The sequence below is a fragment of the Aquabacterium sp. genome (genome assembly GCF_041915145.1).
Taxonomy (GTDB): domain Bacteria; phylum Pseudomonadota; class Gammaproteobacteria; order Burkholderiales; family Burkholderiaceae_C; genus Aquabacterium.
Map to the genome: position 1 here is coordinate 1 of NZ_JAYSBZ010000008.1, position 57671 is coordinate 57671.

Consider the following 57671-nt stretch of genomic DNA (forward strand, 5'->3'; position numbering starts at 1 on the left):
GTCGGCGCCCTTACTCCTGCAGATAGCTGCGAATCGCCCTCGCTGCACCTGCTGGGTCTTCTTGCATGAAGCAATGCCCGCCTTCGATCGCCTGTGACGCGACCAAGCTGTTGAGCGAGTGCCAGCGCGATACCGAAGGTGCGATGAATGGGAAGGTGGCCCGGCCGTGCAGCACCAGGATCGGGTCGCGCACGTGGCGTAGCGACTTCCATAGATCCGCCGGGGCCGAATTGAAAATGGCCGCTTCGGTGGTGGGTGTGCATTTGAGTGCGACACCATCCGGTGCGTCGCTCAGGGCGTGGTCGACGAAGGCTTGCATCGCTGCGCGGCTCCAGCCCTTATAGGTGCCTCGTCCGGTCAAGCTGTTGAGCGCATCGTCGCGACTTGGCCAATGTGTGCGGCGTTTGAGGCTCGCCTGGGCTAGCGGATTGAAGCGCGCCAACCCCAGTGCGTGAGAAAGCTTCAATTGCCGAACCATGGTCGGATTGAAGAGCACCGGGTCGAGCGCCACAGCCTTGGCAAATCGGTGTGGCTGTTGAGCCATCGCCAGGCAGGTCAAGACCCCGCCAAAGCTGTGGCCCGCCGCGAACTTCGGGACGGCGCCAAACAGGGCTTCGTGGGCGCCAAACGCCTGCAATGCGAGCGTGGCGTTGTGGTCCCAGCCGAGAAAGCGCGGGCCCGCGTCGCTGTCGCCATGGCCCTGCACGTCGCACAGCCACAGGTCGAAATGCTCGACCAGATGCGACAGCATCGGCTCATAGACGCGCCCGCAAAAGCCGTTGCCGTGCAAGAAATGAAGCAGCGGCTTGCCACTTGGCGGCGAGTGCCAGCCGCGCAGGGTGAGCCGCTCGGCTCGGCACTCGTGCGACCAGGCAATGAGTTGCATCAGATGCGGCTCGGGGTACGACCCGCCCACCGCCCGTGCAAGTAGGCGCCGAAGGCGATGCCAGCCAGCGCGACCAGCATCGGCCAGTTGCCCACGCCCAAGCCGGCAATGGCCGGGCCGGGGCAGACGCCGCACAGGCCCCAGCCGACGCCGAAGAGCGCGGCGCCGACGAGGGTGTCGCGGTCGAGCAGGGCCGGGCGCACCGAGAAATGATCGCCCAGCGCCGGGCGCTTGAGCAGGCGCGGTGCCAATTGATAGGCCAGCAAGGTCACGCAGACGGCGCCGCCCATCACGAGCATCAGGCCGAAGTCCTGAAAGCGCAAAAAGCTCAGCACGACCTCGGGCGAGATCATGGTCGAGACCGACAGACCGAAACCGAACAGCGCGCCGCTGACGATCACGGCGATGAATTGAGCTGGCGACATCAGTGGCCTCCCAGCATGCGAACCAGGTTGGCGGTGATGAAGCCGGTGGCCATGAAGGTGATCACGGCCAGCAGCGACGGCAGTTGCAGCGACGACAAGCCGCAGATGCCATGGCCCGACGTGCAGCCGTTGGCCTGGCGCGCACCAAAGCCCACCAGCACGCCGCCCACGCCCAGCTGCCACAGGGGCACGCCGGTGACCATCGCGCCGGCTGGCCCGCGCCACGCCCACCATACGGCCGCGCCGATGACGAGGCCCAGCGCGAACACCAGGCGCCAGGCGCGGGTGTCAACGAAGCGGGCTTGCTGAAAGAACGGCCGCTTCGACACGTAAGACCACGTCGAGCTGAACACCGTGCTCATGCCGCCGACCCAGCCGGTCAGCACGAACAGCAGGCTCACGCCCAGCCCGATAAGCAGCCCGCCAACGAGGTAGTGCGCCCAACCCAGAGGGAACAACGAATCGATCACGCACATTCCTCGCGGTACTGCAACGGTTAGACGAGTGCGCCGATCAGATGCGCTCGATGACCATGGCAATGCCCTGGCCACCACCGATGCACATCGTGATCAGGGCGTAGCGGCCGTTGATGCGCTGCAGCTCGTAGATGGCCTTGGTGACCAGGATGGCGCCGGTACCACCGATCGGGTGGCCCAGCGAGATGCCCGAGCCGTTCGGGTTGGTCTTGTCGTTCGGGAAGCCCATCTCCTTCGACACGGCGCAGGCTTGCGCGGCGAAGGCTTCATTGGCTTCGATCAGGTCCATGTCGGCCACCGTCAGGCCAGCCTTGGCCAGCGCGGCCTTCGAGGCAGGCACCGGGCCGATGCCCATGTACTCGGGCTCGACGCCAGCGTGGCCGTAGGACACCAGACGCGCCAGCGGCTTGAGGCCCAGGGCCTTGGCCTTGTCGGCGGACGCCATCACCACGGCGGCGGCACCGTCGTTCAGCGTCGAGGCATTGCCGGCGGTCACGGTGCCGTCTTCCTTCTTGAAGGCGGGCTTCATCTTGGCCAGCGCTTCGACGTTGGTGTCGGCCTTCACGCCTTCGTCGGTATCGAACAGCACGGTGCCCTTGCGGGTCTTGATCTCGACCGGCACGATCTGCTCTTTGAAGATACCGGCGGCGATGGCCTTGGCGGCACGTTCCTGGCTCTGGGCGGCGTAGGCGTCTTGCTGGGCACGGGTGATGTCGTAGCGGGTGGCCACGTTTTCAGCGGTGATGCCCATGTGAATGTGCTGACGCGGGTCGTGCAGGGCGCCCAGCACGTAGTCGAGCATCTTCACGTCGCCCATGCGAGCGCCCCAGCGGTTGCTGGTGACGAGGTAGGCGCCGCGGCTCATCGATTCGGCGCCGGCGCCGATGGCCACGTCGCAGTCGCCCAGCAGGATGGACTGCGCAGCCGACACGATGGCCTGCAGGCCCGAGCCGCACAGGCGGTTGACGTTGAAGGCAGGTGCCTCTTGCGGCACGCCGGCTTCGAGCGCGGCCACGCGGCTGATGTAGGCGTCTTGCGGCACGGTCGGGATCACACTGCCCATCACCACGTGGCCCACGTCCTTGGGCGCCACGCCGGCGCGCTCGAGAGCAGTCTTGATGACCAGGGCGCCGAGTTGGGCGGGCGGAATGTCTTTCAGCGAACCACCGTAGGTGCCGATGGCGGTGCGGGCTGCGCCCACGAAGACGACTTCACGAGAAGACATGGTGTGATCCTATTGAGGGTTGGAGGGCGACTTGACCTTCGGCGGGCGACCCGACGCAGTGACAAGCGGAAACACAAATTTTATGTCGCAGGCGGGGTCGCGTCAGAAAGGGCGGCAGCATTTCGGAGATAGGCTGCTGCTCGCAATGTCATGACGTATCAACTCATCACCTTCGATCTCGACGGCACCTTGGTCGATACCGCTGGCGAGATCGCCGAGGCGGCCAACCGCACCATCGTAGAACTCGGCTTCGCGCGTCGCCCGGTGGACGAGATCACCAACCTCATTGGCCGCGGCACGCGCGAGCTGATGGTCAGTCTGATGGCCGCCATCTCGCGCGAACCGTTCTCGCGCCAATTCGACGAGCACGACGCGCTACGGCGCTGTCAGCAGCTTGGCCCATCGCTAACGATCTACTCGCGAGGCCAGCACCTTGTCCACCCGCTTGCCGTCCAGGTCAACCACCTCGAAGCGCCAGCCGTCCCATTCCACCGAGTCGGTGGTTTGCGGCAGACGGCCCAGCAGCAGCATCACCATGCCGGCTAGCGTGTTGTAGCGGCCGCGATCCTCGTCGGGCAGCTCCTTGATATCGAGCCGGTCCTTGAGCTCCGTAACGGGGATGAGTCCGTCGATCAGCCACGAGCCATCGGCTCGCTGAATCGTCCAGGATTCGGACTCGTCCGTGGTGGTGAATTCGCCCGTGATGGCTTCGAGCACGTCGCGCAGCGTGATCACCCCCTGCACCTCGCCGTATTCGTCCACCACGAAGACCATCTGCACGTCCGAGGCGCGGAAGTGTTCGAGCAGTTCCATGCCGGTGAGCGTCTCGGGCACGAAGACCGCCGCTTGCAACTCGTGGTCAAGCGACAGGCTGCCCGTCTGCGTGACCTGCATCAGCAACTGCTGCGCGGTGACCACGCCCAGCACGTCGTCGAGGCTACCGCGGCAAACCGGGTAGCGCGAGTAACCGTGCTCGGCGATGAGCTTGAGTGCGTTGTCTACCGGCGCCTCGAGGTCGAGCCAGGTGATGTCGCCACGCGGAATCATCATCGAGCCGATTTGCCGGTCGTCGAGGCGGAACACATTGCGCACCATCTGATGCTCGTGCGCCTCGATCACGCCGGCATCCAGGCCCTCTTCAAGCTGCGCGGCGATTTCTTCCTCGGTCACGGCGCGCTGCTGGCCTTCGCGCACGCCGAACAAGCCGAGGATGGCCTGGGTGCAAGCCGTGAGCAACCGCACCAGCGGGCGGGTCAGGCGCGAAACCCAGTTCATTGCTGGCGCCACGGAGCTGGCCACGGCTTCGGGGTACATCAGCCCCAGCCGCTTGGGTACCAGCTCGCCAAAGATCAGCGTGATCACAGTGATGATGAACACCACCAAGCCGGTGGCCGACACATGCGCCACCCGGTCGGTGATGGGCAGCGCGGTGTGCAGCCACTGCGCCAGGGGCTCCGAGAACACCGCGTCCCCCACGATGCCGTTGAGCACGCTGATCGACGTGATACCGATCTGCACGGTCGACAAGAACTGCGTCGGGTTGTCGTGCAACTCCATGGCCACCCGGGCGGCATCGTTGCCGCTTTCAACCATCACCTGCAGGCGCGCCTTGCGGCTCGATGCCAGCGCCATTTCGGACATGGCGAACAGCGCGTTGATGAGAGTCAGAAAGATCAGCAGGGCGACTTCCATGGCAGGGCAAGGAGGGCGCGGCTTGATCGAGCGCCAAGAGTGAGGGTGCTGGGGAGCGTAGCAGAATCGATGCCCATGAACTATCTCATTGGCGACCTTCAGGGCTGCTGCGAGGCGCTCGACCGCTTGCTGGTCGACATCGGCTTCTCTCCATCACGCGATCGCATTTTTGTGCTGGGTGATCTTGTCAACCGAGGCCCGGACTCGTTGCGTACCCTGCGCCGGTTGCGCGACCTGGGCGACGCGGCGACCTGTTTGCTGGGCAACCACGATTTGCACCTGCTGGCTGTGGCGCATGGCATTCGTCGCGCCCACAAGAGCGACACCGTGGCCGACGTGCTGGACGCGCCTGACGTTTCCGCGTGGCTCGACTGGTTGCGCCATCGGCGCTTGGCCGTGCACGAACTGGGCTGGTTGATGGTGCATGCCGGGGTGCCGCCGCAATGGAATCTGCAGACCACCCTGGAGCTGGCTGCCGAGGTGGAGTCGCACCTGCGCGGACCCGGTCTGCGCGAGTTCTTGCAAACGATGTATGGCAACGAGCCGGCCTTGTGGCGAGCCGATCTGGTGGGGCCTGATCGCTGGCGATTTGCGATCAACGCGCTCACCCGCATGCGCTTTTGCAGGCTCGATGGATCGCTCGACTTCGAGATCAAGGAGGCAGCCAGCGCTGCTCCGCCGGGCTGCGTACCGTGGTTCGACTTCTCTGGGCGCGCGACGGCAGGCGTACCCATCGCGTTCGGACATTGGTCGACGCTCGGGTTGGTGAACCGCCCCGATCTGCTGGCACTGGACACAGGCTGCGTCTGGGGGGGGCAACTTACCGCCGTGCGTTTGGTCGGCAGCGAGCGTGAGGTGATCCAGGTGAAATGCCGCCAGGCGCAAGTGCCTGGCTGACCCGGCACCCAGGTCGAGCAAGCTGATCGAGCGGCGCTGACGCTCTGGTATGCTCAAAAGCGATCCTGGAGAGGTGGCCGAGCGGTTTAAGGCAGTGCTCTTGAAAAGCACCGGAGGCGGAAGCTTCCCGTGGGTTCGAATCCCACTCTCTCCGCCAGAATTGAACCCAAGTGATTGATTTCACTTGGGTTTTCTTTTTGGGAATCCGCCTCGCATCGTGTCTTGAGTAGCGGTGCCGCGAACTGGAGGCCGATGATCCCACTTAAAACGGGGGGGCAACGCCGCGTGGCGTGACGCCGATCTGTGTAAACTGCGCTCCGTTTTGAACAAACGTTTGTTTGAATTTTTGGACGAGGTGACAAATGCCGCAGTACAAAGCCCCATTGCGCGATATGCGCTTCCTGCTCAACGAAGTTTTCGACTATTCCGCGCACTACGCCGGCCTGCCCAACGGGGAAGATGCCAGCCCCGACATGGTCGATGCCATTCTCGAAGGCTGCGCCACATTCTGTGAAGAGGTGCTGGCCCCGCTGAACCTGTCAGGCGACCAGGAAGGTTGCACGTTCAGCAACGGCGAGGTGACCACGCCCAAGGGTTTCAAAGAGGCTTACCAGGAATATGTGGCCGGCGGCTGGCAAGGGCTGTCTCACCCCAAGGAATACGGCGGCCAAGAACTGCCGATGTCCTTGAACCTGCTGAAGGCCGAAATGATGGGCACGGCCAACTGGTCGTTCACCATGTACCCCGGCCTGAGCCTGGGCTGCATGAACACGGTCTTCCAGTTCGGCACGACCGAGCAAAAGAATACGTATATGCCTCCGCTGGTCAGCGGTGAGTGGGCGGGCACGATGTGTCTGACCGAACCCCAATGCGGCACCGACTTGGGTCAGGTCAAGACCAAGGCCGAGCCGCAACCTGACGGCACCTACAAGATCACCGGCACCAAGATCTTCATTTCGTCGGGCGAACACGATCTGACCTCGAACATCATCCATATCGTGCTGGCTCGCTTGCCCGATGCGCCCAAGGGCACGCGTGGCATCTCGCTGTTCATCGTGCCCAAGTTCCTGGTCAACAAGGACGGGTCCCTGGGGGCGCGTAACGAAGTTGTCGCCGGAGCGCTGGAGCACAAGATGGGCATTCGTGCCTCGGCGACCTGCGTGATGAACTTCGATGGCGCCACGGGTTACATGATCGCGGAGCCGAACAAGGGCCTGGAGGCGATGTTCACCTTCATGAACACCGCCCGCATCGGCACCGCGGTGCAGGGTCTGGCTCACGCCGAACTGTCGTATCAAGGTTCTCTGCCGTATGCCAAGGAGCGCCGTTCGATGCGTGCGCTGTCGGGCAAGAAAGACGCCGATCACGTGGCCGACGCGCTGATCTGGCACGCCGACGTGCGCCGCATGCTGCTGACTCAGCGCGCCGTGGCCGAAGGTGCCCGCGCCATGATCTACAACGCCGCCAAGCTGGCCGACCACATGGTGGCCGGCATTGGGCTGGGCGACCAGGCCAAGTACGAGGAGTACGACGACAAGTTGGGCTTCTTCACGCCGATCTTGAAAGGCTTCCTGACCGAGATGGGGCTGGAGTGCGCCAACATCGGCATGCAGGTGTTCGGTGGCCACGGCTACATCAAGGAGCACGGCATGGAGCACATTGCCCGCGATGCGCGCATCTCCACGCTGTATGAAGGCACCACGGGCATCCAGGCGCTCGACTTGCTGGGCCGCAAGGTGTTGTTGCAGACCCGCGGCAAGTGCATCAAGGTCTTCGCCAAAGAAATGATGGCGCAGGCCCGCCCGCATTTGTTCGCCGGTGGCGCCATCGGCAAGATGGCTCGCGCGGCCTACCGCCGCGCCATGCAGTGGCGCTGGATCACGCTGCGTGTGATGCTGCGCGCCGCCAAGGATCGCGACGTGGTTAGCGCGGCCTGCTACGACTACCTCATGTATTCGGGCTTCGTGATGATGGGCCACTTCTGGCTCAAGCAGGCGCTGGTGGCGCAAAGCAAGCTGGCGTCGGGCGGCAAGGAGTCGGCCGACTTCTACACGGCCAAGATCCAGACGGCGGAGTTCTACTTCGACCGCTTGCTGCCGCGCGCCAACGCTCACGCCAAGTCGATGATGTCGCCCACGTCTTCGCTGATGCAGATGAAGGCGGACAACTTCAACTTCGCTTGACGTGTCTGTTGCACACCTGGTGTGCGATGTCAGCGAGAGGTCGGATGCGGCGGGCGGCGAGAGGAGCCGCCCCGCAGAAATGAAAAAAGCGCCCAGCGGGGGCGCTTGAGGCTCGCAAGAGTGCCTTTCAGGCTTTGCGGCGAGCCATCCAGCCGACTACAGCCAAACCTGCCAATGTCAGTGCATAAGTGCTGGGCTCCGGCACTGCTGGAGCGGTTTCGATCGTCAGGGTGGTGATGCCGAGACGGATCTGGCAGCAGGCGATCTGCTTGTCGGTCAGGTCCAGCTTGCCGTCGGCCAAGTTGCCCAGCTGACCGGCCGTGAAGGTGTACGACCAAACCCTGTTCAAGTCTTCGGCGCCCGATTTGGCGGCCCAGCAGGTGTCGCCATAAGCGCAAGAAGCTACTTGGTTTCCGTCGGCATAAATGATCTGCGCGGCGGTGGTGTACTGACCGGAGTTGCCCCACAAGCCCGAGAGGGTGGCGCCGACGATCGATTCGCCCTGCGGCAGGGTGAAATTGAACGAGCCGACTGTTTCAGTCTTGTTGTCGATGCCTTTACCGGTGTAGGCACCGACCGTTGCCGTGGTGATCGTGGCGTGGCTGGCGCCAGCCGCCAACAGGCCGAGCGCAAGAATGGTGGCGCGGGTCATGGACATCGAACGCATGAAAACTCCAGGTCGAACAGTCGCTGAATTGCTGAAAACCGCACACATTGTGCATAGGCTCGACTGTACGTTGAATACACAAGTCGTAACAAGGTGCGGCTCTTCAAATTGCCCACCCGTCTAAGGGGGCGGGATAGGCCTGATGGGTCATCAGGCTGTCTCGAAACGAGTGGTTACGGTCGCTCAAGTTCGTGGGCAGATAGACGAGAACTCATGAGATTCAGTCTGTCTGGCGCGCCTTTCGTTGTCTGCACTCATTCGTCATCGCTGTTGGGATGCGCTCACTGCGGGGAGCCGTATCGTGCGTCGCTGGACGGCCGGTCTGCTTTGGCTCGCGCTCATGCTGGCGTCGCCCAGCCAGGCGTGGGACGCCGAGCGTTTCATGCAGGCCGCCAATCGCATGGGGCCGCACACGGCAAGCGAGGCCCGGGCGCTGATGGCCGCCATGTCCGAGTTGGCCGGGCAGGACGAAGACGCGCGGCTGCGGGGCGTCAACCAGTTCTACAACCACCGGATCGTGTTTCGCGACGACATCGAGGTGTGGGGCCAGACCGACTATTGGGCCAGTCCGCTCGAAATGCTCGGCAAAGGGCAGGGTGACTGCGAGGACTACGCCATTGCCAAGTACTTCACACTCATCGCCTTGGGTGTGCCGGGCCCCAAGCTGCGCCTCGTCTATGTGCGGGCGCTGGTGGGCGGCTCCGGTGGTGCCGTGCTCGCCCACATGGTGCTGGCCTACTACCCCACGCCCGACGCGCAGCCGTTGATTCTCGATAACCTCGTCAGCGATATTCGGCCGGCTTCGAAGCGGCCCGATCTGGCGCCGGTTTTCAGCTTCAATGCCGAAGGGCTGTGGCAAGGTGTCGGCGCGACGACGGCGGGCGACCCGCTGGCGCGCCTGTCGCGTTGGCGCGATGTGTTGAACAAGGCCAAGCAAGAGGGGCTTTGGTAATGAGATGCGTGGACAAGATTGAAGGGATGGGGGGCGTATGTCACTGATCCGCCAGGTTTGGCTCCTGCTGTTGGGCATGGTGCTGCTGTCGTTCCTGGGCAGTTTCGGGGTGTGGGTGATGTCGGCGCGCGGCTATCTCGAAACCGAGCTGCGCCTGAAGAACAGCGACAACGCCCAGTCGCTGGCTCTGACCGTGTCGCAGCAACATGGCGACCCAGCCTTGATCGAGCTGGTGATCGCCGCGCAGTTCGACACCGGCTACTACCGCTCGATTCGCTTGCGCACGGTCGACGGGCGGACGTTGATGGAGCGCGTGGCGGCAGTCGACAGTCTGGGTGACGTGCCGGCCTGGTTCGTGCGGATGGCGCCGATCGAGTCGCACCCCGGCGTGGCGCAGGTTTCGGACGGTTGGCGTGCGCTGGGCACCATCGAGGTGGTGAGTCAGTCGTCGTTTGCCTATGCCCAGCTTTGGCGTGGGGCGCTGCACACCGCGGCATGGCTGGTGTTTTCAGGGTTGATAGCTGGTCTGTTGGGGTCGTTTGGCGTGCGCTTCATCAAGCGGCCGCTGCGCGCCACCATCGAGCAGGCTCAGGCTTTGGTCGAGCGGCGCTTTGTGACTGTGCCGGAGCCTTCGGTGCCCGAGCTCGCGCGACTCAGCCGAGCGATGAACGCTGTGGTGCTGCGCTTGAAAGCGGTGTTCGAGGATCAGGCTGCGCAAGTCGAGCAGTTGCGCCTGCAGGCACATTGCGACCCGGTGACCGGCTTGGCGAACCGGCGGCACTTCCTGGGGCAGTTTGGCGCCGCATTGGCGCGAGAAGACGGCGTGCGCGCCGGCTCACTGCTGTTGGTGCGGGTGATGCATCTGCAGCATCTCAATCGCGACGTCGGCCATCACGGCACCGACCACATCTTGCAAGCTCTGGCGGCTCACCTGGGAGCGTTCGTGCGTGACGTGCCCGACCACGGCGACGGCACGGCTGCGGCGCTGGGGAGGCTCAACGGCGCGGACTTCGCCTTGCTGATGCCGCACAACGGTTCGGTGCGGGCCCAGGCGCAGGCCGTGTCCGACTACCTGCGGCCGACTTGCGCCGGGCTGGCCGGGCCGGTCGAGCTGGTGGTGGCCGGCGTGGGCTGGCAGCGGGGCGTGGCGGTGCACACGCTGATGGCGGTGGCCGACGAGACCCTGGCGCGGGCCGAGAGCCGAGGGGCCTTCGCCGTCGAGGCGGCCGAGGAGCCGGTGACCCCGCACGCCATGCAGGGAGAAGACGAGTGGCGTCAGCGCATCAGCCAGGCCGTGGCCGAGCGCCGCGCGCGGTTGATGAGCTTTCCGCTGGTCGATCGAGCCGGCAAGCTCGTGCACTTCGAGTGCCCGTTGCGTCTGCAGATCGACCCGGACAATGGCTACGACGAGGCTGCGTACTGGCTACCGCTGGCGTTGCGCACCCGGTTGACCGCCAGCACCGACGAGCTCGCGGTGAGCATGGCGCTGGAGCAGATTGCGGCCGATGGCCAGGCGCGGGGCGTGAACGTGTCGCCAGCGTCGCTGTTGAACAGCAGTTTCGTGCCGCGTCTGACCGTGCTGCTCGAGCGTGCGCCTGCGGCGGCCGCAGCGCTGTGGCTGGAGGTGCCCGAGTCGGTTGCCGTCGAGCGCTTCGAGGTCGTGCGCGACATGTGCCGGCAACTGCGTCCGCTCGGCGTGCGGGTGGGGCTGGAGCACGCCGGTGAGCGTCTGGCGCGCATCGAGCACCTGTTCGAGTCCGGGCTCGACTACGTCAAACTTGACGCGGCCATCGCGAACGGCGTGAGCGAAGACGATGCGCGAGCCGCCCATGTGCGCGGGACCGCCACCATGCTGCATGGGCTGGGCCTGCAGGTCTACGCCGAAGGTGTGACGCTGGGCAGCGATGCCGATGCTCTTTGGGCGTGCGGTGTCGATGGCATCACGGGGCCGGTCGTCGCATCGTGACGAGGCGGTCTTGCTGACGCAATGCTGACAGGGCTGCGAGGCGTGATGTCTGGCTGATCCAGCGAGCGAAATCGGGCGGAGGGTACGTCGATAATTGGCCGCTTTCCCCTGGAGACCCTTGTGAAAATCAGAACATTCTTGATCTCGTTGTGGCTGACGTGCGCGGCCGTGTTGCCGGTTGCTGCCAAGACGAGCAGCACCGCCCCAACCGGCTCGGCTCAGCTGAAGGCCGACCAGCGCGCCGACAAGGCGGCGCGTCGCCAGCTCCAGGAAGATCGTCAGGCACATGCCGCCTCGGCCACCATCGCGGCCGACAAGCGAGCCGTCGCGGCCGCCGACCGCAAGGTGCGTGCTGACAAGGCCGAACTCCAGCGCGCCAAGAAGCACAACAAGGCCGCGACCAAGCAGGCCAAGAAACGCGCCAAGCAGCAGGCCAAGCAAGCCAAGAAGGCCAAGAAGAAGGCTCACAAGTCAGCCCGCAAGACGGCCCATCCGCGGGCCGCCAGTCAGCCCTCGGTCTGACCCTGGCTGCTTTGCTGCGGCTACCTGGCGCCAGCCGGGGGTGACGTCAAACGATGTCGCTGCAGTGCACCCCGAAACACTCGGTTTTGCGGTCGGCGAAATAGTGCCGCAGCGTTTTGCGCACGGTGCTGAACGCGAGCTGATCCCACGGGATCTCATGCTCATGAAAGAGCTGCGCCTCGATGGTCTCGGGGCCGGGCGCGAAATCCGTGTCCAGCAGACGGGCGCGGTAATACAGATGCACCTGTCCGGCGCCGACCACGTTGAGCACCGTGTACAAGCCTTGCAACTCGATGCGCGCGCCGGCTTCTTCGTCGGTTTCGCGGCGGGCGCCTTCTTCGGTGGTTTCGCCCAATTCCATGAAGCCCGCCGGCAGCGTCCAGAAGCCGTAGCGAGGCTCGATGTTGCGACGGCACAGCAGCACCTGCTCGCCCCACACCGGCAGCGTCCCGACGACGTTGAGCGGGTTCACGTAGTGGATGTGGCCGCATGACGGACACACGGCGCGATCGCGGTTGTCGTCGGGCGGAACGCGGTATTCCACGGCGGTTCCGCATTGCTGGCAGTGCTGAATGCGTCGGGTCAAAAACATGGCCGCCAGTGTATCGCCGCGCCATGGAGCGCAGGTGACGACGAAGCGGCGAACCGTTTCGCTCTACTTGTCGGCGGCGGGGCGGATGGCGGTCAAGGCCGGTTTGCCGGCTTGGCGGTCGGATATCCCGTGCGGGCTGCGCGATTCGATGCCTGGCGCGAAGGCTTCCAGAACGCGCAGCGGCTGCCCAGCCTTGTAGAACACCGAGTACCGTGCCCACACCACACGGCTGTGGGTCAGGTTCGGTGCGCGGTCGGCGCACATCGCTTGCAGGTGCCGCAGCCAGACGGAGCCCGGCGCTAGGCGCAGCGCAAACAAGGGCGAGCGACTGACCCAGCGCTGGCTGAACAGCAGCTCGGCCAGCGAACGTGAGCCCAGCGCACGCAGCGAGCGCCAGGCTCCGGTCGCGTTGTGCGCGGCGGTAACACTGCGTGCATAAACCAGCGGTTGGCCGTCGACCAGCAACAGTACCTCGCGAGCATGCAGGCGTCGGGCGCCGACGCTGGCCACCTCGCCGGGCAAGGCACGCCGGGTGCCCTGGCTGAGCGGGCGCACCTCGAACCGCTGCCCGGTGGCGCGCAGGCGCAGGCTCAATGAGCCCGGCGCGAGCAGCCAGCGCTGCAACTGAGGGCTGACGGGCAAGGCTTGGCGGGGAGGGCGGCGCAAACTCGAACTCATGGGGCGCGGATCATAGCGGTCGCCGCATTTTCGCCGGGCGCGTCCCTACACTGTCGGCATGAGCAAGTCTGCGACACCGCCTGCCGCGCCGCCCCTCCATCCTGATTGGTTGTTGCCCGACGGGTTGCCGCCGGAGGTCGGGGCTTGCATGACCACGCGAGCCGGCGGTTGCAGCGCGGGGCCTTACGCCAGCATGAACTTGGGCGAATTCGTGGGCGACGACCCGGCTGCCGTGGCGCACAACCGGGCGCGACTCGCCGAGCAGATCGGAGCGCGTGCCGTGTTCTTGCAGCAAGTGCATGGCGTTCGCGTGGTGCACGTGACAGCACAGGACGCCTGGCCCGGCTCGGCGACGCTGCATCAGGCCGACGCCTGCGTGACCGCCGAACCGGGGCTGGCCTGCGTGGTGCAGGCGGCCGATTGCCTGCCGGTGCTGTTCGCCGCAGCCCGAGGGGTTGCGGTGGGCGCGGCGCATGCCGGCTGGCGTGGCCTGGCGGGTGGCGTGCTGGAGCAGACGCTGCAAGCCGTGTGCGCGGCGGGGCGCTGCCAGCCAGCCGAGGTGTCGGCTTGGCTGGGCGCGTGCATCGGCCCGGACGATTTCGAGGTGGGGGCCGACGTGTTGCACGCGTTTGGCGCGCCGGCGGTGCCGGGGCAGTCGGCGCCCCATTTCAAGGCCGGGGCTGCGGATCGCTGGTGGGCCGATCTGGCGAGGCTGGCGCGGCAGCGTCTCACCCAGTCCGGGGTGAAGGTGGTGAGCGGCGGCACGTGGCCGACGCATGGCTCACGGTTCTTTTCGTTCCGCCGCGACCGTGGGCTGACCGGGCGCATGGGCGCCGCCATCTGGATCCGGGGTTGACGCTGCCGCGGTCTGGTCGCCGCGTTCCTGCCGCCGGCGTGCCTTGCGGCGGACCGGGGTACCCAGCAGGTACAGCACGATGGCCAAGGGGCCGACCCCGTAAAGCAGCAGGGTGACGAGGGCGCCCAGGATGGTGCCGTTGGCATTGACGGCCTCAGCCACGGCCATCATCACGGCCACGTACATCCAGGCGATGGCGACGATCCACAAAAACATGGCGTGGATTGTCGGTGATCGAGCGACTCACCGACGTGCGGGGGGGCATGCCGGCGCTTCGCTGAGCGGCAACAAAGCGGTGCCAGAATAGAAACCAGTCGTTGCCGTGAGGCACGGCAGGGCTGCATCACGCTATTTCGCTGCTGGCATCGAAGTTGCTCAGTTGATCCGGCCCATCGAATTCCATTTTTATAAATCGAGGAGATTCATGGCAGTCACGTCACGGTCGCGCACGTCGCGCAGCAAAGCCCGCTCGGCTGGTTCGGCTCGGCCCGAGGCTCCCACATCCTCCCGTGACCAGGCCGATGCTCGTGCGCGGCAGGCGGAGTCGGCCAACGCTGCCAATGCCTGGCCTTTCGACGAACTGGCTTCCGCCTTCGGATCGAGCGTGGGTCAGACCGTGCAACAGCTCGCGGGGCTGACGGTGCCGTCCGAGGCCTTGCAGGAACTGCGGGCGGACTACCTCAAGCAGGCCTCGTCGCTCTGGAACACGGCGGTCGAATCGCCGGACAAGCTCGCCCCCACCGACCGCCGCTTCGCCTCGGGCGATTGGGCGGGCAACCACATGGCTGCCTTCACGGCTGGCATGTATCTGCTCAACGCCCGAACCATGATGCGGCTGGCCGAGGCCCTGCAGGGTGACGACAAGGCGCGCCAGCGTGTGCGCTTCGCCGTGCAGCAGTTCGTTGACGCGGCCAGCCCGGCCAACTACCTGGCGCTCAACCCCGAAGTGCAGCGCCTGGCGCTGGAGAGCGGTGGCAAGACGCTGCAGGCGGGGCTCGATCAGCTGATGAGCGATTTGCGGCGCGGCTACATGTCGCAGACCGACGAGTCGGTCTTCGAGGTGGGTCGCAACGTGGCCACCACCGCGGGCGACGTGGTGTTCGAGAACGAACTGATCCAGCTCATCGAATACCGTCCGCTGACCAAGCAGGTGCACGAGCGGCCGATCCTGTTCGTGCCGCCGTGCATCAACAAGTACTACATCCTCGATCTGCAACCCGAGAACTCGCTGGTGCGCTACGCCGTCGAGCAGGGGCACCGCGTGTTCGTGGTGAGCTGGGTGAACCCCGACGAATCGCTGGCCCAGAAGTCGTGGGACGACTACGTGGCCGAGGGCGTGATCGAAGCCATCCATGCGGTGCGCGACATCTCGGGCCAAGGCCGCATCAACACCCTCGGTTTCTGCGTGGGCGGCACGCTCCTCACCACCGCGCTGGCCGTGCTCAAGTCACGCGGCGAGAGCCCGGCGCACAGCCTGACGCTGCTCACCTCGTTCCTCGATTTCTCGAACACCGGCATCATGGATGTGTTCGTCGACGAGGCCCTGGTGCAAGTGCGCGAAATGACCATCGGCGCGCAGAGCCCGAGCGGCGGCAAGCTGCTCAAGGGCCAGGAACTGGCCAGCACCTTCTCGTTCCTGCGCCCGAACGATCTGGTCTGGAACTACGTGATCGGCAACTACCTCAAGGGCGAGACCCCGCCGCCGTTCGACCTGCTGTACTGGAACTCCGATTCCACCAACCTGCCGGGGCCGATGTATTGCTGGTACCTGCGCCACACCTATCTGCAGAACGAGCTGAAGCAGCCGGGCAAGCTCACTGTTTGCGGCGAGCCGGTCGATCTGGGCACGGTTGATGTGCCGGCGTTCATCTACGCCTCGCGCGAAGACCACATCGTGCCGTGGGACGGGGGCTACGCCTCGACCCGCATCCTGAGCGGACCCAAGCAATTCGTGCTGGGTGCTTCGGGGCACATTGCTGGCGTGATCAACCCGGCGTCCAAGAACAAGCGCAGCTACTGGACGCGCACCACGCGTGGCGGCGAAGACGGCAAGCTCAGTCATACCGAGTGGCTTGCTGCGGCGACCGAGCACCCGGGCAGCTGGTGGACCGAATGGTCGCGCTGGCTGCAAGGGCAAGGCGGCAAGTTGGTTGCGGCGCCGCGCCAGCCCGGCAGCAAGCGGTACCCGGCGATCGAGCCGGCGCCGGGGCGTTACGTCAAACGCCGCGCTTGAGATTTCATCCACCCATGGCCTGCGCCGTCATCAGCCTGTCGATGTGCGAGCCGACCATCCACTCTGAAGGAGCACTCAAATGACCGACATCGTGATCGTTGCCGCCGCCCGTACGGCCGTGGGCAAATTCGGTGGCACGCTGGCCAAGACCCCGGCGTCCGAATTGGGCGCCACCGTGATCAAGGCGCTGCTGGAGCGCGCCAAGCTCACGGGTGACCAGGTGAGTGAAGTGATCCTGGGCCAGGTGCTGCAGGCCGGGTGCGGGCAGAACCCCGCGCGCCAGTCGGTCATCAAGGCCGGGCTGCCGCACGCCGTGCCGGCCATGACCATCAACAAGGTGTGCGGCTCGGGCCTCAAGTCGGTGATGCTGGCTGCGCAGTCCATCCGCGACGGCGACGCCGAAATCGTGATCGCCGGCGGGCAAGAGAGCATGAGCCTGTCGCCCCACGTGCTGCCCAACTCGCGCGACGGCCAGCGCATGGGCGACTGGAAGCTGGTGGATTCCATGATCATCGACGGCCTGTGGGACGTGTACAACCAGTACCACATGGGCATCACCGCAGAAAACGTGGCCAAGCAGTACGGCATCACCCGCGAGCAGCAAGACGCGCTGGCGCTGGCTTCGCAGCAAAAAGCGGCGGCCGCGCAAGACGCAGGGCGCTTCAAGGACGAGATCGTGCCGGTGCTGATCGCGCAGAAGAAGGGCGACCCCATCGTTTTCGATAGCGACGAATACCTCAACCGCAAGACCACCGCCGAAGCGCTGGCGGGCTTGCGCCCGGCGTTCGACAAGGCAGGCAGCGTCACGGCCGGCAATGCCTCGGGCATCAACGACGGCGCGGCTGGCGTGGTGGTGATGAGCGCCAAGAAGGCCGATCAACTCGGCCTGAAGCCGCTGGCACGGATCGCTTCGTACGCCAGCGCAGCACTCGACCCGGCCTACATGGGCATGGGGCCGGTGCCGGCGTCGCGCCGCGCGCTGGAGCGAGCCGGCTGGAAGGCGGCCGATCTCGATCTGCTCGAGATCAATGAGGCCTTCGCGGCGCAGGCCTGCGCCGTGCACAAGGAGATGGGCTGGGACACCAGCAAGGTCAACGTGAACGGTGGCGCGATCGCCATCGGGCATCCCATCGGCGCGTCGGGTTGCCGCGTGCTGGTGACCTTGCTGCATGAAATGCAAAAGCGCGACGCCAAGAAGGGCATCGCGTCGTTGTGTATTGGTGGCGGCATGGGCGTGGCCCTGACCGTCGAGCGTTGAACTCGTGGCGGCGTGCGATAGGGAGTTATCGATTGGCACGCCGTTTTGATTTTTACTAAGGAGACGAACATGAGTCAAAAAGTAGCCTACGTGACCGGCGGCATGGGTGGCATCGGCACGGCAATTTGCCAGCGCCTGCACAAGGACGGCTACAAGGTGGTGGCAGGTTGCGGCCCGAGCCGCGACCACGTGAAATGGCTGGCCGAGCAAAAGGAGCTGGGTTACGAGTTCTACGCTTCGGTGGGTAATGTGTCCGACTGGGACTCCACCAAGGCCGCCTTCGAGAAGGTCAAGGCTGAAGTCGGCATCGTTGACGTGCTCGTCAACAACGCCGGCATCACGCGCGACGGGATGTTCCGCAAGATGACCAAGGCCGATTGGGACGCGGTGATCGACACCAACCTCAACAGCCTGTTCAACGTGACCAAGCAGGTCATTGACGACATGCTCGACAAGGGTTGGGGCCGCATCGTCAACATCTCGTCGGTGAACGGTGAAAAAGGCCAGTTCGGCCAGACCAACTACTCGGCCGCCAAGGCCGGCATGCACGGTTTCACGATGGCGCTGGCACAAGAAGTGGCCGGCAAGGGCGTGACTGTGAACACCGTGTCGCCCGGCTACATCGGCACCGAAATGGTTCGTGCGATTCGCCCTGACGTGCTCGAAAAGATCGTCGCCACGATTCCGGTCAAGCGCCTGGGCACGCCGGAAGAAATCGCTTCGATGGTGTCGTGGGTGGCTTCGGAGCAATCAGGCTTTGCGACCGGCGCCGATTTCTCGGTCAACGGCGGTTTGCACATGGGTTGACGCGATAGCGCCGTTGTGCCGACACGGCCCGGTCGGTCACCCTTGCCGGGGTGACTTGCCGGGCCGATTTGTTGTGCGCTCTGCTTTTGCGCGCGGTTTGCACGCGGGCGCCATGAAGCTGACTGCTCCTGGCGCCTTGATGCTCACGACGCAGCAAAGGGCGCTTCTTGCCGTGCCACCAGGCGATCAAGTGCGGCGCAGACTTCGGCAAAGCTGCCACTGATCACCACGCGCTGCGGATCGACCGGGTCGGCGTGAACGCGTGGCAACGTGGAGGCGTCGAATTCAAGCGCGGTGTTCATTCGCACGGGACTCAAACGCCGCGAGGCGATTCTGCTGCGGCGTATGGCTGGAACGCGGTCGGCTTCGCTCGGCGCAATGGGCAGACGCTGGGCGCCGGAAGCTCTCGAGTGACTTTCGATTTGCACGGCGCCACCGGGCGGCAGATGCCGTATGCATGTTCGGGTGTTTTGCCACGAATCAGCGGCATTGTTCGGCGCAGAGGCCGAACGTGAGCGCATGAGACGTTTGAACAGCCGCGTGAGTGCAGCCAGCTCGAATGTCGTCGCGTGCTGGCTGGGGGCCGAGTCGCGTTGCGATGCAGTATTGCCGGGCGAGGCAACTGCCAGAGATGAACGCGTGGTGGACGCAGCGATTGAGCCTTTCACCAAGGCAAGTGAGTGTAGAAGCATGACGGACTCCGAATTTCAAAAACATCAATGAAGTTCGGCAGGATTCAGAACCAGGATTCGCCGGAGGGATTGCACCGGATGTCACCGATGCGAATGCCCGCCACCCTCTGGCGAATGGGATCGATATCTCCAGTTAAGGCGTTACGGTGCGGTGCCTTGCAGCTCGCGTTTCAAAGCCAGGACGGCCCCTGCATAGCGCGCCTTGCGCTGCTCGGTGTGTTGCCACCATGGTCGAGCCGGCCCGCCGCGCATGAATTCGGTGGCGGCCAGAAAGGTGTCGAGCACGCAGGGGTCGTGGTAAGCACCGGTTTGACGGCACAAGGTTTCGTACAGCACCCAGCCGTCTTGATCGACGAGTTGCTGTGGGGTGTGGACGCCCAGTTGGCGCAGATCGTCGGCCAAGGCCCGGCCGATGTTCGGAATGTGTTCGAGTTGCACACAGTCGGTCGCGCGCAGGGCTTTGCGCGGTGCAGCGGCCCCGTGACGGGCGCGTTGGCTGCCGATGATGTGCGTGCTCATGGGGCTTGGCCTTTACATCAGCATGTTGTTGCGGATGAGCCCCACCGCCAGACCTTCGAGCTCGAAGTCTTCGCTGTCGGGCGAGACGACGATGGGTTGGAAGTCGGGGTTCTCGGGCAGCAGCTCGATGCCATGCTTGGTCTTGCTCAGGCGCTTGACGGTGACCTCGTCACCCAGGCGGGCCACCACGATCTGGCCGTTCTTGGCTTCGCGGGTCTTTTGCACGGCAAGCAGGTCGCCATCGAGGATGCCGGCGTCGCGCATGCTCATGCCTCGCACGCGCAGCAGGTAGTCCGGGCGGCGTGCGAACAGGTGCGGCTCGACCACCACGGTTTGATCGATGTGCTCTTGCGCCAGGATGGGGCTGCCTGCCGCCACGCGCCCGACCAGCGGCAGCGTCAGCTGGCTGAGGCTGGGCAGCGGCAGATTGAATTGCTTGATGCGAGATTCGGCCAGGGAGCGCAGGGTTTCGGAGCGCAGGCGGATGCCCCGCGAGGTGCCGCCCACCAGCTCGATGACGCCTTTGCGGGCCAAGGCTTGCAAGTGTTCTTCTGCGGCGTTGACCGACCGGAACCCCAGCTCGGCGGCGATTTCGGCCCGAGTGGGGGGCGCGCCAGTGCGCTCGATGGCGGTTTGCACCAAGTCGAGGATTTGCTGCTGTCGGGCAGTGAGTTTGGGGGTGTCGTCCACAACGCGCTCGCAGGTTGAGAAAAAGAAAAGCTCCCTGAGCTGGCTTTGACAGGTTGAATGTGATGGCCTGTTTTTTTGTCCAGTATCTGTATTTTTATACAGATGCAGGCTGAGCGCAAGCGGGCGGACGCTCGCGGCGGCGGGTACACGTGTGGGGTGCCAGCCGGACGGCATCCGGCAGGGGGGTCAGGCCGCGCAGGTGCGGTTCTTGCCGGTCCGCTTGGCTTCGTAGAGCGCTTCGTCGGCGCGGTCGAGCGTGGCCTCGATGGCTTCGCCCGAGCGGAAGAGGGTCACGCCGGCCGAGAAGGTGATGAAGACCTGCTGGTTCTCGTGCATGAACACCTGCGCGCTGAGCTGACGTTGTAGGCGGGTGATGGCCGACTGCGCCTCGTCGAGCGGGGTATCGGGCAGCAGGATGACGAACTCCTCGCCGCCGTAGCGGGCCAGCGCGTCGCTGGGGCGCAGCAAGCCCTTGACGGTGCTGGACAGGAACTTCAGCGCTTCGTCGCCGGCCTGGTGGCCGAGTTGGTCGTTGAGGCGCTTGAAGTTGTCGATGTCGAGCAGCGCGACGGCCAGGGTGCCGCCGTTTCGTTCGATGCGGGACTGCTCGACCTCGAAGGCGCGCATCAACCCGCGGCGGTTGGCGACTTGCGTGAGCGGGTCGGTGGAGACCTCGTCGGACAGGCGGCGGATTTCGTCTTCAAGTTGCTTGACGCGGTCGGTGAGCTCGGTGGCGCGGGCGTGCTCGGACTGCAGCTTTTCCTGGGTCTGGCTGACCAGGTTTTGCACGGCGCGGGTGTCTTCGACCATTTCGCGCACCACGCCGGCCAGGCTCTCGATGGAGTCGGCGTGCACGATGGTGTCGACGTAGCCGCTCAGGCTGTCTTGAAAACGCCCGGTGTGGTGACCCAGCTCGGCGATCTCTTGCAGCATCTGGTGAATCAACTGCTTGAGGGCGGCCTTGGCGGCATCGCGTTCGGCGCGCAGCACCTGTTGGCGAGCGCGGGTGTCGTGCAACAGCTGGCTGATGCGCCGCACGCCGCGCGCGTTCAGCCCCTCGTCGAGCTGGTGGCGCATGGCCGCGCACTGGCCGCGCACCCAGGAGTCGTCTTCGCTCAGGTCGGTCAGGCTGTCGGTGAGCTCGTGGCAGAGGCTGCCGAGCAGGTCGACCAGATGGTTGCGATGCTGCAGCACGCGGCGGGCGTCGCCGCAGGCGGTACGCACGCTGTCGAGCATCTCGGCTGACAGGGGCAGCAACGGCGGTGTGGGGGCCAGCTCTCGAGTGGCCGCGTACACGGCGGTGGCGGCCTCGACGGCGCGCGGGTCGGGCGCAGGCAGGGCCTCGCGCACGGTTTGGCCCAGTTCGTCCACGACGCCGCTCCACAGCTGGGTCTGCTCGCCGTTGACCGCCAGCGAGGCACCGTTGCTGCTGGCGGCGGCGGGCTCGGCAGGTGCGTCGCTCTCGGGTTCGTCCAGCCAGGCGCCCATGTCGGTATCGACGGCGTCGTCGAGTTTTTCACCGTCCCAGCTCGCCACGAGTTGACTGAGCCGGTGCTGCAGGCGCTGCAAGTTCGATTTGCTGCCGTCCAGCACCCGTTGCAGGCTTTCCTTCTTGCGTCCGGTGGTCCATTGGCGGCTGCCGCGTTCGATGCCGCGCACCACTCGGCCGATCACGTCGGCCCAGGCCGGGCCATCGAGGCCGGTACCGCCGGTAGCTTCTGCGGTCGTCTCTTTGGCTGGCTCCTTGGGCGGCTCGACGCCAGCTTCGAGCTGGTAGGCGCGCTGGTAGTTTTCGGGTGTGGGTTCGAGCTTTTCAATGGCCAGACGACGCAACGCGGCCTTGGCCAGTTGGGCGGGGGCGGGAGGCGTGGTCACGGTCGCGTAGGGGCCTGGGTTGTTGGTTTGAAAGGCAACGCAGGCGAAGGCTGGCGGCTTGGCGGAGGGGCCCGACTCAGGCGTTGGGCACGGCGCGTTGTGGGCGGTTGCCGGCGCCGCGCACGCCCGAGGGCGCGGTCAGCGTTTCAGTCACGTTGATCCAGGGCGCCGCGCGCGGTTGGATCGTTTGCAGCACCCATTGCTCGACTTGCTCGGGCGGCAAGGGCTTGCTGAACAGGTAGCCCTGCATGATGTGGCAGCCCAGCGAATGCAGCACCTGCATCTGGCGCAGGTCTTCGACGCCTTCGGCGATCACGCGCAGCCCCAGCGAGCGCGACAGCGCAATGATCGCGGCCACCACGGCCGAGCTCTGTGGCGTGATGCCGAGGTCGCGCACAAATGATCGGTCGATCTTGAGTTCGCTGATGGGCAGGGTGGTGAGATAGGCCAGCGACGAGTAGCCCGTGCCGAAGTCGTCGATCGAGATCTCGACGCCGAATTGGGTGAGCCGGTTGAGCGCCGGGATCACGCCTTGCAGATCCTTCATCAGGCCGGTTTCGGTGATTTCGAGTTGCAGTGCGTGGTGGCTGACGCCCTGGTTGGTGACGGCGTCTTGAATGCGGTCGATCAGGTCGTCGCGCTCGAACAGGCGGCTGGGCAGGTTGACGGCGATGGACGAGTCGAAGCCGATGCTGTCTTTCCAGCGTTTCGCCTGGCGGGCGGCTTCGTCGATGGCCCATTCGCTCATCGGGATGATCAGGCCGGTTTCTTCGGCCAGCGGAATGAAATCGGCTGGAGGCACCAGCACGCCGTTGCGCTGCCAACGCATCAACGCTTCGGCGCCGACCATCTCGGCGGTGCGCACGTCGACCTTGGGCTGGTAGTGCAGCACCAGTTCGTTGCGCTCCACGGCCTTGTGCAAGGCGGTTTCGAGCTCCAGCCGCTCGCGGCCCTTGCCAGCAAGATGCGGCGCGTAGAGCAGGGCGCTGTTGCGGCCTTGTGCCTTGGCGGTGTACATCGCCACGTCCGAATTGCGCAGCAAGTCGGCGACGTTCAAGCCGTCGGTCGGGAACATCGCGATGCCGACGCTGGCCGTGACGAAGCATTCTTGCCCGCCCACGAGGATGGGTTCGCGCAGGACTTCCAGTACGTGCTGGGCCACGCCCTGCACCTCGGCTTCGGTATGGATCTCAGGCAGCAGGGCCACGAATTCGTCGCCACCCAGTCGGCCGACAGCTTCGAGCGTGCGGTGCCAGCGGGTCGGGCCGGCATCGACCGAGCTTTCGAGCACCTGATCGGAGTGGCGCACGCAGCTGCGCAGTCGGCGCGAGACTTCCATCAGCAACTCGTCGCCGGCCGCGTGGCCGAGCGTGTCGTTGATGATCTTGAAGCGGTCGAGATCGACCAGCAGCAGACCCACGCGGTGATTGAGTCGCTTGGCGTGCTCGATGGCGCGCTCGGCGCGCCAGATCAACTGGCGGCGGTTGGGCAAGCCGGTGAGCGCATCGAAGTTGGCGAGATGCTTGATCTTGTCTTCGGCGATGCGGCGGTCCGTGACGTCTTGCACGATGCCGGTGTAGCCCAGCAGCGCCCCCTGCTCATTGAACTCCGGCTCGGCCTCGATGTGCACCACGCGCTGGCGGCCGTCCAACTGGATGATGGGGATGTCGGTGCAGAGGATGGTGCTGTGGTGGATCACCTGCCGCAGGATGGTCAGCAAGCCGTTGCGATCCTCCTCGGCCAGCATGCGCAGCACCCCGCGCAGGCCGAGCTGGTCGCCGGCACCCAGGCCGAAGACGCGCAAGCCTTCGACCGAGAAGACGATGCCACCGTGTTGGCGATGCCAGTCGAAGCTGCCCATGCGGGCCAGGTCTTGCGCGCGCGCCAACTTGGTCTTGCTGCGTTCGAGCTCGTTGCGGGTGCGCGAGGCGCGCAGCAGGTAGCGCAGGCGCCCGGCCAGCAGGCTCCACTGGGTCGATTTGACGAAGAAATCGGTTGCGCCCGCTTCATAGGCGCGGCTGATCGAGGCGTCGTCGTCGAGACCGGTCAGCATGAGCACGGGCAGCGATTCATAGCCCGGCAGATGGCGCAATTCCTTGCAGGTCGAGAAGCCGTCCCGGCCCGGCATGATGGCGTCAAGCACCACCACATCGGGCAACCACTCGGTCAGCATGTGGATGGCTTGCTCGCCGCTCGATGCTTCGGTGATCGAGAACCCACGCTCGCGCAGCGCGATCGAGGTCAACAACAGGTTGACTTCATCGTCGTCGACCAGCAGCACACGAGGCTGCTCGACCGGGTCGTCGTCCGCGAAGAGGGGTTGCGAATTCATTACTTGTTTTGTAGCAGGGATCGAAGGCTTTGCACCACTAGGTCAATTTCTACCGACAAGTTTTCAACGCGCGGCCCAAGGGCACCTCCCGACCCCTGGCGAATCATCAACTCGATTTCGGCACACATCTGCGACAACTTGATGGCCCCGATGCTGGCCGAAGACGATTTCAAGGTGTGCGCAACGTGACTGATGCCCGTTAAATCGCCATTCGCGTGCGCTTCGAGCAGCATGGGCTGAAGTCGGCCGACCGACGCCTCGAAGGCATTGAGCACGCGCTCAAGCAGCTTGTTGTCGCCGTTGGGGTCGAGATCGCGCAAGCGCTTGAGAGCTTGCGGATCGAGCACGATCGGCGCGGACTCGGTTGCGGATGTGACTTGTGTCACGCTCGAGGTCGGCTGGGCAGTCGTTGCCCGGGCGGGATTCGACGACGCGACCGGCGGTGGCGTGTCGCCAGGGGGGGGAGGAGTGGTGGACACGGGTTTCAGGCGTTTGTTGAGCACCGCCAGCAACTGGCTTTGCCGGAAGGGTTTGGAGAGGTAGTCGTCGAAGCCGAGATTCAAGAAACGTTCCTCGTCGCCGTCCAGCGCGTTGGCCGTGACGGCGATGACGGGTGTGTCGGGCGGGTTGACGAAATCGAACCGGCCGTTGCGGCCGCGCCGGAAGTAGCCCAGCGCCTCGACGCCGTCCATTCCGGGCATCTGGATGTCCATGAGAACCAGGTCGAAGCGCTTCTCGCACAGCGCGCGCAGACCCTCCAGGGCCGAGCCCGCGACCTGGATCTGGCAGCCCAGGCGACGCAGCATGTGGCTGATGACTTCTTGGTTGACCGGATTGTCCTCGACAACCAGGATCGTGCGGCGCAATTCGGGCAGATCGGTCGAGCCGTCCAGCCGCAAGGGCGACACGCCGAGGATCGCCTGACGCAACTCGGACTTGCGCACCGGCTTGGCCACGAAGCGCTGGAAGCCCGCGTCTTGTGCGCGCCGCACGTCGTCGGGGCTGGATACCGACGATAGCAATATGAGCTTCAGCTCGGGGTGACGCCCCGATTGCCGCAAAGCCAAGGCCAGGCTGATGCCGTCCATATTGGGCATCTGCATGTCGATGAGCGCCAGGTCGAATTCGCCGGCCGGCTTGGCAAGCAAGGTGCTCAGCGCCTGCTGTCCATCGGCGGCCAGCGTGACCCGCATGCCCCAGGCCGTCAGCATGTTTTCGATGATCGTGCGGTTGGTCTCGTTGTCGTCGGCCACCAGCACGTTGAGTGTGGGCATGGCGACGCCATCGTGCTCGCCCGGCGAGGTGTCCGCCGCGTCACCGCAGCGCATGGGGACGCGGAAGATGAACTCCGAGCCGATGCCGGGTGCGCTGCGCGCTTCGATCTGGCCGCCCATCAGCTCCACCAGCTGCTTGGAAATGGCCAGGCCCAGCCCGGTGCCGCCATAGCGCCGGGCCATGCCGCCGTTGGCTTGCGTGAAGGCGTTGAACAGCCGTGGCAGCACCTCGGGGGTGATGCCGATGCCGGTGTCTCGCACGGTGAATTCGAGCATCAATTGAGGGCGGCCTTCCGACGTGATCGGCTCGGTAGGCTCGACCTGACGCAGGTCCACCACCACTTCGCCGCTTTCGGTGAACTTGATGGCGTTGGCCACCAGGTTGGTGATCACCTGACGCAAACGCAGCGGGTCGGCGTGCACGACAGCCGGCAAGCCGGCTTCTTCACGGAAGCTGAGCTCCAGGCCTTTTTCGTGAGCGCGCGGCGCCAGCAGTTCGAGCGTGTCCTCGACCACGCTGCGCAGCGAGAAGTCGGTGGACGCGAGCTCGAGTCTGCCCGCCTCGATCTTGGCGAAGTCGAGGATGTCGTTGATGATTTCGAGCAGGCTCTCGCCCGAGCGGTAGACCGCCTGGGCAAAGCGCCGTTGCTTGTCGGACAGCGGGGTGCCCAGCAGCAGCTCGGTCATGCCCAGGATGCCGTTCATCGGCGTGCGGATCTCATGGCTCATATTGGCCATGAATTGGCTCTTGGCCTGGCTGGCGGCCTCGGCCAGGTCACGGGCGCGTTGCAGCTCGAGCGCGTGACGCCGCTCGTCGGTCACGTCGGACACCAGACCGTAGATGCGTACGTCGCCGTTGGGCAGCCGGCGTGTGCGGGTGCAGTGGCGCAGCCAGCGCATGCCCTTGTCGGGGTGCTGGATGCGCAGGGTGACGTCGGTCGGCTCGAAGCGGGCTTCCTGGTCTTGCTGCAGCACGAAGAGCGGGCGGTCCTCTTCGATTACCACGTCTTTCAGGCTGTCGGGGCGGCGCAATATCTCGTTTTCGCTGACGCCCCAGAGGTCTTGCGTGCTGGGGCCCAGGTAAAGATAGTGCTCGCGCCCCGGCGTGGCGACGTAGACACAGTCTTCCATCGACTCGACCAGTTCGCGATAGCGCAACTCGGACTCCTCGAGATCGGTTTGCGCACGGCGGGCTCCGGTGATGTCGCTGGCCAGCGTGATCAGCAGACGCGGGGAGTCGTCGGCATTGCGCAGCGCGAAGTGGCGCGCGCTGATGGTGAGCATCGGGCCGCCAGCGCTCCATTGAAAGTCCCGCTCGATGGTGGCGTGCTTGTCGATGGCCTCTTGCATCGTGGGCAGCGCGAGCTCCAGCACGCTCTTGCCGAGAGCCTCGCTCACGGTGCGTCCGACCACTTCGTCGCGGCGCAGGCCGAATTCGAGTTCGGCGTAGCGATTGGTGGCCACGATGCGCAAGGTGCCGGGCTCGATCACGAACAGGCTCATCGGCAGGTTTTCCATCAGCGCCTCAAGGAACTCGCGTTCCATCTCGCGTTGATGCTCACGCTGCTTGCGCTCGGTGATGTCGGTGAACAGGCAGACAAATTGCCGACGGTTGTCGGTCTCGTCGAGCATCTGGATGGCGTCGATCTCGCCCCAGTAGCTTTGCGTGCCCCCGCCGGACTGGCGATTCGCGGCGTATTCGAGGCGGAAGGCCTGCCCGCGCTCGAACTGGCCGCCGAGCTCGGGCACGCAAGCGCGGCTGGCGTCGTCGAACGACAGCAGTTCGCACAGGGTGGCTCCCTTGACGCGATCGCTCGTCCAGCCGGTCAAGTCGAGCAGTGCCCGGTTGAACCATTCGATCGTGCCGTTGCGGTCGGTGATGGCCACGCCGCTGGCAATGCGCGAGGCCACCAGCGCCAGGCGGCCCAGGTGCTCGGTGCTGCTGGCGATGTGCGCCTTGTTGGCTTCGCGTTGTGCTGCGGCGCAAAGCTGGATGCGGGCCAGTTCGAGCAATTGCGGCAACTGCGGCGGCTGGCGCACGGGGTCGTACATCTCCAGCACGGCTTGCGGCACGCCATCGACCACCACCGGAACGGCAATCACACGGTGCACCCGGCGCGGTCGCCAGGCGTGAGCCTCGTTGTGCGAGCTGGTCGGCAATTCGCAAATCACGGCGGCTTGACGAGTGATGGCCCAGCCGATCGGCGCGTCGTCGCGGTGCACGGTGCCCAGCGAGGATACGTCGATGTGGTCCATGCCCCCGGTGGTGGTTTCGCCCCACGGACGCACCAGTGCGTTCTCGCCGTTCCAGCCTTCCATGCGTAGTCGCATCATGCCGCGCGTTCCCAAGTGGGCCTGCAGCAGGGTGCCTACCCGGCTCAGCGCAGCGCCGAGCGACGTGGCCGAATGCGCGGCGTCGGCCAGCGCCAAGGCAATGTCGAGCGCGTCGCGGTCGGCCGATGCCATGCCGGGCATGCCAGTGCCAGGCAAGGGCTGAGTCGCGGCGATGTCGGTGGCTCGATGATCCATGAACTGCTCAGTATCTCAATCCAGCTAGAACGAGGCGGGCACCAATATGTCGATGGGCCAGCCAGTGTAAGTATTCAGACGACGCAATATCCGCCGCAGGACATCGCCGATCCCGCGTTCGTCTTCCCTCTCGCGTGTTTGTATGCAAAGCATGCCGGATTTGGCAATTGGCAAAAGGTCGAAATGACCGGTGGGAGCCCCCAAATACGACGTTGAGTGCGCGTCACTACCGAGGAAATTCAGACGCCAATCCTTACAATCACGACCATGAATCATGCTCGCCACGACGAGCCGGCGATCGCTGGCCGAAGCTTGCCCTGGGCCAGGTTGCTGGCTGCGGTGGTGGTGGCAACCTTGTTGCTGGGCGTGGTGCAATCGTTTTGGCAGTCCGCCGCAGCCAGTGCGGATACGCCTTTTATTTCGGGCTGGTGGCTCGGTTTGGCCGTCGGCTTGGTATTGGTGATGGCCGCCGCCTATTTTCTGGCCCGTCGCAATCGCTTGCGCCGACAGTATTTCGCGCAACGTATACAGAATACCCAACTGGTCGATTTGCTCGACGTCTGGTTCTGGCAGACCGATGCGGCATTTCGCCTGACGACCATTCGTCCGCCAGCCGGTTCTCCTGATTCGCACTGGGTCTGGGCTCAGGCGACAGGCGCGGAGGTCTGGGACACCTGGCCGGAGCCGTCGTCCACTCGCCTGGCGGGCGCGACAGATGCATCCGGGCCGTTCTCCGGAACAGTTCTCGGCACCCGATTGCGAGCACGGGCTCCGGTGATCGATGTGGTGGTGACCTGGCCTGCTTCGGGTCAATCGCAAAACTTCTTGCTGAGGGGCGTGCCACGATACGGGGCGAACGGTCAGTTCATCGGATTCGAGGGCACATTGCGTCCGGTGGCGCCGCTGGTCGCAACTGAGTCTGAACTCACCGCCGCAACCGCGCTGAACATGGCCGATGCCGTGATGCGCAGCCTGCCCAGCCCGGCCAGCCTGGTCGAGTGGGGCGGCAGCGATGCCAGCCGCCTGGTGGTTCGCCTCAACGCCGAGGCCGCCACGTATTTCCATCACATGGAATACGCACCGACGGCGCTGCCGGTGTCGGCTTTGCTGGCCCATGCTCCGAGTGAGTTGGGGCCGCAAGCCTATTTGAATCTCGTTGATGCCGTGACGGAGTTGCTGCGCGACGCGCCCTCCGTGACTCTGCTTGGTCGACCGCATGCGGTGGTCAAGCAGATCGGCTCGGTCGATGTCGAGGTGAAGCTGGTGGCGGCCTGGGCGGATGGCCGGCGCGCGCCGTGGTTGCTGTTGAACTGGCGTTGCCGCGACGATCACGAGCAGCAGGCGTTGCGCGACGAGCAAGAGGCTTTCAGCTATGCCGTGTCCCATGATCTGCGTGCGCCGCTGCGGGTGGTGGAAGGCTTCACGCGCATCCTCAAGGAAGACTACGGCCGCACGCTCGATCGCATCGGCAACGATCATCTGGAACGCGTCCTGGGGGCTGCCGCCCGCATGAACGGCATGATCGATGCCCTGCTGGCGCAGGCCAAACTGTCGCGTCAACCCATGGCGCGGCAGCCGGTCAATCTGTCGCAGCTGGCCAGCTTCGTGATCGACGATCTGCGCAAAGAGACGCCCGATCGGCTGATCGACATCGACATCACGCCGGGCATGCAGGCCGATGGCGACCCCATGCTGCTACGCATCGTGCTTGAAAACCTGCTGGGCAACGCCTGGAAGTACAGCGGCAAGAAGGCCCGAGCCCGCATTGAATTCACCCGTGAGCTCAAAGACGGGCGTGCCGGCCAATGGGTCTACGCGGTGCGCGACAACGGCGTCGGCTTCGACATGCGTTACGCCGACCGCCTCTTCGGCATGTTCCAGCGCCTGCACAGCGCCAACGACTACCACGGCACGGGGGTTGGGCTGGCCTCGGTTCGGCGCATCATCCACCGGCATGGCGGGCAGATCTGGGCGGAGTCCGAGGTGGATCAGGGGACGACGTTCTATTTCACCCTTGATCCGGGTGCGCCGTCCCGCCCTTGAGCAGGGCTTACTCGGGGCCGAGTTCGCTGAGCGTTTCTTGCGCTTCGATCAGACGGGTCGCGTGGGCTTCGAGGCTGATTTGTTGTGAGCCGGCTACCTTGCGCAGGCGCTCCAGGGCTTGCTGGCGCGACAGGCTGTAGCGGTGCATCACGATACCCATGGCCACCGCCACGGTGACCGATTCGGCATCGGCCGATGGCGGCGCCGAAACCGCTTCAGCCGGTTCCTCAGCCTCATGCACGACTGGTTCGTTGCTCGCCACGGTGCGATCGTCCGCGCTATGAGTGGCCAGCGTGGCCGTGCGGGAGCGCAGGTTCGAGAATGCCGCCTCGACGGCCGGCACGATCTGGTGGATGTCGAGCGGCTTGACCAAGTAGGCCACCGCGCCCAATTCTTTGACTTGCGCGACCGTGGCGTCGTCGGAGAACGCCGACAGGAACATGAACGGCATCTGGCAGTAGTCGCGCAGATAGGCTGCCACGTCGAAGCCGGTCTTGCCCTCCATGCGGATGTCGAGCAGCGCCAGATCGGGTTTGTGTTCCCGCGCGAGCAGGATGGCGTCGTCGCCGTTATCGGCGTCGATGACTTCGTAGCCGGCCTGCGAAAGGCCGTGGGTAAGCGTCGCCAGCACCAGGCGATCGTCGTCCACGACCAGAATCTTGCCCTTGTTCATTTCTTGTCCTTGCTGCCCGGCACCCGAGAGTCAAGCCATTTGACCCGTTTTTGGCGTGGCCATGCGCAACAACTCGTTTGTTTCATTGTGGCCAAAGAGTGATTTGCTGACCAGTAGGCTCTTCGGCAGGGGTGCCTGGCATCAAACGCGACACGCCCGGTGGTTTGATATCGATGGTCGCCAAGACCCGGTTGCTGTTTTGCGTCAGGCTGAACTGCGCGCTGCGTCGTGGAAGCAGCGCGCGCACCAAGCCCAGGCCTGATACGCCGCCCGGGAAGCGGTCGAGCGAAAAATCGGGCGGCAGCGTGCCTGGGCTGTTGATCTCGACGCGCACCGCCGCCTCGTTGCAGGCAAGCGAACATTGGATGTCGCCGGGTGCGCCGTGCTTGATCGCGTTGGCCAGCAATTCGTTCATGCACAGCGCGATCGGGATCGACTCCGCCTCGGGCAGCATCCACTCGTGGGCGCAATCGCCCGTGACCGACAGCGCGATGGGACGCCCGAAAGTACGTTGCACCGATTGGGCAATGGCCTCGATGACGCTGCGCAGCTTGAGCGGCCCGCCGCTGCCGACTTGCAAGCCGTAGACCTGGGCAATGGCCTGAACCTGGCCGACGACCTCCGAGATCGCCGGGGCGACTTCGGGCTTCTTGGCCGCGATCTGCTGCAGCAGGCCCGCCACGCCCTGCAGGTTGTTCTTGATACGGTGGTGCACCTCGCGCACCAGCAGATCGCGCTGGGTGATGGCGGCTTGCAGCTTGGCCTTTTCGGCCGCCCGCTGGTCGGTCACGTCCGTTGCGACGAGAAGCAATTGATCGGGCGGCAACCCGGGTTTGCTCAAGGGCAGGTAGCGGGCGTCCCAGATCTGCAGGTTGCCGTCGTGCTGGGTACGGTACTCACGTTGCAGGACTTGGCCGCCGCTCAACGCGAGATCCATGTCGGCGTGCATCGATGCCGCCACATCGGACGGGTAGATGTCTTCGGGCGTCTTGCCGATGGCGTCGTTGCGCGGCATGCCGGCAATCGAGGCGGCCAGCTGGTTCATCTGCAGCACGCGCAGGGTGCGGGCGTCGCGCAGCGTGATGGCCAGTGGGGCCATCTCGATGATCCGTTGCAACGAAGCCTGGGCCTCGGCCGTGCGGGCCTCGGCCTGGCGGCGGCGCTCGATGTCGAGCAGGGCGTAGGTGATCTGCCGCCGGCCGCGCTGGCCGGTGGTGACCACGGCATTGCCCACCACCCAGAAGGTGCGGCCGTCGCGCGCCATGACCTGGCATTCAAACGTGTGCGCCTGGCCTTCGAGCAGTTGCTGCAGGTAGGCGGTGTCGCGGAACGGGTGTTCGGGTTCTTGCGTGGCAACCGTGCTGATGGGCTGGTTGAAGAAGTCGGCCAGATCGCCGCCGAACATGCGGCGCGCCGAGCGGTTCATCCACTCGATGCCCCGGTCGCCCACGGTGACGATGCCGACAAAGACGGAATCGAGGATGGCGCGGGTGCGCTCGGCTTGCAGGGTCACGACCTGCTCGGCGCGGTGGCGGTCGTCCACGTTGACGCAGGACACGATCACGCCGGCATCGGGCTGGGCGGGGTCGACCAAGCGCTGCGTAATCTGCACCCAGACCCGGCTGCTGTCGGCACGGCGCAGGGCGTGCTCGGCGCTCCAGTCGTGGTCAGGGCGGGGCGGTACGGTGCTGGCCTGCGTGCCGCCGGCGTCTTGGCCTTGCGCGTAGAGCGATGTCCATTCCATGCCCGTGAGCGACTGCCCGGGGCGGCCCAGCAGCAGGGACAGCGCCGCGTTGGCGCGCTGGATGAGACCGTGCTGTACGAAGGCGATGCCGACGCCCGAGAGGTTGAACATCAGCTCGCGGTCGCGGGCCATGGCTTCCAGTTCGAGCTGCTGCAGCTTGCGGCGGGTGATGTCGGTCAGCACCGCGATGGCTTCGACCTCGCCGCCGTCCGGGGCACTAAGGCGGCGTACCGAAAGCGCGTACCAGACATGCCCGCCATTGGGCAGCGCGATGCCGACTTCGGTTTCGAACGTTTCGTTGGTCTTGAGCGCGGTTTCGGTCTCGCTGATCAACCGCAGGCCATGCGGCACGTGGGCCAGGGTCTGCTGGGTATGCGCGCCCGCCGTGCTGCCGGCGGCCAGAGCCAGCATGCGCTCGAAACGGCGGTTGCTGCGCACGAAGTTGCGGCCGCGCACATAGGCGATGCCGGCGGGGCTGCTTTCGAGAATCGTGGTCAGCTCGTGCAGCAGGCGCTCGCTGCGGTGCTGGGCCTCGATTTGCTTGGTCACGTCGAGCGTGACCACCGAGGTGGTGCGCTCGCCCGACGCCAGGTTGCCGGGTTCGACGTGGGTGTAGAGCCAGCGCGTGCCCAACTCGGGGTGCTCGATGGCGTAGCGGGCATCGACCTGCTCGCCGTGCTTGATGGCCTTCTTGACGCGCTCGAACTCGGGCAAGGTGGCCGCGGAAACGGTGTCGCGGCTGATCGATTGCAGGCCCAGCGACGAGGCTGCATCGACGCGTGGCATGGCTTGAGGTGGCTGCGAGGCGCGGTTACCGGCCTCGACGGCGGTGCGCGGGCTTGGCGATGCCGCGTCTGAAAAAGTGGCCAGTCCGGCGCCGGCGGCTTCGATCAGGGTTTCGAGCTGCAAGCGCGCCAGATCACGTTCATCCAGGGTCTGCAGGTCTTCGATCACGCAGGTGAGGTGCGGTGCGAGGTAGGCCGGGGCGGCCGGCTTGCTGGCTTGTTGACGATGCAAGCGAGCCTTCAGGCGCTTGCTGCCTCCGCCGGCTGGCGTGACGCGCCCCGATGCCTCAAAGGCTGGCAGATCGGCCAAAACGGTTGTTGTCGATGAATCGAGAAACGACGCGTGCCAGACAGCGGCTTGCGGCCACCCGAGCAACTGCTGCAACTCGGAGGGGGCGTGTTCGAGCGGGCCGCAGACGAAACCCGTGAGTCGCTGAAACGCCCGGTTGGATCGCAGCACCGTGCCGGCGCTGTCGATCCAGGCCATGCCCACGGGCAGCCAGTCGAGACCAGCGTCCCAGACTGGCAAGGCTTGGTGGGCGGGCTCGAGCGCCTCGCTCGCTGTTGAATTTGGCATGTCTGGGGGCGACCGAATGCTCAGGTCTTGCTCGATACCGTGATCGTCGGGAACTTGCTCGAATAGTCCTTGGCCAGCCCGCCGATTTTCACGGCGACGCGGCGGGCGATGGACTTGTACAAACCCGCAACGTCGCTATCCGGGGCGCTCACCACGGTGGGGGCGCCCGAGTCGGCCTGCTCGCGAATGTGCAGGGCCAGCGGCAGCGAGCCCAGCAGATCGAGCCCGTGCTGCTCGGCCATGCGGCGCCCGCCGTCGGCGCCGAAGAGGTGTTCTTCGTGGCCGCACTTCGGGCAGTGGAAGACGGCCATGTTCTCGACGATGCCCAGCAGCGGCACGTTGACCTTCTCGAACATGCGTAGGCCGCGCTGGGCGTCGAGCAGGGCGATGTCTTGCGGCGTGGTCACGATGATGGCGCCGGTGAGCGGCACGCGCTGGCTCAGCGAGAGCTGGATGTCGCCGGTGCCGGGAGGCATGTCGACGATCAGGTAATCGAGGTCGTCCCACGCAGTCTGGCGCAGCAGTTGGTCGAGCGCCTGCACGGCCATCGGGCCGCGCCAGATCAGCGGGGCGTCTTCGTCCACCAGAAAGCCGATGGAGTTGACCTGCACGCCGTGGCTCTTGAGCGGCGTCATCATCTTGCCGTCGGGGCTCTCAGGCCGGCCCGACAGCCCCATCATCATCGGCTGGCTGGGGCCGTAGATGTCGGCGTCCAGGATGCCCACCCGCGCCCCCTCGGCGGCCAGCGCCAGGGCGAGGTTGGCCGAGGTGGTGCTCTTGCCCACGCCGCCCTTGCCGGAGGCCACGGCGATGATGTTTTTCACGCCCGGCAGCAAGGGCACGCCGCGCTGGGCCGTGTGCGCCACGATCTGGGTCTTGAAATGCGGGGTGACTTGCTGGGCGCCGACTGAACGCGCGGCCTGGGTGAAGGCTTCGGTCCAGATCGGCCACAGGCTTTGCGCCGGGTAGGGTACGTCCACGTCGAACGACACGCTGGTGCCGTTCAGGCGCAGGTTCTTGAGTTGCTTGGTCGAGACGAAATCGCGCCCCGTGCTGGGGTCGATCACGGCGCTCAGGGCGGTCAGGAGGGTCGATTCGGTGAGGGACATGAACAAAACGGCTGGGGCGGTGGGCAATAAAACGTCAGGCGGCGGGCCGCGGACGAGTCAGTCTAGCGTGAGCCCGCTGGCGCCGCCGGGCCCTGTCTCTAAAATCCATGGGCTGAACGCTTTAAAGAACACCATGACCCGCAAGCTCTTCGTCACGACCGCGCTCCCCTACGCCAACGGCCATTTCCACATCGGCCACATCATGGAATACATCCAGGCCGACATCTGGGTGCGCTTCCAGCGGGGCCAGGGGCACATGGTGCACTTCGTGGGGGCGGACGATGCCCACGGCGCGCCGATCATGATCGCGGCCGAGAAGGCCGGCAAGACGCCGCAACAGTTCGTGGCCGACATCGCCGCCGGCCGCAAGCCGTATCTCGACGGGTTCCACATTCGTTTCGACAACTGGCACAGCACCGATACGCCCGAGAACACCGAACTGGCGCAGGGCATCTACCGGGCTTTGCACGCCGAGGGGCTGATCTCGACCAAGACCATCGAGCAGTTCTACGACCCGGTCAAGGGCATGTTCCTGCCCGACCGCTACATCAAGGGCGAGTGCCCCAAGTGCGGCGCGAAAGACCAATACGGCGACTCGTGCGAAGCCTGCGGCGCGGTCTACAGCCCCACCGAGCTGAAGAACCCGTACTCCACGCTCACCGGCGCCACGCCCGAGTTGCGTACGTCCGATCACTACTTCTTCAAGCTGTCCGACCCCGAGGTGGTGTCCTTCCTGAAGGAGTGGACGCAGAACAGCGGCCTGCAGCAAGAGATGGTCAAGAAGGCCAGCGAGTGGTTCGAAGCCGGCCTGGCCGACTGGGACATTTCGCGCGACGCACCGTATTTCGGCATCGAGATCCCCGGCGCGCCGGGCAAGTATTTTTATGTGTGGCTGGACGCCCCGATCGGCTACCTCGCCAGCCTGAAGAACCATTTCGACCGCGGTCAGGCCGCCAACCACTGGCACGAAGCCTCGCGCACCTCGCAGAGCTTTGACGAGTTCGTCGCCGACCCAGCCGTGGAGCAGGTGCACTTCATCGGCAAGGACATCGTCTACTTCCACACCCTGTTCTGGCCGGCGATGCTGAAGTTCAGCGGTCGCAAGACGCCCACCGCCGTCAACGTGCACGGCTTCATGACCGTGAACAACGGCGAGAAGATGTCCAAGAGCCGAGGCACGGGCCTCGACCCGCTCAAGTACCTGAGCCTGGGCATGAACCCCGAGTGGCTGCGCTACTACATCGCCGCCAAGCTCAATGCCAAGGTAGAAGACGTCGATTTCACGCCCGAAGACTTCATGGCGCGGGTCAACGCCGACCTCGTCGGCAAGTACGTCAACATCGCCAGCCGCTGCTCGAACTTCGTCCACAAGTACTTCGAGGGGGCGCTGGCCCGCCTGGTGGACGACGACGGTCAGCCGCTGCGTCTGATCCCCTTGCAGGCGGTGACGAGCCGGCAAGACGCCATCGCCGATGCGCTCGACAAGCGCGAGTACAGCCGGGCGATCCGCGACATCATGGCGGCGGCGGACGAGATCAACCAGTATTTCGACACGGCCAAGCCGTGGGATCTGGCCAAGGACGCCGCGCAGCATGCGCCCAATAGCGAGCTGCACGAGGTGCTGTCGGGTTGCCTGGAAGCGTTCAAGTACCTCACGCTTTTCCTCAACCCGATCCTGCCCGTGATCACGGCCAAGGCATTCGCCTTCCTGGGCTTCGATACGCCGCTCGCGTGGTCGCAGCGCGCCACGCCGGTCACCACGATCCGCAAGTACGAGCACCTGATGACGCGCGTCGAGGCCAAGCAGCTCGAAGCCCTGTTCGAGGCGCCGCCGGCCGTGGTCGAGGCGCCCAAGCCAGGTGGTGAAGAAATCGCGCCCACCATCACCATCGACGACTTCGCCAAGGTGGACTTGCGCATCGCCAAGATCGTCAATGCCGAGCACGTCGAAGGCAGCGACAAGCTGCTGCGCCTGACGCTCGACGTGGGCGAGGGCAAGACGCGCAACGTGTTCTCGGGCATCAAGTCGGCCTACAAGCCTGAAGACCTGATCGGCAAGCTGACCGTGATGGTGGCCAACCTGGCGCCGCGCAAGATGAAGTTCGGCTTGAGCGAGGGCATGGTGCTGGCGGCCTCGCATGCCGACGAAAAGAAGAACCCCGGCATCTACGTGCTGGAGCCCTTCGCCGGCGCGCAGCCGGGCATGCGGGTGCGTTGAGGAGGACGGGCCGTGGCACGCTGGTCCATCCCTGTTCCGCTGCACGCGTTTCGGCCGCGCCTGCTCGACAGTCTGAAGGGCTACGGGCGTCAGCATTTATTGCGTGACCTGGGGGCCGGGCTCACCGTGGGGGTAGTGGCGCTGCCATTGGCCATGGCGTTCGCGATTGCGTCGGGCGTCAAACCGGAACAGGGTCTGTTCACGGCCATCATTGCCGGCTTTCTGATCTCGGCGCTGGGCGGCTCGCAAGTGCAGATCGGCGGGCCTGCCGGGGCCTTCATCGTGATCGTCTACGGCATTCTCGAGCGCTACGGCCTGGCGAACCTGCTGATGGCCACCACGCTGGCGGGCGTGATACTGGTGCTGATGGGTCTGTTTCGGCTTGGTGCGCTGGTGCGCTACATCCCGGTCAGTATCGTGATCGGCTTTACCAACGGCATCGCGGTGCTGATCGGTTTGTCTCAGGTGAAAGAATTTCTGGGGCTGACGACGCCCAAGTTGCCGGGCGATTTTTTTGCGCTGATCGGCGTGCTGTGGGCGCACGCGCACACGTTCAACCTGCATGCGGTGGCGCTGGCGTCGGCCAGTCTGACGATCGTGATCTTGTGGCCCAAGACCTACAAGCGCGACCAGTTTGGCGCGGTGCTCAACGTGCTGACGCAGATCCCCGGCACGGTGGTGGCACTGGTGGCTGCGACAGCCGCGACCTATTTTTTGCAGCTGCCCGTTGAAACCATCGGATCGAAGTTTGGCGGGATACCGCAGTCGCTGCCGTCGCTGCAGATGCAGACGGTGAGCTGGGAATCGGCCAAGCACTTGTTCATCCCGACGCTGACCATCGCGCTGCTGTGCGCCATCGAGTCGCTGCTGTGCGCGCGGGTGGCCGACAACCTCACCGAGGTTCGTCGCCATGACCCGAATCAGGAGCTGATGGCGCAGGGCGTGGCCAACATCGTCGCGCCGTTTTTTGGCGGCCTCCCGGCCACGGGCACGATCGCCCGCACGGTCACCAACGTGCGCTCGGGCGCAGCGTCGCCGGTCGCCGGTATGGTGCATGCGCTGGTGCTGCTCGTCATCGTGCTGGTGGGGGCGCCGCTGGCGCGCAACATTCCGCTGGCCGCGCTGGCGGGCATCCTCATGTTCGTGGCCTGGAACATGGGAGAGTGGCGCGAGTTCTTGCGACTGCGGCAGTTCAACACCACCTACCGCACCATCTTGCTGGGCACGTTTTTCCTGACCGTGGTGTTCGATCTCACGGTAGCTGTGGAGGCCGGGCTCGTGCTGGCATGCCTCTTCTTCATCTACCGCATGAGTTCGCTGTTCCGGGTTGAACGCCTGCACCTCGACGGCGTGCCCGAGCGCGTGAGGGTGTATCGCCTCTACGGCTCACTGTTCTTTGGCGCGGTGGCCAAGCTGGAGGCACTCGAAGAGGCCGTGCCGGCGGGCACCGAGGTGGTGGTGCTGGAGATGCAGCGCCTGGTGTCGATGGACACCACCGGGCTCGACGCGCTGGCCCAGTTGCACAAGGCCTTGGAGCGTCTCGGCGCGCGCCTGGTGCTGTGCGACGTGAACGAGCAGCCCTTGGGCCTGATGGCGCGTTCGGGCTTCGACCAGCGTCTGGGGCCGGGCAGCGTGTTTGCCGACTTGTCTGCCGCGCTGGCAGGGGTACTCACCCCCGCCAGAAGCCCTCAGCCCGGCGCCAGCGCTTGAGTGCCGCTTCGGCGGCGTGCAGCGACTGCTGTCGATGGGCGGCGAGCCAGCCGAGCGCGAACCAGGCGCGCGGCTCATGTTCGGTCACAGCATGAAATCGGGCTTGCGCCACCAGCAGATCGTTGAATGCGCCCAGTGCGTCCAAGGCCTCCCGCAGGACGCCGAGATGGCGGCGCGCGGCCTTGCGGGGCAAAAAGACCAACCCCAGCTCGACGCCGTCGCGCAGGCGCTTGAGGCGCTTGCGCAGTTCGTGCAAAGCAGCCTCGTTGAGGTCGGGGGCCTTGGCTTCCTTGGCCGCACGCCGATGCCAGCGGCGCAGGCGTTCGTTGATCGGCGCACGGGCGGGCCGATCGGCTGACTCAGCGGTGGAGCCGGCTACCGCAGTCTCGAGCAGATCCAGCCAGAGCAGGCTGACTGACGGGCCGCGCAGCAGGTCGGGCGCCGACAAGGTCTGGGCCGTTGACGGCAGGTTCAAGTTGGGGCAACCGGCCGCTTGCAAGCGCGGCCAGAGCATGGTCAGCGTATCGGCGTCGCGCACAGGGCCGAGCTGGCGAAACAGCGCGACAGCCGCATCCTGCGTCGCCTCGCCAGGCGCCAGCCCGTGCGGCGCGAAAAGCTTCCAGGTCGAACGCAGCCGGCGCAGGCCCACGCGCAGCGCATGCACATGGTCAGGCGTGCCGCGATCGCTGCTCAAGCTGCTGGCGTTGTCGAGCAGGGCGTCGAGCAAGGTGGTGTGGATGCGTTGCCAGGCAACGCCCAGCGTGGCGTCGGCGGGCAACGGCGGGAACGCGGGAGCGGCTGGAGCAGGGTCGACACTTCGAGCCAGGTGATCGCCGCGATGCGCCTTGGTGTGCACGTCCAGCCACAGACCGTGCGACCGAATCCAGTGCCGGGCCTGATCGATCACGGCTTGCGGTTCGCCGCTCACCAGCTCGATCTCGAGTTCGCACACCGGCACGCGGCGCTCGCCCGTCGCGATCCAGCCCTCGTCGAAGGCGAGCTCCAGCACGCCGCCCGGCACGCTGATCTCGCTGCTGCGGCGCTGGATGTCCGTTCGGTAGAGCTCGATCAGCTCGGGGGCGTGCGCGTCGCTCTCGCGCGGGGCCAGGGCAGTCGCCAGCGCCTCGCCAGCAGGGGTGCCGGCGTGGCGTTGCGGGTCCACCGTCGGGCGGGCGCCTCGTTTCACGCGCAGCGGCACGTTGTGTTCGAGGCGCTGCAAGGCGTTGGGGCCGCCGGCCTTGAGCGTCTGTACCCATCGGGGGCCCTCTTTGCGTACACGCAGTGCCATGCCGGCATGAGCCAGGCGGCGGTCGGGCGTGTCGTAGTAGGCGGCCATCAGACGTTGCTGGAGCGGCTTGCTCCCGTCCGCGTGCGGCTGGTGTTGAAGAGCCCGGAGCACCGACTCGCGCGCCGTGCCGGGCACCACCAGTTTGAGTTCGATTTCCTGCATGCCGGCGATCATGGCATGGCGGGATGACGCTTGAGAGTCAAGCTCCGATGGCGCAAATGCTCAACCGTGGCCGAGACTCGGTCGTAAAATGAACGGTTGCCTGTAACTCAACTCTTCGCGCCCTGACCATGCCTCTGTTCTGGAAACCCTACCAATCCGAAGCCACGCAATTCATCGAGTCGCTGAAAAAGGCCGACCCGACGCTGGAAGCGCGCCAGCGCGAAGGGCGCGGTCTGCTGTGGGACAAGCCCCAAGACCGTCAGGCGCAGGCCGAGTGGCGCGGCGCCCGCGTGGCGCAGCAGCCCTACGTCTACCAGACCAAGGGTCACTGAGCTCCGCCAGGGGCTCGGTTCGGCCTGACCGGCTGATCGCATGACCAACGAGGTGTTGGCCGACGATGCGCCTTCGGGCGCGGGTGTCAGCGTGGACGCCAGCGGCCTGCCCGAGCTGGTGGACAACGTGGCGGTGGCGCGCCTGTACGGCGAGCCGCTGTTCGCGCTGCCGCAAGATCTCTACATTCCGCCCGATGCGCTGGAGGTGTTTCTCGAAACCTTCCAGGGTCCGCTCGACTTGTTGCTGTATCTGATCCGCAAGCAGAACTTCAACATCCTCGACATCCCGATGGCCGACGTGACGAGGCAATACCTCACCTACGTCGACCAGATCCGCAAGACCAATCTCGAACTGGCCGCCGAATACCTGCTGATGGCGGCCATGCTCATCGAGATCAAGTCGCGCATGCTGCTGCCGCCCAAGAAGACCGAGGGCGGCCAGGAGCCCGAGGACCCGCGCGCCGAGCTGGTGCGCCGCCTCATCGAGTACGAACAGATGAAGCAGGCCGCGGCCAAGCTCGATCAGATCCCGCTGCTGGGGCGCGATTTCATGCGGGTGCAGGTGTTCATCGAGCCGTCCGAAAAGCCGCGCTTCGCCGACGTCAGCCTCGACGAGCTGCGCGATGCCTGGCTCGACATCCTGAAGCGCGCCAAGCTCAATCAGCATCACAAGATCAGCCGCGAAGAGCTCTCGGTGCGCGAGCACATGTCCATGGTGTTGCGCACCCTGCAGGGCAAGCGCTTCGTCGAGTTTGAAGACCTGTTCGATGTGAGCCGCGGCACGCAGGTCGTGGTGGTCACGTTCATCGCGATGCTGGAGCTGGCCAAGGAGCGCCTGCTCGAAATCACCCAGGCCGAGGCCTTCGCGCCGATCTTCGTGCGCTTGGCGTACCAGCCATCCTGAACGCAAGCCCCTTGACCGACGGATGCGCGCACGCCACATCGGTCAACCCCTAGAATTTCGTGCCTCGAATGCTGCTCACCGAGCATCTGCCATCCATGAGTCAAAGCGCCTCTTCTCCCGTTGCCGCCACCGCCGCTGAAGCGCCTGCCACGCGCAAGCCCGTGACCTTGCACCGCTTGCGCGAGATGCACAAGTCCGGCGACAAGATCACCATGCTCACGGCCTATGACGCCACCTTCGCGCGGCTGCTCGACGGCGCGGGCGTCGATTGCCTGCTGGTAGGCGACTCGCTCGGCATGGTGATGCAGGGGCAGGCCAGCACCATCCCGGTCACGCTCGACGACATGGTCTATCACACCCGCTGCGTGGCGCGTGGCAACCAGACCGCCTGGGTGGTGGGCGACCTGCCCTTCGGCAGCTACCAAGAGAGCCGCGAGCAGGCGCTGCGCTCCAGCGTGGCCCTGATGCAGGCCGGCGCGCAGATGATCAAGATCGAAGGCGGCGGCTGGACGGCCGACACCGTGCGCTTTCTCACCGAGCGCGGCATCCCCGTCTGCGCCCACCTGGGTTTGACGCCGCAGAGCGTGCATGCCCTGGGCGGCTACCGCATCCAGGGGCGCGACGAGGCCGGGGCCGACACGCTGCGCCGCCACGCCAAGGAACTGGCCGACGCTGGTGCCGCGATGATGGTGCTCGAACTGATGCCCAGCAGCGTGGCCGCGCAGGTGCAGGCCGACAACCCGGGCGTCATGACCATCGGCATCGGCGCGGGCCAAGCCACGGCCGGGCAGGTGCTGGTGGTGTACGACATGCTGCGCCTCACGCGCGGCAAGCTGCCCCGCTTTGCCCGTGACTTCACGGCCGAAGGCGGCACGACCGAAGACGCCATCCGCCGCTTCGTGGCGGCCGTCAAAGACGGCAGCTTCCCCGACGAGAAGTTGCACGGCTACTGATTACCTGGATTGTTATGACGCTGCGTATCGTCCACACCATTGCCGAGCTGCGCCAAGCGCTGGCCGCTCGCGGCCCGGTGGCTTTTGTGCCGACCATGGGCAATTTGCACGAGGGGCATCTGTCGTTGATCCGCCTGGCCAAGGAGCGCGTTGCGGCGCAGGGCGGGGTGGTGGTGGCGAGCATCTTCGTCAACCGCCTGCAGTTCTTGCCGCACGAAGACTTTGACCAATACCCGCGCACGCTTGAGCGCGACGCCGCGCTGCTCGATACCGCCGGTTGCGACTTCGTATTCGCCCCGTCCGAGCGCGAGTTCTACCCCGAGCCGCAGGGCTACAAGATGGTGCCGCCCACCGAGTTGGCCGACATCCTCGAAGGCCACTTCCGCCCCGGCTTCTTCACCGGCGTGTGCACGGTGGTCAACAAGCTTTTCAACTGCGTGCAGCCCGACGTGGCGGTGTTCGGCAAGAAGGACTACCAACAGCTCATGGTGCTGCGCCAGATGGTGCGGCAGATGGCACTGCCGATCGAGATCGTGGCGGGCGATACCGGCCGGGCGGACGACGGCTTGGCGCTGTCGTCGCGCAACGGATACCTGAGCGACGAGGAGCGCGCCCAGGCGGTGCAGATTTCGCAAACACTCAAACGCATCCAGCAGGCGGTGAAGAGTGGCACGCGTGACATCGCCGCGCTGGAGCAGGCCGAGACCGAAGCGCTGGCGCAGCGCGGCTGGTCGGTCGACTACGTGACGGTGCGCCGCCGGGCCGATCTGCAGGCCCCGACCGATGACGACCTGAGCCGTGGCGTGCCGCTGGTGACGCTGGCGGCGGCCCGCATCGGCAAGACGCGCCTGATCGACAACCTCGAAATCTGAGGGGGCGGGGCCGGTGGCCCAAGCTCCTGAATCCGAGGCGGCGCGGTTTATGCCGCTGCTTCGTTGACGTCGGACGAGGCGGCGTCGGTTGTGGCTGGCTCGGCGTTGAGCAGAAAAGCCACGGCATCGGCTTCGACGCGGCTGCGGCGCATCGGTGGCAGGCTTTGCCAGATGCGCTTGCCGTAGTGCTTGGTGATCAGCCGCGTGTCGCCAATCATCAGCACCCCGCGATCCGTCTCGCCGCGTATCAGGCGCCCCGCGCCTTGCTTGAGCGAAATGATGGCCTGCGGCACCTGATGCTCCATGAACGGGTTGCCGCCTTCCTTGGCGAGCAGCTCCAGCCGCTTGGCAAGCACGGGGTCGTCGGGCGGGGTGAAGGGCAGTTTGTCGATCACCACCAGCGAGAGTGCTTCGCCGCGCACGTCCACGCCTTCCCAGAAGCTTTGGCTGCCCACCAGCACGGCGTTGCCGGCGGCTCGAAAGCGATCGAGCAGTTGACCGCGCGCCATCTGGCCTTGCTGCAGCACGATGATCTCGTCGCCAGCGGCCTCGAACGCCTCGCGCAGCCGCTGTGCGGCGCGCTCCACGGCGCGTAGCGAGGTGCACAGCACGAAGGCTCGGCCGCGGTTGGCGCGCAGCAGGGGCAGGGCGGCGTCCACCACGGCATCGGTGTGACCCGGGTGCGATGGCTCCGGGATGCCGTCGGGCACGTAGAGCAGGCTTTGCTGCGGGTAGTCGAAGGGGCTGGCCCAGGCGTGGCAAGCCGCATCGTCCAGGCCCAGGTCGCGCGTGAAGTGGCTGAAGTTCTGCTTCACCGCCAAGGTGGCCGAGGTGAAGATCCAGGCCTGCTTGGGGGCCGGGCGGTCGTCGTCAGGCGAGGACTCGTCGGGCTCGGCGTCCAGGTTGCCAGCCGCGAGCGAGGCGTCGTCGTCAGCCTCGGCTGGATCGGCTTCCGGCTCATCGCCGTCGGGCCCCAGCCGTTGGCGCCGGAACAGCTCGGCCACCGAGATCGGCGTACGGTGCAGTTGGATGCTCGACGCCATCACATCGACCCAGCACAGCTCGGGTTCGTCGTCGCGCTCGGGGGTGTTCCAGCGCGCGAGCCGTTGTTCGAGCTCGTTGGCGCGGCGATGCAGTTGCGCCAGGCCGGGCCCGCGCTCGGCTTGCGAGCCAAGCAACTCGCTCACCTCACTCAAGGCGTCGCGCAGTTTGGCCAGGGCTGTCGCGAAAGCGGCCGGGTCGGGCAACTGCACGGCGGCAAATTTCTGCTGCTGGGGGCCGAAGCACAAGCGCAGCTCGCGGGTGGCACGCTCGAGCGGCGCCAGTGCAGTGGGCCAGTTGGTGGCATCGCGCGCCTCGGTCATGCCTTCGGCCAGCGCGTCACGGCAGAGTTCAAGCAGTTGCGAGCTCGACACCGTCTCGCCAAAGAACAGCGTGGCGGTGTCGGTGAGCTGGTGGGCTTCGTCGAAGATCACGGTTTGCGCCGAGGGCAACAGGCTGCTCACGCCTTCTTCGCGCAGCATCAGGTCGGCAAAGAAAAGGTGGTGGTTGACGACGACCACGTCGGCGTCCTGCGCCTGCTTGCGCGCCTTGAGCACGAAGCAGTCTGTGAAGCTGGGGCATTCGCCGCCCAGGCAGTTGTCGCGGGTCGAGGTGACGCGCTGCCAGATGGTGGCGGTCTCGGGCACGGTGGCGCACTCGGCCTTGTCGCCGGTCTTGCTCAGCTCGGCGAAGCGCGCCACTTGCCGCAGATCACGCACCTCCTGCTTGCTGGCAAGCATCGCCTCTTGCTCGGCGCGGGCCAGGTGGTGGTGGCAGACGTAATTGGCGCGACCCTTGAGCAGCGCAATGCTCACGGGCACCGCCAGCGCGGCGCGCACGGCGGGCAGGTCGCGGTGAAAGAGCTGGTCTTGCAGCGTCTTGGTGCCGGTGGACACGATCACCTTGCCGCCTTCGAGCAGGGCGGGCACCAGGTAAGCGGCCGTCTTGCCGACGCCGGTGCCGGCTTCGAGCACCACGGTGCCGCGCTCGCGAATGGCCTGCGTCACGCGGCGCGCCATCTCGACTTGCGGCTGGCGCACGCGATAGCCCTCGAAGGCGCGGGCCAGCGGGCCGTCGGCGGCGAAGAGGGCGTCGATATCGTCCATGTCGGTCAGTGGGTGCGAAGCCTCACAGCGTACCGCGTTGCAGCGGGGCGTTGATGGCGCGCTCCAGCAAGTCCGCGCAATCGGCGAGGTGGGCTCGGGTCACGGCGTCGAGCGCGCCGCGGCTCGACTCGGCACGCAGGTGCTTGAGCAGGCTGCGCGCTTGCTCGCGCACCACCACCCGACCGTCGGCTCGACTGGTCAGGCTCGGGCGCAGCAGCAGCGCGGCCAGGCGGGTGACGTGCTCGCGCTGCAGATTGCGCCGCAGGGCAGGCTGGTCGCGCGTGCCGGTGTCGCCCATGGGCTGACGACTCCAGATGGCGGTCTGCAGGGTTTGGTGCAGCTCGCGCAGCGTGAAGGCCGTCGGCGCGTCGCTGGCGTGGTCGAGCAGGCGGTTGCCGACCTCTTCGCTCATCAGCGGGTTGAGGATGCTGCGCTGCAGCTCGGCGAGGGCTTGCGGATACGAAAAGTCGGTCGCGACGTTGGCGTGGCCTTCTTCGAGCGCATCGGAGCGGGCCAGATAGTCCACCGCCAGTCGGCTCTCTAGTTGGGGCGACACGGGCAGGCTGTTGGGCGCCAGAAAATCCTTCAGCAGCAGTTGCAGCGCGGCGCGTTGCGTGGCCGCGTCGACGGGCTCCAGCGGAGCGCGACCGCTGCCAGGAAAGTCCCGCCGGGTGTGGATGCCGCCGATCTGCAGCGTCAGGGCATGGCCGGCGCGAGCCAGGTCGCTCATGGCAAAGCCCAGCGAGTGGCGCAGCGGCGAGTAGTCGCCGGTCGGCTTGAGTTGGCGCGTGGCAAGTTTGCCGACGATGTCGCGGGCGATGTCGACCCGGCCGCGCGCGTAGGCCAGTGTGTCGGCGCCCAGGTCGAACTGCACGCTGTCGGGCTCGATGCCCAACGCGGCATCTTCGTCAGTGCTGTAGGCCAACGCGGCGCGCCATTCGGGTTGCTGGCTGCGGGCGGCAATCGTCAGCAGCTCAGCCGCCTCGCGATCCGCCGGGATCGGCTTGTAGGCGTACTCGATGGCCCAGTAGTCGTAGGGGCCCAATGTGGTCGTGAAGGGCGTGCCGCCCACCTTGCCAGGAGGCGGCAGGTTGATGGCGAGGTAGTCCATGACTGACCCGGTGAGGCCGTGCTCACGCGTGAAGGCAGGGTTGGCCAACTGCGCCGCGCTGTACAGCTTGGAGCCGCTGAAGTTGTGCCGCAGGCCCAGCGAGTGGCCCACCTCGTGCAGGGTGGTTTCTTTCAGGTAGTCGAGCACGAATTGACGAGTCTGGGGGCTGTCGGGGTCGAAGCCGTCGGCACCGCTCAGCGTGTCGAGGGCGTAGTCGAGTTGCTGGGCGGCGTCGTCGGCAAACGAGCAGGTATCGAGAGGCTGACTCGGTGCGGCAGCGGCCGGCAGCATCGCGTCGACTGGCAAAGCGGTGCCGGTGGTGGACAGCACCTGTGCGCGCAGCGCCCGCACGGCGCGCGACGACAGGCTTTCGAGCGCGATGTCGGTGTCGAGAATTTCGCCGCTGCGCGGGTCGACATGCGTGGGGGCGATGGCGCCGAAGATCGGGCTGCTGTTGGTCATCCAGCGAATCGAGGCGTGGCCCACTTCCAGGGTGTCGATGCTGCCGTCAGCCGGCTGATCGCGCACCACGATCGCGTTCTGAAAGCCGATGCGCTCGAAGGCCTTGTTCCATTCGAGCACTCCCGAGCGGATCGCTTCGCGGTAGGCCGCCGGGATGCTCCGGTCCAGCCAGTAGGTGATGGGCTGCACCGGCTCGGACAGCGCGGCATCGGGTTGTTTTTTCTCCAGTCGCCAACGGTTAACGAAATGGCGTTTGGGGGTGCGTGCCAGGTCGTCGGAGAAATCGCTCACGCGCGTCGTGAAGTAGCCCACGCGAGGGTCAGCCTTGCGGCCGGCCATCGGTGCATCGGGCAAGCGCGTCAGCGAGTAGTGCACGGTCACGAACAGGCTGCGCGCGTCCGGAACGGCGCCGGGCGTCGTGGGGGCAGGCGGCTGGATCGGCAGCAGCGGATTGGGTTGAGCGAAAGCCAGCACATTGGTGGCGTAGTGGCTTTGCACTTCGATGACCGCGCCGTTGCTGGTGGCGTGGGCTTGCGTGATCAGCGAATTGCGCGGATCGAACACGTAGTTCTGCCGGTAGGCCCGCTGCAGATGCATGGCGGTGCCCAGCAGATCGCTCATGAACAGCGCTTGCGCGTCGATCAGGATGGATTTGCGCTCGCCGTGCGGCTGGCTGAGCACCGGGGCCGCGCCCAGCAGGCTCGGCGAGTACGCGGCCTTGATGGCGAAGGCCTGCGCGCTGTCCTCCTTGGCGACGTAAGCAGTGTTCTGCGCCAGCAATTGGATCTGGTTGTGCACCCGGTGCAGCGTCACCAATTGCGGCTTTCCGAAGTCCCCCCACCGGCTGGCCATCAAGCCACCGTACAGGCCGGCCTCGCCGATGCCGCTGGACAACTTGGGCGACAGGAAGAGCGGCTTGTCGAGCAGGGCTTGCGGCACTTCGAGCCAGGTTTTGTCGTCACGGCTCCAGACCGCGATCAGGCCGGCGTCTGATTTGGCGCCCTTGATCACCCCATCGAAGGGTGGCAACCCAGGCTGGGCCGGCGCGCTGGTCGGTTGCGGCACCGCGGATGCCACCGGCTTCGTGGGGGCGGATACGCATGCACACAGCGGGCCAGCGAGCAGCAAACAGCACCAGAGAGTCGGGCTGCCGGATGAGAAAAAGAGTGAGTGTGGTTGCATACAGCCAAGAGGTGGATGTGAGACGCGGCGCTCGAATGCTAGCTGTCTCGATCTGAACGAGGACTGACATTCTGGCTGCGGGGAATCCTGTGCTGCACAGCAACACCCAGGTCGGGTTACGTAATCGTTCGACAGGTCAATCAACCAACCAGAATTCAAACCAGAGATACCCCGCGATTGGAGGGGAGGGTTTGCATCTATCGGGTGGTATAGGGTGTGCCCATACCATGCGGGCCAATTCAAAGGTTGCTTGCGAATCGTCTATCAAGGGCGAATCGCCTTGGCGTGAGGCGACTCGTCGGGCGGCGACTTGTGAAATTGAAGGTTTGCGCAAAGGCGCAAATGGCCCGGTCTCGAATGGGTGAAACGCACTGCTCGCACGGTGCGGTGGTGTCGTTTGCGAGTGTTGTTGAGCTACTCCATTCGGGTTTTCAATCGTATTCATTCGATCGCCAAGAACTCATAAACACGGAGCTTGAGGTGGGGGGCGTTGATGAACCCCATGTCATTCCCTACAGGAGACAAGAGATGAAATTGAGGTTGACCAAATTATTGGTCTTGGCTGGATTTGCCTTGGCGTCGTCGCTCATGACTGGTTGCGCCACGGTTGAGCGCTCGATGACCAATACCGCCTTGCATTTGATCGAAGAAAGGATCTCGCCTGAGTTTCAGAAGATCGATGACGTCAATATGGGGTGCTCCAGCACGGTGGCGTTGATGCCGCTGATGGCGGGCATGCGCGGGTTTTATGGCGATCCCAACCTGATGGAGTCCGTGCTGCTGACAGGCGCCGCCGTGTGCTCCGATGCACAGGCGACCGAAGAAGAGCTTCGTTACATGCGCGCCCAGCGCGAGAAGCGATCAGACGAAGCACTGGACGCTCGTATCGCGCAGAAGCGCTGGCTTGAAATCTCGGCGCGTCGCCAATACGCGTCGTTTGAGCGCATGCGCAAGCACATCGAGCGCGAGTACTCCGTGAAGTACGGCGAAAAGTGTCCCGGCTTCAAGCGTGAAATCGACGAACTCGATTACCTGCTCGGCACGATCGCCGGCTTGCAAGCCATCCAGAACGACATCGCGTCTCAGCAGGCGGTTGGTGTGCCCACCGACATCCCGCCCAAGGTTGGCGCCGCGATGGAATGCCTGTCCAACGAAAAGTGGTGGGGTGCGCCCCTGGCCTTGAAAGCCGTTGTGTGGTCGTCGGTGCCGGGCGCGTCGGAAGGCAAGGATGTCAAGGGCGCTTTCGACAAAGCCATGATGCTGGGTGAAGTCAAAGGGGTTCGACTGGCGCACGTGATGGCGGCCATCAGCGCCCAATCTGCCGACGACAAAGACCGCTTGAAGGCCATCATCCGTCGTTTCGCGTCGGTGAAGGACTATCACCCGAACAAGGAATATCGCTTTCTCGATGAAATCTCGGCCTCGCTCATTCTGGGTGTGTCCGACCGTCTGTGGACGCAAAACGCCGGCACCCGCACGCCAACGGCCAGCCTGGGCAAGTTCTGGGACGATTCGACAGCATCAGCCGACGTCGACAATTTCCTGGACACGAAATAACAACGACGCCAGGCGCGGCCAAGGTCGCGCCTGAGTTCATTGGCCGAGAGCGCGGGAAGCTCTCGAACAGCACGAAGGTTTATCGAGGAAAGGCAACATGCACATTTTGAAAAAGCTCACACACCGCATGATCGTTTGCGGACTGGTCGCTGCAGCAGCCACGGCGACGCAGGCCAGCCAAAAGGTTTGTGTCTATGACGTGGTGGGAGCGGCAGGCGATGTTTTCAACCTGGCCAAGGACTATGCACTGGCCATGCAGAAAAGCGGCGCCAGCCTGGAACTGAAAGGCTACACCGACGAACGCGTCGCGACCGAAGACTTCCGTACCGGTCAGTGCGACGCCGTGATTGCCACCGGGCTGCGTACCCGCCAGTTCAACCAGACGGCGGGTTCCATCGACACGCTGGGCTCGACCACCATCGTTCGCGACGGCAAGATCGACATGGCCAGTAGCTACGATGTCGTGCGCAAGATCATTCAAACCTTCGCATCGCCGGCAGCCGGCAAGATGATGCTGGAGGGCAACTACGAAGTGGCCGGCATCATTCCGCTGGGCGCTGCCTATCCGGTTGTGAACGACCGCAAGATCAATTCGGTCGAAGCCATGGCTGGCAAGAAGATGGCTGCGTTCGATTACGACAAGGCGCAGGCGGTGATGATCCAGAAGATCGGCGCGCAACCCGTCTCGGCCGACATCACCACGTTCGCGACCAAATTCAACAACGGATCGGTGGACTTCATTGGCGCTCCAGCGCTGGCCTACAAGCCGCTGGAACTCTACAAGGGCATCGGCACCAAGGGCGCGATCCATCGTTTCCCGTTGCTGATCCTGACGTATCAGGTCATCGTCAACAAGACCAAGTTCCCTGAAGGATTTGGTGAAAAATCGCGCCAATACTGGCTGTCGCAGTTCGATCGCGCCATGGGTCTGATCCGCAACGCCGAAAGCAGCATTCCGGCCGCCACATGGTACGAGCTCTCGCCGCAAGACGCGGTCAAGTACACCCTGATGCTGCGTGAGTCGCGCATCGAGATGGGCGAGAAGGGTCTGTATGACAAGCGTGGCTTGAACATCATCAAGCGCGTGCGATGCAGCACCAACCCCGCAGACTCTGAATGCGCCACCAAAACTGAAGTCGGCGCCAATTGACGCCGACTTAGGCGTTCAGCACTGCGCCGTTCGGGCAAAAGGGGGCATGCGCCCCCTTTGTGCTGTTTCTTGCGGCAGCACACACAGTAGTTTTTGTATTTTTGAGTACCCCATGAACAAAGCTTCCCGTACCTACCTTGGCCGCACGCTCGGCGAATGGTTCTCGAGCCTGCCGATCTTCTCGTTGTTGTTGTTGACGCTGATCATCGGTACCGGGGAGATGGTTCACGGGCAGTTGTTGCGCCTGGGTGAGTCGATGTTCGGTGACACGGCGCACGGCGTGCAGTACTTCATGCTGCGGGCCGACCCTACCGCGCCGGCCTGCAACCCCAAGATCGATATCGATGCCGAGGTGCAGCGTCAGCTGTCGCAGACCAAGCCGGCTGGCGGTGACGACGTCGACGCGCTGTTTGGCGACGTCAAGCAAGACCCGGAGGTGCTGCGCAAATCTCTGGTGTCGTCCACGGCCGAATGCCAGTTCAAGCACGACGTCTACCAGCGAATCGTCAGCCACATGACGCCGCAGGTGAAGGCCTACCGAACAGTGGAGACCAGCTTTTTCGCGCTGTTCCAGCTCGGCACCGAGAACCGCACGCTGATGCTGCTGCTGCTGGTGGGCATTGCCGCCATCACCACCACGCTGGGTCACCATCACATCTGCATCCGGCCGCCGCATTTCAAGAAGGACTTCAAGTTGCAAGCGGTGGTCATGAGCATCGCTTCGGCCTTCTTGCTGTACTCGTCGGTGCGCTACTACCAGATCTCGAAGGGTTCGGGCCTGGAGGTGGAGCACCCGGTGATCTACTTCCTCTGGATGATCCTGTTTGGCACCTTGCTGCTGATCAACGTGGTCCGCATCTTCGGCCGCAGCGGTGCGCCGGCCGATGCGCCCGAGGGCTCGTGGCAGCACGCGTTGCTGGCGGTGCCGCTGTTTTCGCAGCTTGCATTGGTTTCTGGCATCTACTTTTTTGCACACGGCCATGAGTCGGGTCTGGCCATTCAGGTCAACCGACTGCTGGATCTGCCGGTCATCTTCCTGAACCTGGCCTTGTTCATCTGGTCGGGCATGCTGCTCAAGCAAAGTCGTATCGTCGACCTGTTCATGAACGTCGTGCGACCCTGGCGCTTTTCGCCGGAGCTGCTGACCTACATCGTGCTGCTGGCCGCTGCGCTGCCCACGGCCTACACCGGCGCCTCGGGCATTCTGGTGATTGCGGCCGGTGGCATCGTTTATCACGAGATCCGCGCGGTCGGGGGCTCGCGCCAGTTCGCGCTGGCTGCCACGGCCATGTCGGGGTCATTGGGCGTGGTGTTGCGGCCGTGCTTGCTGGTGGTGCTGATAGCGGCCTACAACAAGCAGGTCACCACCAACATGCTGTACCACTGGGGGGGGTACGTCTTCTTGTTGACGTCGACCTTGTTCTTCCTGGCGTCGCAGTTGCAGCGCACCAAGCGCGCCAGCATCGAGGCGCCGGCCAAGGCCATCCCGCAGATGCTGCGTCAGGCCGTGCATACGCTGCCGTATGTGGCGATCGTGCTGGCCGTGATTGCGGTCTACGAGTTCGGTTTCGACACCAAGCTCAACGAGGTCACCGCGCCGACCATCATGCCGGTGATCATGCTGGCCGTGCTCGTCTTCGACAAGTGGACCACCAGCCGCCGCAAGCACGTGGGCAAGCATCCGCATCACCCCATCCATGGCATTGACCGACAAGATGGCGTCGAGGCTTCGGTTCGCGCCGCGACCAACGAAGCCATCGGTCACATCGGCGCGCTCATCATGTTGATGACCATTTCGCTGGCCGTGGGCGGGGTCGTCGAGCGCTCCGATGTGATGGAGATGGCGCCCAAGACCTTCCCGAACATTTGGCTGGCGATGGCCTTCCTGGTCGTCACCAAGGTGATTCTGGGGATTTTCATGGACCCGTTCGGGGCCATCATCCTGGTGTCGGGCACGATGGCGCCCATCGCGTACAGCAACGGCATCGACCCTGTCCATTTCTGGATGATGGTGCTGGTGGCATTCGAGCTCGGTTACCTGATGCCGCCGGTGGCGCTGAACCAGTTGTTGACTCGGCAGGTGATTGGCGAAGAAGAAATCCTGAAGGCCGATCACGAGGTGCGAGGGCAGTCGTTCTTCCGCCGCTACGAACGCTGGATCCTGCCGTCCACCGTGATGGCGGCGGGCTTGTCGATCGTGGCGTTTGGACCCTTGGCCGTGCAGCGATTCGAAGTGCTGGCACCGATCAAGCATTTCTTCGCGCCTTGATTCGCGCTGTCTGACGCGTAACGACGGGGCCAGCTGGCCCCGTTTTCATTGGCGTGGAGCCTGTCGATGTTGGTGACGTCGTTCACGCAAGCTGCCTTGCGGTTGTAACCACTCGTTGCGATCACTATGTGTGTGCCCATAAAGTGAAGTTCATGGGCAAACCCGGTGAAAGCCGGGGACGCAAAGCTTCCGGGCTACTGACTCAAGGTCTACGCCAGCGGGGTTGCAGATCGCGGACTCACGTCGAGTGGGTTCTTGCGGGCCCGTCAGACACAACGTAGCGAGGCCCGCAACATGAAGTCCAAGCCGCTCCAACGCATTTCATCTTTGGCGACGCGCCACCCCTTGGTGGCATTGGTCACGTTGGCGGGCGCCATCGCGGTGATCGGGGTCTCGTTTGGCGAGGAGCACGACAGCGCTCGCCCCGCACCGGTTCAAACGTCTCGGCCTGGCGGCGCGCTCTCATCAGTGAATCCGCAGACGGTTTCTCCGTTCACCGCGTTGCCGATGCCGACCCGCTTCGAGCAGTCGGCACAGGCTGGCTATCAGCAACAAGCCGTTGTGTCGGCCGAGCCGGCATGGTCGGGGGCGACAACGTCGACGCCGCGGTCGCTGGCCGCCATGTGGGGCATCCAGTCGGGCGAAGAGACGGATGCACGGCGTGATCATCCGGTGGTGGCGCCGGCCGATCTTCAACCCGTGCAGCCGCCGCGCTTGTATGTGGCATCGGTTCCCACGCCCGGCGATATCGATGCCGATGGCCAAAAGGCCTCGGCCGCCTTGCCGCCGACCCAGGTGCAAGTGTCGTTGGACACGGTGAGCAAGGGTGGCGGTGTTGCCGCGGCGTCGCGTGACAGCGCGGGAGCCGGCGTCGTGAATCTGGGCGGGCTCGGCTTGAACCCTGCCGCAGGTGCAGCGACGGTATCGGTCTACACCCCGGCGCAGATTCGTCAGGCCTATGGCTTCGCTGCTTTGCCCGACGGCACGCTCGCCAACAAATCGGTCTACCAGGGCGCTGGGCAGATCATCGTGATCCTGGATGCCTTCCACCACGCAACGGCCGGGGTGGACCTGAACACGTTCTCCGCCAAGTTCGGCTTGCCGGCTTGCACTTTGCTGCCGACGGTCTACCAACCCAAGGTGGCGATCAGTGCGTTGGTGAGCAAGCCGGCAGCGGGTAACGGCTGCACCTTCCAGACGCTCTACGTGAATTCGGCTGGGGCTCAGGCGGCCAACCCTCCGGCGGTGAACGCCGCGTGGGCCGTCGAGATAGCGCTGGACGTGCAGTGGGCTCACGCCATGGCGCCCAAAGCCAAGATCGTGCTGGTGGAGGCAGCCTCGGCCAGCGGCAACGATCTGATGAATGCAATGCTGTTTGCCAGCAAGCTGGGGGCGAGAACGGTGTCGATGTCGTTCGGCGCGCCGGAGTTTTCGTCGGCGCCCACGTTTGATTGGGTGATGGGGGGCGCTGGGGTGACCTGGGTCGCGGCGACGGGAGACAACGGCGCCGGCGTGAGCTGGCCCGCCTCATCGAGGAATGTGCTGGCCGTGGGTGGCACGCAGCTCAACAACGTGTCGCCACGTGCAGAGGTGGGCTGGAGCGGCAGTGGCGGCGGGCGCAGCGCTTATGTGGTCATGCCGGCCTGGCAGTCGAGCGTCAGCATTGTTGGCAATCCGGCCAACACCCTGGCCAATGCCGCCAAGATGCGCCGTGGGGTGCCCGATGTGGCCTACAACGCCAGCCCCTACTCGGGCTTCTACGTGTACATGTCCGGCAAGGGCTACCTGAGCGTGGGCGGCACCAGCGCGGGTACGCCGCAGTGGGCGGCGCTGGTCAGCATCATCGACGGCGTGCGGGCGCTGGCCGGCAAGCCGGTGTTCAGTGGCACGGCCTTTCAGCAGGCCCTGTACGGCACGGCCGCATCAACCGCCATCTACAAGGCTGCATGGCTGGACGTGAGTTCGGGCACCAATGGCAAGTGTGGTGCCGGTTGCTCGGCGTCGATCAACTATGACTTGGTGACAGGGTTGGGCACCCCGAACGTCGTCAGCCTTCTCGGCACCATGGCTGGGATCTGACGCCAGCGAGGACCATGCTCAAGCGGTTCGCCGGGTTTGCACGAACGCGAGCAGTTGCGTTGTCAGATCGGGTTGACGCACCAGCGATTGCTGCCAGGTGCTTGCGATCTCGCGCCAGCCCGACGTAGCCAGCGCACCGGCGGGCAAGGCGCCCAGCCCGTTCCACCAATGCCAGCAGCGGCGCATCGCCTCGGCGGTTGCCGGGTTTGCGCCAGCGGTGTAGCGGCGCAAGAAGGCATCCAGCTTGCCGGCGTGCACGCCGTCGTCTTGCGGGTAGATGTTCCAGACCATCGGCACGCCTGCCCACTGCGCGCGCACGAATGAGTCTTCTCCGCGCACGAAATTCACATCGCAGCTCCAGAGCAGGGCGTCGAACTCGCGTTGCGAGAAATGCGGCAAGGCATGTACGCGCACCAGGCCGCTGCTCCGCGTCTGTTCGGCTTGGATTTGCGCAGGCAGGGTGGCGTTGACGAGCTCGGTGGCGATCCCGGGGGTGACGAGCAGCAAGGTCGGCGTGCTCAGTTGCGCCAGCAGCTCCGACACCGGTGCGGGCCGATAGCAAAACAGCGACACCACTTGCTCGCTCGGCAGGGGCGCCGTGGCGTGTCGGGCCAGCCAGGCCACGCGATCGAAGTCGGCACGCCGGGGCAGCAGATCGGGCTCGCGCAGCAGCCCCCCGGTACGCGTCGTGAAGCCCGGGTAGAAGAACCACTTTTTCAAGCCGGCTCCGACCCCGCTGAACACGGGCGACATCAGCTGATGACTGCGCTCGACGTAATCTTCGGCGCTCAGGTATTCGAGATTGATCCAGACGGGCGGACATGGCCGCTGCATGCGCGCCACGAAAGCATCGGGCGGGTTGCACCCGAACGCTTCCACCACCACGTCGCCTGGCTCGACGGTCGATTCAGCGGGCCATGCTTCGGGCCATTCGTGCACTTCGACACCCGGGCAGCCTTGGGGCGCCATCCAGCGCAGGGCACTGGCATCGTCCACCCACAGTCGAACCTGCTCGCCGCGCGCGACCAGATCGGCGCTCAGGCGCCAGCACACGCCCAAGTCGCCGTGGTTGTCGATCACGCGGCAAAACACATCCCAAAGCATGCGCGGATTATCGAGGGGCGCAGGCGCGGCTCGGGTGCCGCACAATTTGCGCATGAGCAAGCGCCCCCAATCGATGCCGCCTGATGCCGACGCGCCTTCGTCCGTTGCGCCGAGCCTTGCGCCGGTCACGATGGTGAATGCCGAGCCCGAAGCGGGGCCGGCGACCCGGCAGGACGAGGCCGTGTGGCAGCGTCTGCTGAGCGAGGTGGCGGCCCTGCCGTCATTGCCCGGGGTCTATCGCTACTTCGACGCGGCGGGCGAGCCGCTCTACGTGGGCAAGGCGCGCAACCTCAAGAAGCGCGTCAGCAGCTACTTCCAGCGCCAGGACGACGGCACCCGCATCGGCCTGATGGTGACGCGCATCCACCGGCTCGAAACCACCGTGGTGCGTACCGAAGCTGAGGCGCTGATTCTTGAAAACAACCTCATCAAGACGCTCAACCCGCGCTTCAACATTCTGTTTCGCGACGACAAGAGCTACCCCTATCTCAAGATCGCGTCGCATCGCTTCCCGCGCATGGCGTATTACCGGGGCGCGGTCGACAAGAAGCACCGCTACTTCGGGCCGTATCCCAACGGCTGGGCCGTCAAGCAGACCATCCAGCTGCTGCAGAAGGTGTTTCAGCTGCGCACCTGCGAAGACACCGTCTTCAACCACCGCACGCGACCGTGTCTGCTGTATCAGATCAAGCGCTGCTCGGGGCCGTGCGTCGAGGCCATCAGCGCCGAGGACTACGCCCAGAGCGTGTTGAACGTGGAGCGCTTCCTGCGCGGCGAGCAGCACGAGGTGATGGCGGCCATGCAAGAGCGCATGATGGCTCACGCCGAGCGGCTGGAGTACGAGCAGGCGGCCGACATCCGCAACCAGCTGGCGTCGCTGGCCAGCGTGCTGCAGCAGCAGGCGGTCGAATCGGTGGACGACCGCGACGTGGACATCCTGGCCATCAAGCTGCACGGCGGCCGCGCCTGCGTGAACCTCGCGATGGTGCGCGGCGGGCGGCACCTGGGTGACCG

The 57671-nt window shown here is 65.1% G+C and carries 43 protein-coding genes, 1 tRNA gene, 1 pseudogene and 1 riboswitch (1 of these 46 running past the window's edge); of the genes and pseudogenes, 23 read left to right on the forward strand and 22 right to left on the reverse strand.

The window, feature by feature from the left end:
- Positions 1–10: 10 nt before the first annotated feature.
- The 4 genes from ACE3SS_RS02645 to ACE3SS_RS02660 are packed head-to-tail and all read right to left on the reverse strand — an operon-like array spanning position 11 to position 3012.
- Positions 11–886 (reverse strand): alpha/beta hydrolase, encoded by an 876-nt coding sequence (locus ACE3SS_RS02645; protein WP_374590989.1) that lies wholly within the window; start codon positions 884–886, stop codon positions 11–13.
- On the reverse strand, positions 886–1311 hold the full coding sequence (locus ACE3SS_RS02650) for a DUF6691 family protein (RefSeq protein WP_374590992.1): 426 nt from the start codon (positions 1309–1311) through the stop codon (positions 886–888). Before ACE3SS_RS02650 ends, ACE3SS_RS02645 begins: the two co-directional genes overlap by 1 nt.
- The gene (locus ACE3SS_RS02655; RefSeq protein ID WP_374590995.1) at positions 1311–1787 is read right to left on the reverse strand and encodes a YeeE/YedE family protein; all 477 of its coding nucleotides are present in this window, start codon (positions 1785–1787) and stop codon (positions 1311–1313) included. Before ACE3SS_RS02655 ends, ACE3SS_RS02650 begins: the two co-directional genes overlap by 1 nt.
- Before the next feature lie 37 nt (positions 1788–1824).
- Positions 1825–3012 carry an acetyl-CoA C-acyltransferase family protein gene (locus ACE3SS_RS02660; protein ID WP_374590998.1) on the reverse strand — a complete coding sequence of 396 codons (1188 nt, stop codon included), beginning with the start codon at positions 3010–3012 and terminating at the stop codon, positions 1825–1827.
- A 150-nt stretch (positions 3013–3162) separates the two neighbouring features.
- On the opposite strand from ACE3SS_RS02660, the pseudogene ACE3SS_RS02665 reads away from it, so the two are divergent.
- Positions 3163–3297: pseudogene (locus ACE3SS_RS02665) on the forward strand (HAD hydrolase-like protein); the annotation flags it as partial.
- Positions 3298–3417: 120 nt separating this feature from the next.
- On the opposite strand, the gene ACE3SS_RS02670 reads toward ACE3SS_RS02665, so the two are convergent.
- Positions 3418–4704 carry a hemolysin family protein gene (locus ACE3SS_RS02670; RefSeq protein ID WP_374591001.1) on the reverse strand — a complete coding sequence of 429 codons (1287 nt, stop codon included), beginning with the start codon at positions 4702–4704 and terminating at the stop codon, positions 3418–3420.
- 75 nt (positions 4705–4779) lie between these two features.
- On the opposite strand from ACE3SS_RS02670, the gene ACE3SS_RS02675 reads away from it, so the two are divergent.
- The 3 genes from ACE3SS_RS02675 (at position 4780) to ACE3SS_RS02685 (ending at position 7784) form a co-directional block, all read left to right on the forward strand.
- A complete protein-coding gene (locus ACE3SS_RS02675) occupies positions 4780–5601 on the forward strand; it encodes a symmetrical bis(5'-nucleosyl)-tetraphosphatase (RefSeq protein ID WP_374591004.1) in 822 nt (273 codons plus the stop codon).
- Between the two features lie 67 nt (positions 5602–5668).
- Positions 5669–5758, forward strand: a tRNA-Ser gene (locus ACE3SS_RS02680).
- A gap of 205 nt (positions 5759–5963) precedes the next feature.
- Positions 5964–7784 carry an acyl-CoA dehydrogenase C-terminal domain-containing protein gene (locus ACE3SS_RS02685; RefSeq protein WP_374591007.1) on the forward strand — a complete coding sequence of 607 codons (1821 nt, stop codon included), beginning with the start codon at positions 5964–5966 and terminating at the stop codon, positions 7782–7784.
- Between the two features lie 127 nt (positions 7785–7911).
- Here the strand turns inward: ACE3SS_RS02685 and ACE3SS_RS02690 are convergent, their stop codons facing one another.
- Entirely contained in the window at positions 7912–8436 is a 525-nt protein-coding gene (locus ACE3SS_RS02690) for an FxDxF family PEP-CTERM protein (protein ID WP_374591010.1), read from the reverse strand.
- Positions 8437–8752: 316 nt separating this feature from the next.
- Here ACE3SS_RS02690 and ACE3SS_RS02695 point away from each other — a divergent pair, with 316 nt between their 5' ends.
- The 3 genes from ACE3SS_RS02695 to ACE3SS_RS02705 all read left to right on the forward strand — a co-directional run bounded on the left by ACE3SS_RS02695 (position 8753) and on the right by ACE3SS_RS02705 (position 11891).
- Positions 8753–9403, forward strand: a complete 651-nt coding sequence (locus ACE3SS_RS02695; RefSeq protein ID WP_374591013.1) for a transglutaminase-like cysteine peptidase — start codon at positions 8753–8755, stop codon at positions 9401–9403.
- A gap of 37 nt (positions 9404–9440) precedes the next feature.
- Positions 9441–11369 (forward strand): EAL domain-containing protein, encoded by a 1929-nt coding sequence (locus ACE3SS_RS02700; RefSeq protein WP_374591016.1) that lies wholly within the window; start codon positions 9441–9443, stop codon positions 11367–11369.
- Between the two features lie 120 nt (positions 11370–11489).
- A complete protein-coding gene (locus ACE3SS_RS02705) occupies positions 11490–11891 on the forward strand; it encodes a hypothetical protein (RefSeq protein WP_374591019.1) in 402 nt (133 codons plus the stop codon).
- 46 nt (positions 11892–11937) lie between these two features.
- Here ACE3SS_RS02705 and ACE3SS_RS02710 read toward each other — a convergent pair whose 3' ends face one another.
- Together ACE3SS_RS02710 and ACE3SS_RS02715 are read right to left on the reverse strand one after the other, a co-directional pair.
- Positions 11938–12483, reverse strand: a complete 546-nt coding sequence (locus ACE3SS_RS02710) for an NUDIX hydrolase (protein ID WP_374591022.1) — start codon at positions 12481–12483, stop codon at positions 11938–11940.
- A gap of 63 nt (positions 12484–12546) precedes the next feature.
- Positions 12547–13125 (reverse strand): chorismate lyase, encoded by a 579-nt coding sequence (locus tag ACE3SS_RS02715; protein WP_374591025.1) that lies wholly within the window; start codon positions 13123–13125, stop codon positions 12547–12549.
- Positions 13126–13309: 184 nt separating this feature from the next.
- On the opposite strand from ACE3SS_RS02715, the gene pgeF reads away from it, so the two are divergent.
- Positions 13310–14017 carry a peptidoglycan editing factor PgeF gene (gene pgeF, locus ACE3SS_RS02720; RefSeq protein ID WP_374591028.1) on the forward strand — a complete coding sequence of 236 codons (708 nt, stop codon included), beginning with the start codon at positions 13310–13312 and terminating at the stop codon, positions 14015–14017.
- Here pgeF and ACE3SS_RS02725 read toward each other — a convergent pair.
- Positions 13943–14233 carry a hypothetical protein gene (locus ACE3SS_RS02725; RefSeq protein ID WP_374591031.1) on the reverse strand — a complete coding sequence of 97 codons (291 nt, stop codon included), beginning with the start codon at positions 14231–14233 and terminating at the stop codon, positions 13943–13945. The genes pgeF and ACE3SS_RS02725 overlap by 75 nt on opposite strands.
- Before the next feature lie 208 nt (positions 14234–14441).
- Between ACE3SS_RS02725 and phaC the strand changes: the two genes are divergently transcribed.
- From phaC to ACE3SS_RS02740, 3 genes are all read left to right on the forward strand, one after another.
- Entirely contained in the window at positions 14442–16250 is a 1809-nt protein-coding gene (gene phaC, locus ACE3SS_RS02730) for a class I poly(R)-hydroxyalkanoic acid synthase (RefSeq protein ID WP_374591034.1), read from the forward strand.
- Positions 16251–16329: 79 nt separating this feature from the next.
- Complete coding sequence (locus tag ACE3SS_RS02735; protein WP_374591037.1) at positions 16330–17508, forward strand: acetyl-CoA C-acetyltransferase; 1179 nt, start codon at positions 16330–16332, stop codon at positions 17506–17508.
- 69 nt (positions 17509–17577) lie between these two features.
- Positions 17578–18315, forward strand: coding sequence for a 3-ketoacyl-ACP reductase (locus ACE3SS_RS02740; protein WP_374591040.1), 738 nt, complete (start codon positions 17578–17580; stop codon positions 18313–18315).
- Between the two features lie 143 nt (positions 18316–18458).
- Here ACE3SS_RS02740 and ACE3SS_RS02745 read toward each other — a convergent pair whose 3' ends face one another.
- The 6 genes from ACE3SS_RS02745 to ACE3SS_RS02770 all read right to left on the reverse strand — a co-directional run bounded on the left by ACE3SS_RS02745 (position 18459) and on the right by ACE3SS_RS02770 (position 28226).
- Positions 18459–18617, reverse strand: coding sequence for a hypothetical protein (locus ACE3SS_RS02745; protein WP_374591043.1), 159 nt, complete (start codon positions 18615–18617; stop codon positions 18459–18461).
- 531 nt (positions 18618–19148) lie between these two features.
- Positions 19149–19526 carry a helix-hairpin-helix domain-containing protein gene (locus tag ACE3SS_RS02750; RefSeq protein WP_374591045.1) on the reverse strand — a complete coding sequence of 126 codons (378 nt, stop codon included), beginning with the start codon at positions 19524–19526 and terminating at the stop codon, positions 19149–19151.
- 12 nt (positions 19527–19538) lie between these two features.
- Positions 19539–20216, reverse strand: a complete 678-nt coding sequence (lexA, locus tag ACE3SS_RS02755; RefSeq protein WP_374591048.1) for a transcriptional repressor LexA — start codon at positions 20214–20216, stop codon at positions 19539–19541.
- A 186-nt stretch (positions 20217–20402) separates the two neighbouring features.
- A complete protein-coding gene (locus ACE3SS_RS02760; RefSeq protein ID WP_374591051.1) occupies positions 20403–22091 on the reverse strand; it encodes a GGDEF domain-containing protein in 1689 nt (562 codons plus the stop codon).
- Positions 22092–22167: 76 nt separating this feature from the next.
- Positions 22168–24423, reverse strand: a complete 2256-nt coding sequence (locus tag ACE3SS_RS02765; RefSeq protein WP_374591054.1) for a putative bifunctional diguanylate cyclase/phosphodiesterase — start codon at positions 24421–24423, stop codon at positions 22168–22170.
- The gene (locus ACE3SS_RS02770) at positions 24423–28226 is read right to left on the reverse strand and encodes a response regulator (RefSeq protein WP_374591057.1); all 3804 of its coding nucleotides are present in this window, start codon (positions 28224–28226) and stop codon (positions 24423–24425) included. The genes ACE3SS_RS02765 and ACE3SS_RS02770 overlap by 1 nt, the downstream gene beginning before the upstream one ends.
- 216 nt (positions 28227–28442) lie before the next feature.
- Between ACE3SS_RS02770 and ACE3SS_RS02775 the strand changes: the two genes are divergently transcribed.
- A complete protein-coding gene (locus ACE3SS_RS02775; RefSeq protein ID WP_374591060.1) occupies positions 28443–30269 on the forward strand; it encodes an ATP-binding protein in 1827 nt (608 codons plus the stop codon).
- A gap of 7 nt (positions 30270–30276) precedes the next feature.
- Here ACE3SS_RS02775 and ACE3SS_RS02780 read toward each other — a convergent pair whose 3' ends face one another.
- From ACE3SS_RS02780 to apbC, 3 genes are all read right to left on the reverse strand, one after another.
- Positions 30277–30942 carry a response regulator gene (locus tag ACE3SS_RS02780; protein WP_374591063.1) on the reverse strand — a complete coding sequence of 222 codons (666 nt, stop codon included), beginning with the start codon at positions 30940–30942 and terminating at the stop codon, positions 30277–30279.
- Positions 30943–31024: 82 nt separating this feature from the next.
- Positions 31025–34048, reverse strand: coding sequence for a PAS domain S-box protein (locus tag ACE3SS_RS02785; RefSeq protein WP_374591066.1), 3024 nt, complete (start codon positions 34046–34048; stop codon positions 31025–31027).
- A 20-nt stretch (positions 34049–34068) separates the two neighbouring features.
- Positions 34069–35157 (reverse strand): iron-sulfur cluster carrier protein ApbC, encoded by a 1089-nt coding sequence (gene apbC, locus ACE3SS_RS02790; RefSeq protein ID WP_374591069.1) that lies wholly within the window; start codon positions 35155–35157, stop codon positions 34069–34071.
- Positions 35158–35290: 133 nt separating this feature from the next.
- On the opposite strand from apbC, the gene metG reads away from it, so the two are divergent.
- Both metG and ACE3SS_RS02800 read left to right on the forward strand, forming a co-directional pair.
- Positions 35291–37375 carry a methionine--tRNA ligase gene (metG, locus tag ACE3SS_RS02795; RefSeq protein WP_374591072.1) on the forward strand — a complete coding sequence of 695 codons (2085 nt, stop codon included), beginning with the start codon at positions 35291–35293 and terminating at the stop codon, positions 37373–37375.
- Between the two features lie 12 nt (positions 37376–37387).
- The gene (locus ACE3SS_RS02800) at positions 37388–39085 is read left to right on the forward strand and encodes a SulP family inorganic anion transporter (protein WP_374591075.1); all 1698 of its coding nucleotides are present in this window, start codon (positions 37388–37390) and stop codon (positions 39083–39085) included.
- On the opposite strand, the gene ACE3SS_RS02805 is transcribed toward ACE3SS_RS02800, so the two are convergent.
- Positions 39045–40535: a CHAD domain-containing protein gene (locus ACE3SS_RS02805; protein ID WP_374591078.1), complete on the reverse strand. Its 1491-nt coding sequence runs from the start codon at positions 40533–40535 to the stop codon at positions 39045–39047. The genes ACE3SS_RS02800 and ACE3SS_RS02805 overlap by 41 nt on opposite strands.
- A gap of 128 nt (positions 40536–40663) precedes the next feature.
- Here ACE3SS_RS02805 and ACE3SS_RS02810 point away from each other — a divergent pair, with 128 nt between their 5' ends.
- The 4 genes from ACE3SS_RS02810 to panC all read left to right on the forward strand — a co-directional run bounded on the left by ACE3SS_RS02810 (position 40664) and on the right by panC (position 43596).
- Positions 40664–40867 (forward strand): DUF3460 family protein, encoded by a 204-nt coding sequence (locus tag ACE3SS_RS02810; RefSeq protein WP_374591081.1) that lies wholly within the window; start codon positions 40664–40666, stop codon positions 40865–40867.
- A 40-nt stretch (positions 40868–40907) separates the two neighbouring features.
- The gene (locus ACE3SS_RS02815) at positions 40908–41771 is read left to right on the forward strand and encodes a ScpA family protein (protein WP_374591084.1); all 864 of its coding nucleotides are present in this window, start codon (positions 40908–40910) and stop codon (positions 41769–41771) included.
- 95 nt (positions 41772–41866) lie between these two features.
- On the forward strand, positions 41867–42724 hold the full coding sequence (panB, locus tag ACE3SS_RS02820; RefSeq protein WP_374591087.1) for a 3-methyl-2-oxobutanoate hydroxymethyltransferase: 858 nt from the start codon (positions 41867–41869) through the stop codon (positions 42722–42724).
- Between the two features lie 20 nt (positions 42725–42744).
- Positions 42745–43596 carry a pantoate--beta-alanine ligase gene (panC, locus tag ACE3SS_RS02825; protein ID WP_374591135.1) on the forward strand — a complete coding sequence of 284 codons (852 nt, stop codon included), beginning with the start codon at positions 42745–42747 and terminating at the stop codon, positions 43594–43596.
- Between the two features lie 47 nt (positions 43597–43643).
- Here the strand turns inward: panC and ACE3SS_RS02830 are convergent, their stop codons facing one another.
- Both ACE3SS_RS02830 and ACE3SS_RS02835 read right to left on the reverse strand, forming a co-directional pair.
- Positions 43644–45743, reverse strand: coding sequence for an ATP-dependent DNA helicase (locus ACE3SS_RS02830; RefSeq protein WP_374591090.1), 2100 nt, complete (start codon positions 45741–45743; stop codon positions 43644–43646).
- Between the two features lie 22 nt (positions 45744–45765).
- The gene (locus ACE3SS_RS02835; protein ID WP_374591093.1) at positions 45766–48381 is read right to left on the reverse strand and encodes a zinc-dependent metalloprotease; all 2616 of its coding nucleotides are present in this window, start codon (positions 48379–48381) and stop codon (positions 45766–45768) included.
- A gap of 474 nt (positions 48382–48855) precedes the next feature.
- Here ACE3SS_RS02835 and ACE3SS_RS02840 point away from each other — a divergent pair, with 474 nt between their 5' ends.
- The 4 genes from ACE3SS_RS02840 to ACE3SS_RS02855 all read left to right on the forward strand — a co-directional run bounded on the left by ACE3SS_RS02840 (position 48856) and on the right by ACE3SS_RS02855 (position 55553).
- Entirely contained in the window at positions 48856–50055 is a 1200-nt protein-coding gene (locus ACE3SS_RS02840) for a hypothetical protein (RefSeq protein WP_374591096.1), read from the forward strand.
- Between the two features lie 97 nt (positions 50056–50152).
- Positions 50153–51205, forward strand: coding sequence for a putative solute-binding protein (locus ACE3SS_RS02845; RefSeq protein WP_374591099.1), 1053 nt, complete (start codon positions 50153–50155; stop codon positions 51203–51205).
- A gap of 112 nt (positions 51206–51317) precedes the next feature.
- On the forward strand, positions 51318–53474 hold the full coding sequence (locus ACE3SS_RS02850) for a TRAP transporter large permease subunit (RefSeq protein ID WP_374591102.1): 2157 nt from the start codon (positions 51318–51320) through the stop codon (positions 53472–53474).
- A 145-nt stretch (positions 53475–53619) separates the two neighbouring features.
- Positions 53620–53705, forward strand: a riboswitch (cyclic di-GMP riboswitch).
- Positions 53706–53768: 63 nt separating this feature from the next.
- Complete coding sequence (locus tag ACE3SS_RS02855; protein ID WP_374591105.1) at positions 53769–55553, forward strand: S53 family peptidase; 1785 nt, start codon at positions 53769–53771, stop codon at positions 55551–55553.
- Positions 55554–55571: 18 nt separating this feature from the next.
- On the opposite strand, the gene earP is transcribed toward ACE3SS_RS02855, so the two are convergent.
- Positions 55572–56657: an elongation factor P maturation arginine rhamnosyltransferase EarP gene (earP, locus tag ACE3SS_RS02860; RefSeq protein ID WP_374591108.1), complete on the reverse strand. Its 1086-nt coding sequence runs from the start codon at positions 56655–56657 to the stop codon at positions 55572–55574.
- Positions 56658–56787: 130 nt separating this feature from the next.
- On the opposite strand from earP, the gene uvrC reads away from it, so the two are divergent.
- Positions 56788–57671, forward strand: the start of a protein-coding gene (uvrC, locus tag ACE3SS_RS02865; protein ID WP_374591138.1) for an excinuclease ABC subunit UvrC. 1105 nt of this gene lie beyond the right edge of the window; only the first 884 of its 1989 coding nucleotides appear in the window; it begins with the start codon at positions 56788–56790; its stop codon lies off the right edge, out of view.

Excerpts from the sequence above, each read along its gene's own strand:
- ACE3SS_RS02645 (WP_374590989.1), bottom strand. The coding sequence starts at position 886 with ATGCAACTCATTGCCTGGTCGCACGAGTGCCGAGCCGAGCGGCTCACC.
- ACE3SS_RS02650 (WP_374590992.1), bottom strand. The coding sequence starts at position 1,311 with ATGTCGCCAGCTCAATTCATCGCCGTGATCGTCAGCGGCGCGCTGTTC.
- ACE3SS_RS02655 (WP_374590995.1), bottom strand. The coding sequence starts at position 1,787 with ATGTGCGTGATCGATTCGTTGTTCCCTCTGGGTTGGGCGCACTACCTC.
- ACE3SS_RS02660 (WP_374590998.1), bottom strand. The coding sequence starts at position 3,012 with ATGTCTTCTCGTGAAGTCGTCTTCGTGGGCGCAGCCCGCACCGCCATC.
- ACE3SS_RS02670 (WP_374591001.1), bottom strand. The coding sequence starts at position 4,704 with ATGGAAGTCGCCCTGCTGATCTTTCTGACTCTCATCAACGCGCTGTTC.
- ACE3SS_RS02675 (WP_374591004.1), top strand. The coding sequence starts at position 4,780 with ATGAACTATCTCATTGGCGACCTTCAGGGCTGCTGCGAGGCGCTCGAC.
- ACE3SS_RS02685 (WP_374591007.1), top strand. The coding sequence starts at position 5,964 with ATGCCGCAGTACAAAGCCCCATTGCGCGATATGCGCTTCCTGCTCAAC.
- ACE3SS_RS02690 (WP_374591010.1), bottom strand. The coding sequence starts at position 8,436 with ATGACCCGCGCCACCATTCTTGCGCTCGGCCTGTTGGCGGCTGGCGCC.
- ACE3SS_RS02700 (WP_374591016.1), top strand. The coding sequence starts at position 9,441 with ATGTCACTGATCCGCCAGGTTTGGCTCCTGCTGTTGGGCATGGTGCTG.
- ACE3SS_RS02710 (WP_374591022.1), bottom strand. The coding sequence starts at position 12,483 with ATGTTTTTGACCCGACGCATTCAGCACTGCCAGCAATGCGGAACCGCC.
- pgeF (WP_374591028.1), top strand. The coding sequence starts at position 13,310 with ATGACCACGCGAGCCGGCGGTTGCAGCGCGGGGCCTTACGCCAGCATG.
- ACE3SS_RS02725 (WP_374591031.1), bottom strand. The coding sequence starts at position 14,233 with ATGTTTTTGTGGATCGTCGCCATCGCCTGGATGTACGTGGCCGTGATG.
- phaC (WP_374591034.1), top strand. The coding sequence starts at position 14,442 with ATGGCAGTCACGTCACGGTCGCGCACGTCGCGCAGCAAAGCCCGCTCG.
- ACE3SS_RS02735 (WP_374591037.1), top strand. The coding sequence starts at position 16,330 with ATGACCGACATCGTGATCGTTGCCGCCGCCCGTACGGCCGTGGGCAAA.
- ACE3SS_RS02740 (WP_374591040.1), top strand. The coding sequence starts at position 17,578 with ATGAGTCAAAAAGTAGCCTACGTGACCGGCGGCATGGGTGGCATCGGC.
- ACE3SS_RS02745 (WP_374591043.1), bottom strand. The coding sequence starts at position 18,617 with ATGAACACCGCGCTTGAATTCGACGCCTCCACGTTGCCACGCGTTCAC.
- ACE3SS_RS02750 (WP_374591045.1), bottom strand. The coding sequence starts at position 19,526 with ATGAGCACGCACATCATCGGCAGCCAACGCGCCCGTCACGGGGCCGCT.
- ACE3SS_RS02765 (WP_374591054.1), bottom strand. The coding sequence starts at position 24,423 with ATGAATTCGCAACCCCTCTTCGCGGACGACGACCCGGTCGAGCAGCCT.
- ACE3SS_RS02770 (WP_374591057.1), bottom strand. The coding sequence starts at position 28,226 with ATGGATCATCGAGCCACCGACATCGCCGCGACTCAGCCCTTGCCTGGC.
- ACE3SS_RS02780 (WP_374591063.1), bottom strand. The coding sequence starts at position 30,942 with ATGAACAAGGGCAAGATTCTGGTCGTGGACGACGATCGCCTGGTGCTG.
- ACE3SS_RS02785 (WP_374591066.1), bottom strand. The coding sequence starts at position 34,048 with ATGCCAAATTCAACAGCGAGCGAGGCGCTCGAGCCCGCCCACCAAGCC.
- apbC (WP_374591069.1), bottom strand. The coding sequence starts at position 35,157 with ATGTCCCTCACCGAATCGACCCTCCTGACCGCCCTGAGCGCCGTGATC.
- metG (WP_374591072.1), top strand. The coding sequence starts at position 35,291 with ATGACCCGCAAGCTCTTCGTCACGACCGCGCTCCCCTACGCCAACGGC.
- ACE3SS_RS02805 (WP_374591078.1), bottom strand. The coding sequence starts at position 40,535 with ATGCAGGAAATCGAACTCAAACTGGTGGTGCCCGGCACGGCGCGCGAG.
- ACE3SS_RS02810 (WP_374591081.1), top strand. The coding sequence starts at position 40,664 with ATGCCTCTGTTCTGGAAACCCTACCAATCCGAAGCCACGCAATTCATC.
- ACE3SS_RS02815 (WP_374591084.1), top strand. The coding sequence starts at position 40,908 with ATGACCAACGAGGTGTTGGCCGACGATGCGCCTTCGGGCGCGGGTGTC.
- panB (WP_374591087.1), top strand. The coding sequence starts at position 41,867 with ATGAGTCAAAGCGCCTCTTCTCCCGTTGCCGCCACCGCCGCTGAAGCG.
- ACE3SS_RS02830 (WP_374591090.1), bottom strand. The coding sequence starts at position 45,743 with ATGGACGATATCGACGCCCTCTTCGCCGCCGACGGCCCGCTGGCCCGC.
- ACE3SS_RS02840 (WP_374591096.1), top strand. The coding sequence starts at position 48,856 with ATGGGTGAAACGCACTGCTCGCACGGTGCGGTGGTGTCGTTTGCGAGT.
- ACE3SS_RS02845 (WP_374591099.1), top strand. The coding sequence starts at position 50,153 with ATGCACATTTTGAAAAAGCTCACACACCGCATGATCGTTTGCGGACTG.
- ACE3SS_RS02850 (WP_374591102.1), top strand. The coding sequence starts at position 51,318 with ATGAACAAAGCTTCCCGTACCTACCTTGGCCGCACGCTCGGCGAATGG.
- ACE3SS_RS02855 (WP_374591105.1), top strand. The coding sequence starts at position 53,769 with ATGAAGTCCAAGCCGCTCCAACGCATTTCATCTTTGGCGACGCGCCAC.
- earP (WP_374591108.1), bottom strand. The coding sequence starts at position 56,657 with ATGCTTTGGGATGTGTTTTGCCGCGTGATCGACAACCACGGCGACTTG.